Below are 57,671 nucleotides of genomic sequence, written 5' to 3' on the forward strand. Positions count from 1 at the left end.
CAGCAGGTTGAGCAGTTGGCGCTTGTACTCGTGGATACGCTTGACCTGCACATCGAACATCGCCGCCGGGTTGACCGCAATGCCCAGACGCTCGTGGATGATCTCCGCCAGTGCGCGCTTGCTGTGCAGCCGCTGCTCGGCGAAGGCCTTGCGGAAAGGTTGCTTCTCGGCAAAGGGCTCCAGCTCGACCAGGCGCTCCTCGGGTTTGTCGAGGATGTCCGGCCCCAGCGCCTCCACCAGCATCTCGGTCAGCTTGGGGTTGGCCTGGTACAGCCAGCGGCGGAAGGTAATGCCGTTGGTTTTGTTGTTGATGCGCTCCGGGTACAGCTTGTGCAGCTCGGAGAACACTGTGCTGCGCATCAGTTGGGTATGCAGGCCGGATACGCCATTGACGCTATGGGAGCCAAGAAACGCCAGGTTGCCCATGCGCACGCGGCGGCCGTTGTCCTCTTCGATCAGCGACACGGCACGCAGCACGTCAAAGTCGTGGATGCCTTTGGCACGCAACGAGTCGATATGCTGGGCGTTGATCAGGTAGATGATCTGCATGTGTCGCGGCAACATGCGCTCCATCAGACCTACAGGCCAGGTTTCCAAGGCCTCGGGCAACAGTGTGTGGTTGGTGTAGGAAAGGGTTTCGACGGTGACGTCCCACGCCGCTTCCCACGGAATGTCATGCAGGTCGACCAGTTGCCGCATCAACTCGGCCACGGCGATGGACGGGTGAGTGTCGTTGAGCTGAATCGCCGCGTGCTCGCCGAGGCTCAGCACCGAGCCGTGCATGTTCTTATGGCGGCGCAGCAAGTCTTGCAGCGAGGCCGAGACGAAGAAGTATTCCTGGCGCAGGCGCAGTTCCTGCCCCGCTTCGGTGCTGTCGGCCGGGTAAAGCACGCGGGAGATGCTTTCGGCGCGGGCCACTTCGGCCACGGCGCCCAAATGGTCACCCGCATTGAAGCGTTCCAGGTGCAGGTCTTCCACTGCCCGCGCACGCCACAGGCGCAGGGTATTGACGCTGGCACCACGCCAGCCGACCACTGGCGTGTCATAGGCAACCGCACGCACGGTTTCGTTCGGCGTCCATCGCTGGATCACTTTGCCGGAAGCATCCTCCAGTGTTTCAACGCTGCCACCAAAGCCAATCGGGTAAATCACTTCGGCTCGCTCGAACTCCCACGGATTGCCGAAATCCAGCCAGCGCTCGGTCTGTTCCTGTTGCCAGCCATCGACAATGGCCTGGCGAAACAAGCCGTGCTCGTAACGGATACCATAACCGTGGCCGGCAATACCCAAGGTTGACATGCTTTCCATGAAACACGCCGCCAGGCGGCCCAGGCCACCGTTGCCCAACGCCGCGTCGGGCTCCAGCAGGCGGATGCGCTCCAGGTCCACACCCAGCTCGGCCAGCGCTTCGCGGGCGATCTCCAGCACGCCGAGGTTGCTCAGGCTGTCGTAGAGCAAGCGACCGATGAGAAATTCCAGGGAAAGGTAATACACTCGCTTCTGGCCTTTGCGGTAGATGCGCCGGGTATGGTCCATCCAGTGGTCGACCATCTGGTCGCGAGCGGCCAGGGCGATGGCTTCGAACCAGTCATGGTCGAAGGCGTGATCCGGGTCCTTGCCCACCGCATAGGTGAGCTTGGTCAAGACGGCATCGCGGAATGCGGCTACCTCTGCTTCTCGTGCAAGCGGTTCCTGAGACATCGGTGTGACCTCGGGCGAGATTGAAGGAGTTGCTAGAGCCTAGTCGGTCTGACAGACGGCAGACGCGCTGGTTCGGCAGTTTTTTAGCTCATTCACCTTGGCGGGAATTTGATGCAGGGGTCGTGCCTGATCAGCCTTTGAGCTGAAACCCGCAAAATATTGTTCAAAAAACCACCAATCCCGGTATGATCGCGCGCCCGGACACAGCCCCACCTTTTGGAACCCTGATGAAGCCTCAACTGATCGCCGCCGCGGAACTCGACCGACTTGAATCGTGGCAGAAATATTCCGCGCATATGTGCGGTGGTTGCGTGTCCAGCTGCTGCACGCTGCCGGTCGAAGTGAAGATCAAGGACCTGATCCGCATTGGCATCGTCGATGAATTCGAGCGCGGTGACCCGCCGAAGAACATCGCCAAGCGGTTGCAGAAGGAAGGCATCGTCGAGCGGTTCAATTCCAAATCAGAAATTTTTACCCTGCAGCGCATGAGCAACAACGACTGCCTGTATCTGGATCGTAAGACGCGCTTCTGCACTATTTATGACAAGCGCCCGGATACTTGCCGCAACCACCCCAAGATCGGGCCGCGACCGGGGTATTGCGCGTACAAGCCGAAGGAAGTGGTGCGCGAGACCAAGTTCAAGACCCTCGACAAGTTCTGATCCAAACCTTGTAGGGCTCTTGAGGGCCTCATCGGGGGCAAGCCCCCTCCCACATTTTGATTTGTGAATACATTCAAGTGTGGGAGCTGGCTTGCCTGCGATGGGGCCAGCAGAGACAACATATAAATCGCAGGCACAAAAAAACGCCCCCGGCCTTTCGACCGGGGGCGTTTTTCATTCAGCCTGAGTTAACTCAGTTCTTGGCTTTCTTGGCAGCGCGGGTACGCTCGCCTTCGTCCAGGATCTTCTTACGCAGGCGGATCGACTTAGGCGTGACTTCGCACAGCTCGTCGTCCTGGATGAATTCCAGGGCCTGTTCCAGGGTGAAGCGAACAGGTGGAACCAGAGCGATGGTTTCGTCTTTGCCCGAAGCACGCATGTTGTCGAGCTTCTTGCCTTTGGTTGGGTTGACGCCCATGTCGTTGTCACGGCTGTTCAGACCAACGATCTGACCGTTGTAGATCTCTTGACCGTGTTCAACGAACAGCTTGCCACGCGCCTGGAGGGTTTCCAGGGAGTAGGTCAGTGCCTTGCCGGTTTCTACCGATACCAGAACACCGTTCTGACGGCCGGACATGTCGCCGGACTTCATGGTGTCGTAGCGATCGAAGATCGAGGTCAGGATGCCAGCACCGTTGGTCAGGGTCAGGAACTGGTTACGGAAACCGATCAGACCACGAGCAGGGATGTTGTATTCCAGACGCACACGGCCTTTGCCATCCGGCACCATGTTGGTCAGGTCGCCTTTACGCAGGCCCATCTCTTCCATCACCTTGCCCTGGGATTCTTCAGGGGTGTCGATGGTGACGTTTTCGAACGGTTCCTGCTTCACGCCGTCAACCTGACGGATGATCACTTCTGGACGACCAACGCCCATTTCGAAGCCTTCGCGACGCATGGTTTCGATCAGTACCGAGAGGTGCAGCTCACCACGGCCGGAAACCTTGAACTTGTCAGCCGAGTCGCCTTCTTCAACGCGCAGTGCAACGTTGTACAGCAGCTCTTTGTCCAGACGCTCCTTGATGTTACGGGAGGTCACGAACTTGCCTTCTTTACCGCAGAAAGGCGAGTCGTTTACCTGGAAGGTCATGGAAACGGTTGGCTCGTCAACGGTCAGAGGCTTCATCGCCTCGACGGTGTCCGGGTGGCACAGGGTGTCGGAGATGAACAGCGAGTCCATACCGCTGATGCACACGATGTCGCCAGCTGCCGCTTCTTCAACGTCGATGCGGTGCAGACCGTGGTGACCCATCAGCTTCAGGATACGACCGTTGCGCTTCTTGCCGTCGGCGCCGATAGCCACAACTGGAGTGTTCGGCTTGACGCGACCACGAGCGATACGGCCAACGCCGATAACACCCAGGAAGCTGTTGTAGTCCAGTGCGGAGATCTGCATCTGGAACGCGCCATCACGGTCAACAGCCGGGGCTGGTACGTTGTCGACGATCGACTGGTACAGCGGGGTCATGTCTTCAGCCATGTCGGTGTGGTCAAGACCAGCAATACCGTTCAGGGCCGAGGCGTAGACGACTTTGAAGTCCAGTTGTTCTTCGGTGGCACCCAGGTTGTCGAACAGGTCGAAGATCTGGTCCAGAACCCAGTCCGGACGCGCGCCTGGACGGTCAACCTTGTTGATGCACACGATCGGACGCAGGCCGGCTTCGAAAGCCTTCTTGGTCACGAAACGGGTTTGCGGCATAGGGCCGTCTTGAGCGTCAACCAGCAGCAGAACGGAGTCAACCATCGACATTACGCGCTCTACTTCGCCGCCGAAGTCGGCGTGGCCCGGGGTATCCACGATGTTGATGTGGTAGCCGTTCCAGTTGATGGCAGTGTTTTTTGCCAGGATGGTAATACCGCGCTCTTTTTCCTGGTCGTTGGAGTCCATCACGCGCTCGTCGTTGAGCTCGTTGCGCTCCAGGGTGCCGGATTGACGCAGGAGTTTGTCTACCAGGGTGGTTTTACCATGGTCAACGTGAGCAATGATGGCGATGTTACGTAGATTTTCGATCACTTGTGTATCTCGATCAGAGGATTCGGTGTGCTGACAGGTCGTGGCAGCGATTAACAGTAGAGTCAGGCCTTGCCGTTACAGCTTGACGGCAGAGTCGGGGGGCCGGTGACGCAGGCCACAGGCAAACAGCCCCGGGCTCTTAGCTCGGTCGATAAACGCGCACATTGGCATGCCCCTCACTGAGCAAATGGTGGGCATGCAGGCGACTCATCACGCCTTTGTCGCAATACAGCAGGTACTGACGGCTGTTATCCAGTTCCTTGAAACGCGCGTTCAGTGCGTAGAACGGCAGCGCTTGCACGTCGATGCCGGCGATTTCCAGCGGCTCATCTTCAGCGGCATCCGGGTGACGGATGTCGATGACGATCTGGCCGGCCAGGGCTTCGCTGACTTCTTCGATCTTCACATCCTGGCCCAATTCGTCGATTACGCGATCGATCGGGACCAGCTTGGCGTTCTCGAGCGCTCGCTCCAGAATCGCCATGTCGAATTCTTTCTCTTCATGCTCCACGCGGTGGCGCTTGGCGTGGGTCTTGGGGTTCACCGAAATGACCCCGCAGTACTCGGGCATGTGCTTGGCAAAGTCGGCAGTGCCGATTTCTTGCGCCAGGTCGATGATGTCCTGCTTGTGACTGGCGATCAGCGGGCGCAGCACCAGCTTCTCGGTCACGCAATCGATCAACGACAGGTTCGGCAGCGTCTGGCTCGACACCTGAGAGATCGCTTCACCGGTCACCAGCGCATCGATATGCAGGCGGTCGGCAATGCTCGACGCCGCGCGCAACATCATACGCTTCAATACTACGCCCATATGACCGTTATCGACTTTACCGAGAATTTCTCCCAGCACTTCCTCGAACGGTACGCTCACAAATAGCACGCGCTGGGAGCTGCCGTATTTCTTCCAGATAAAGTGCGCAACTTCCATCACGCCCAATTCGTGTGCACGCCCGCCCAGGTTAAAGAAGCAGAAGTGGCTCATCAGGCCGCGACGCATGATCTGGTAGGCCGCCACCGTGGAATCGAAACCACCGGACATGAGGACCAGGGTCTGTTCCAGGGCGCCCAGCGGGTAACCGCCGATGCTGTTGTGCTGGCTGTGGATCACAAACAACCGTTGGTCGCGAATTTCGATCCGGACTTCGATTTCCGGCGATTTCAGCGAAATTCCAGCAGCACCGCACTCGCGACGCAGCTTGCTGCCGACATATTTCTCGACGTCCATGGAGCTGAACGGATGTTTGCCGGCACGCTTGCAACGCACGGAAAAGATCTTGCCTTCAAGAGCGTTGCCGTAGTGCTGCTTGCACTTCTCGGTGATGTCGTCGAAGTCGCCCAGCGGGTACTCGTCCACCTGCAGGAAATGCGCGATGCCCGGCATGCAGCTCAGGCGCTCGGTCATGTCCTTCAGGGCTTTGGCGTCGGTGACACGTGTTTCCAGTTCGAGATTGTCCCACACGCCGTTCACCACCACAGCCGGGTCCAGGTCACGGAGCACGGCACGGATGTTCTTGGCCAATTGACGGATGAAACGCGTCCGTACCGGTCGGCTTTTAATGGTGATCTCGGGGAAGACTTTAACGATTAATTTCATGGAAACAGCGCGCGCCGGGCCTGCTGAAAAAGGGGGGCGCGGATTATAGCGGAAATCGCTCAAGGTTTAACCAGTTAATATGCATCGCGCTTGCAACGCACCAAAATGGGTCATTTATCCGAAATGACGCTACATTGCAGTGCGCTATTTATTCCGTTCCAGCGGATTGCACCGTTATAGGGGCCATTTTGAGGCAAAAAGGCCATGTTGGCGCACTGGCATGCAATTTGCTCTCTTGTGAGGCAGGTTGCCTTGGCGGAGTATCCGCGCCGGCATCACCCACATTCTAAGGGCTAACTCCACTACCCAGCCCGAAGCCACCCGGAGGACACCATGTCGAAGTCGGTTCAACTCATCAAAGATCATGACGTTAAATGGATTGATCTGCGCTTCACGGACACCAAAGGTACTCAGCACCACGTGACCATGCCGGCGCGTGATGCGCTGGATGATGCTTTCTTCGAAGAAGGCAAAATGTTCGACGGCTCCTCCATCGCCGGCTGGAAAGGCATCGAAGCCTCCGACATGATCCTGATGCCGGACGACAGCACTGCCGTTCTCGACCCGTTCACCGAAGACCCAACCCTGATCATCGTCTGCGACGTGATCGAGCCTTCGACCATGCAAGGCTACGACCGCGACCCACGTGCGATCGCCAAGCGTGCCGAGGAATACCTGAAGTCCACCGGTATCGGTGACACCGTATTCGTAGGCCCAGAGCCAGAATTCTTCATCTTTGATTCGGTCAAGTTCAAGTCCGACATCTCCGGCTCCATGTTCAAGATCTTCTCCGAACAAGGTTCGTGGATGTCCGACCAGGACGTGGAAGGCGGCAACAAAGGCCACCGTCCAGGTATCAAAGGCGGCTACTTCCCAGTTCCGCCGTTCGACCACGACCACGAAATCCGCACCTCCATGTGCAACGCCATGGAAGAAATGGGCCTGGTCATCGAAGTTCACCACCACGAAGTGGCAACTGCCGGCCAGAACGAAATCGGTGTGAAGTTCAACACCCTGGTAGCCAAGGCTGATGAAGTACAGACCCTGAAGTACTGCGTACACAACGTGGCGGATGCCTACGGCCGTACCGCTACCTTCATGCCTAAGCCGCTGTACGGCGACAACGGTTCGGGTATGCACGTTCACCTGTCCATCGCCAAAGAAGGCAAGAACACCTTCGCCGGCGAAGGTTATGCCGGCCTGTCCGACACTGCCCTGTACTTCATCGGCGGTATCATCAAGCACGGTAAGGCCCTGAACGGCTTCACCAACCCGTCGACCAACTCCTACAAGCGTCTGGTCCCAGGTTTCGAAGCGCCGGTAATGCTGGCCTACTCGGCTCGCAACCGTTCCGCATCGATCCGTATTCCTTACGTGTCCAGCCCACGCGCTCGTCGTATCGAAGCACGTTTCCCGGACCCGGCAGCCAACCCTTACCTGGCCTTCGCCGCACTGGTAATGGCTGGTCTGGACGGTATCCAGAACAAGATCCACCCTGGCGACGCCGCCGACAAGAACTTGTACGACCTGCCGCCTGAAGAGGCCAAAGAGATCCCACAAGTGTGCGGCAGCCTGAAAGAAGCCCTGGAAGAACTGGACAAGGGCCGTGCGTTCCTGACCAAAGGCGGCGTATTCAGCGACGACTTCATCGATGCCTACATCGAGCTGAAAAGCGAAGAAGAAATCAAAGTACGCACCTTCGTACACCCACTGGAATACGAGCTGTACTACAGCTGCTGATCCGGTAGCGCTGCTTAAAGTAGCGTGACGAAAAAGACCTCCTTCGGGAGGTCTTTTTTTGCCTGGGTTTTATTAAAAATGTAGGAAGGGGCTTGCTCCCGATGGCAGAGTGTCAGGCAGCACCTGTGCCAACAGACCCACCGCCATCGGGAGCAAGCCCCCTCCCACAAGGAGATCTGCGTTGAAACATAGACTTTTGTTCGCCCTGTTATTCGCCAGTGTCAGTGCAAGCGCCGCGCCACCCACGCTTGAGCCGCTGCTCAATAGCATCGCCGAACGTTTGGAGATCGCCGACCAGGTCGCCCTGAGCAAATGGGACAGCCACAAGCCGGTGGAAGACAAAAAGCGTGAACAAGAGGTGATCGCCAGTGTCGTCGCCCAGGCACCCACTTACAAACTGGACCCGGCCGCCGCCGAACAGTTTTTCTCCGCGCAGATCGAGGCAAACAAACTGGTGCAATACGCCCTGTTGTCCGACTGGCAATTCCAGGGCAAGGCGCCCGATAACCCGCGCCCGGACCTGGTGAAGCAAATCCGCCCGCAGTTGGACGAATTGCAAAAGCGCCTGCTGCAGCAATTGGCTGACTTCACCCCACAGCGCACCGACCCGCAGTGCCCACAGTGGCTGGCCACAGCCATACATGAACCGCTCAATGACTCCACCCGCCAACTCGCCATGATCCGCGCCACTGCCGAGTTGTGCAGCCACAAAGGCTGAGGCCTGCAAACCCAATCAAACAGGTGGGAGCTGGCCGCATCCTTCCAGACGATTCATCGTAAGTTCCTACTTCCTGAACAACCTTCACACAATCGCACTATATTGGTGCTATAGGCTGCACTCTCCCCATCTAACCAGCCCATTTTGGTTCGAATCTTCCCGAGCAAGCTGGCAGAACGCCACAGTTTCGCGCCTTAAACCCCTATTCCAAGGGTTTCGCGCTTCTTTTCGGAGCCTTGGTTTGGTTTTTGCATTTTCCTTGTATCAGCGCGAGCCTCAAGCCCGCGCCTTGCTCCAAAAGAGGTCCTGATGACCATCAGCGATGCACTGCACCGTTTGTTACTCGACAACCTGACCACCGCAACCATCCTGCTCAACGACGACCTGCGTCTTGAGTACATGAACCCGGCGGCGGAGATGCTCCTGGCCATCAGCGGCCAGCGTAGCCATGGGCAGTTCATCAGCGAATTGTTCACCGAGTCGGCCGAGGCCTTGAGCTCGTTGCGCCAGGCGGTGGAGCAGGCACACCCGTTCACCAAGCGCGAAGCGATGCTCACCGCCCTCACCGGCCAGACGTTGACGGTCGACTACGCCGTGACCCCGATCCTGAGCAACGGCGCCACCTTGCTGCTGCTGGAAGTACACCCCCGCGACCGCCTGCTGCGCATCACCAAGGAGGAAGCGCAGTTGTCCAAGCAAGAAACCAGCAAGATGCTGGTGCGCGGCCTGGCCCACGAGATCAAGAACCCGCTGGGCGGGATTCGCGGCGCGGCGCAACTGCTGGCCCGTGAGCTGCCGGACGAGAACCTCAAGGACTACACCAACGTCATCATCGAAGAAGCCGACCGCCTGCGTAACCTGGTGGATCGCATGCTCGGCTCCAACAAATTGCCGTCCTTGGCGATGACTAACGTGCACGAAGTGCTGGAGCGCGTCTGCCAGCTCGTGGAAGCCGAAAGCCAGGGCTGTATCACCCTGGTGCGCGACTACGACCCAAGCATCCCCGACGTGTTGATCGACCGCGAACAGATGATCCAGGCGGTGCTCAATATCGTGCGCAACGCCATGCAGGCCATCAGCAGCCAGAACGAGCTGCGCCTGGGCCGCATCAGCCTGCGCACCCGAGCCCTGCGTCAGTTCACCATCGGCCACGTGCGCCATCGCCTGGTGACCAAAGTCGAGATCATCGACAACGGCCCGGGCATTCCGGCGGAACTTCAGGAAACCATCTTCTTTCCCATGGTCAGCGGCCGCCCGGACGGTACCGGGTTGGGCTTGGCCATTACCCAGAACATCATCAGCCAGCACCAGGGTCTGATCGAATGTGAGAGCAATCCTGGCCACACCACCTTCTCGATCTTTCTGCCACTGGAACAAGGAGCCCCATCGACATGAGCCGTAGTGAAACTGTGTGGATCGTCGATGACGACCGTTCTATCCGCTGGGTCCTCGAGAAAGCCTTGCAACAGGAAGGCATGACCACCCAAAGCTTCGATAGCGCCGACGGCGTGATGAGCCGCCTCGCCCGCCAACAGCCAGACGTAATCATCTCCGACATCCGCATGCCTGGTGCCAGCGGCCTGGACTTGCTGGCGCGCATCCGAGAGCAGCACCCGCGCTTGCCGGTGATTATCATGACGGCACACTCCGACCTGGACAGCGCTGTCGCGTCCTACCAGGGCGGTGCCTTTGAATACCTGCCCAAGCCGTTCGACGTGGACGAAGCGGTGGCACTGGTCAAGCGCGCCAACCAGCACGCCCAGGAACAACAAAGCCAGGAAGCCCCACCGACCCTGACCCGCACCCCGGAAATCATCGGCGAAGCACCGGCGATGCAGGAAGTGTTTCGCGCCATCGGGCGTTTGAGCCATTCCAACATCACCGTGCTGATCAACGGCGAATCGGGCACCGGCAAAGAGTTGGTGGCTCACGCCCTGCACCGTCATAGTCCACGGGCAGCTTCGCCGTTCATCGCGCTGAACATGGCGGCGATTCCGAAGGACTTGATGGAGTCCGAGCTGTTCGGCCATGAGAAAGGTGCGTTTACCGGCGCGGCCAACCTGCGTCGCGGCCGCTTTGAACAAGCTGACGGCGGCACCCTGTTCCTCGACGAAATCGGCGACATGCCGGCCGATACTCAAACCCGCCTGCTGCGCGTACTGGCGGATGGTGAGTTCTATCGGGTGGGCGGTCACACACCCGTCAAGGTCGATGTGCGCATCATCGCGGCGACCCACCAGAACCTGGAAACCCTGGTACACGCGGGTAAATTCCGTGAAGACTTGTTCCACCGCCTGAACGTGATCCGCATCCACATCCCTCGTATGTCGGACCGCCGCGAAGACATCCCGACCCTCGCCCGCCACTTCCTCAGCCGCGCCGCCCAGGAGCTGGCGGTTGAACCGAAGCTGCTGAAAAGCGAGACCGAGGAATACCTGAAGAACCTGCCGTGGCCCGGCAACGTGCGTCAGCTGGAGAACACTTGCCGCTGGATCACCGTAATGGCGTCCGGGCGTGAAGTTCATATCAGCGACCTGCCGCCAGAGCTGTTGAGCCTGCCCCAGGATTCGGCACCCGTGACCAATTGGGAACAGGCACTGCGCCAGTGGGCCGACCAGGCTCTGGCGCGTGGCCAGTCGAACCTGCTGGACAGCGCCGTGCCGGCCTTCGAGCGGATCATGATCGAAACCGCTCTGAAACATACCGCCGGCCGCCGTCGCGACGCCGCCGTGTTGCTCGGCTGGGGCCGCAATACCTTGACGCGCAAGATCAAGGAATTGGGCATGAAGGTCGATGGTGGGGATGACGACGAGGGCGACGACGCCTGACTCTCAGATCCACTGAAGATCCAATGTGGGAGGGGGCTTGCCCCCGATGACGGTATATCAGCCAAAGATGTTGTGACTGACCTATTGCTATCGGGGGCAAGCCCCCTCCCACATTTGGATCTTCACAAGGTTCAAGACTGTGCACCGCTTCAATGCACCATGAACCGGCATCGGGCATGGATCCGACACCTGAAACCTATGCCTCACTGAAAAAATCTGAAAGCCAAAAATACCAAAGCCCCGTATTCCGGGGCTTTGCGCTTTCTGTAGAATTTTTTTGGCACAACTCGAGCACTCTGGCACGCGCCCTGCAATAACTCCTGTACTACCCAGTTTCGGGGACCTTGGTACAGGCAGGCCGAGAATCCCCTCTTTAACACCCGGGGTGCTTGATGCGGACAGCGTCGTGCCCCACACCCGTTTTGGGAGCCCTGGTACAGGCAGGCCGGGAACTCCCTCTTTTATTCCTCCCGGAGATGGATCTCCAACCGCCAGCGGCCATCGGCCTTCTCCCCTTTCCATTCCCCACGCAGCGGTCGAGCCGCCACCAGGTTCAGCAGCAAGCCACCGTCGGTCTTGCGCACGCGCCAGTTCACGTCCTTGTCATTGACCTTGAGTTGCCCGCCGGCGCCCTTGCCCTCGGCATCGAACAGCAACGCCACAGTGCCGTCGATATGCTCGCCGTGCAGCTTGGGTTCGCTGTTGAACCACACCACTACGCCATCTGCCTCTGTCTCCACTCGCTGCAGTTCGACGGGGTCAGGCGTGGTCAGGCGACCGATCATCAAGCCAATCATCAGGCCCACAATCGCCAAAGAGCCCATGACCCGTGGCAATAGCTTCGGCCTAGGGTCGTCTTCAGGGGTAGAATGCAGCGCATCTTTGCCTTCGGAGCCGTGCATGTTTCACGTCATCCTTTTTCAACCAGAAATTCCGCCGAATACCGGCAACGTTATCAGGCTGTGCGCCAACAGTGGCTGCCACCTGCATTTGATCGAGCCTCTGGGCTTCGACATGGACGATAAACGCCTGCGTCGCGCCGGGCTGGACTACCACGAGTACGCCACCCTCAAGCGTCACGCCGACTTGGCCAGTTGCCTGGAAAGCCTGGGCTACCCACGATTGTTCGCGTTCACCACCAAGGGCTCGCAACCGTTTCATGATGTCAGCTTTGCTGAAGGCGACGCCTTCCTGTTCGGCCCGGAGAGCCGGGGCCTGCCGGCCGATGTGCTTGACGCACTGCCCGACGGCCATCGCCTGCGTTTGCCGATGCGCGAGGGTTGCCGCAGCCTGAACCTGTCCAATACCGTGGCCGTCGCCGTCTACGAAGGCTGGCGCCAGCTCGGCTTTAAATAACACCGCAAAACAAATGTGGGAGAGGGCTTGTGTGGGAGCCGGGCTTGCCCGCGATGCAGACACCTCGGTTTATCAGAGATACCGAGGCGATGCTATCGCAGGCAAGCCAGCTCCCACACAAGCCCCCTCCCACATGGGGTCCTGCGTCGGGTTCGACTTATTGAACGGTCGACGAACCTTCCTGTTGCATGCGCTGCAGCTCTTGAGCGTACAGGGCATCGAAGTTCACTGGAGCCAGCATCAGCGCCGGGAACGAGCCACGGGTGACCAGGCTGTCCAGGGTCTCACGGGCATACGGGAACAGGATGTTCGGGCAGAAGGCGCCCAGGGTGTGGCTCATGGACGCTTCGTCCAGGCCCTGGATCAGGAAGATACCGGCCTGTTGCACTTCAGCGATGAAGGCCACTTCTTCGCCATTCTTGACGGTCACCGACAGGGTCAGCACCACTTCGTGGAAGTCGCCTTCCAGGGCTTTCTGACGGGTGTTCAGGTCCAGCGCAACACTTGGGGTCCATTCCTGACGGAAGATGGCCGGGCTTTTCGGCGCTTCGAACGACAGGTCACGCACGTAGATCCGCTGCAGCGAGAATTGTGGGCCTTGGGCTTCTGCTGCTTCGGTGTTCTGTTGGTCAGTCATCGCAGATCCTTCTTGATCTTGGGGTCTTTTAGGGTTTAGGAGTCAGACGAGCAGCAGCGCATCGAGTTTACCGGCGCGCTCCAGGGCGAACAGGTCATCGCAACCACCGATATGCTTGGCGCCGATCCAGATCTGCGGCACGGACGTGCGTCCCGCCTTCTGGGCCATTTCGGCGCGCACCTGGGGTTTGCCGTCGACCTTGATCTCTTCGAAGGCAACGCCCTTTTTCTCCAGCAAGGCCTTGGCCCGCATGCAGTAAGGGCACCAATCGCTGGAATACACGACAACCTGGCTCATATCACTTCACCAGCGGCAGGTTATCGGCCTTCCAGCTGCCGATACCACCGGACAGTTTGGCGGCGGTGAAACCAGCCTTGAGCATTTCGCGGGCGTGGGTGCCGGCGTGCTGGCCTTGGGCATCGACCAGGATGATGGTCTTGGCCTTGTATTTTTCCAGCTCGGCCAAGCGTGCGATCAGCTTGTCCTGTGGAATGTTCAGGGCGCCAACGATGTGGCCGCCGGCAAATTCCTTGGCCGGGCGAATATCCACGACAACGGCTTCATCCTTGTTGACCAGTGCGGTCAGCTCCGACGTGCTCAGGCTGCGGCCACCGCGGCTCATTTCATGAGCGATCAGCAGCGCCAGCAGGATGACGAAGGCACCCGCGAGCAGGTAGTGGGCAGTGGCAAATGCAATCAGGTGATCAACCATCAAGGAGGTTCCAGGGCGTTAAAATGGCGGTAAGTATACACAGCCGCCAGGGGGGGCCAACCCCCGTAAAGCGGTGACGTAGTGGGAACTTCGCTTTAAACTGCCACTCCCTTTTCAATTGTCTTCCTTTATTAGCGCCGCGAGAGGATCTATGACTACTACGCCTAAACCTTTGGTCCTGATAATTCTCGATGGCTTCGGACACAGTGAAAGCCACCACGACAACGCCGTGTACTCGGCGAACAAGCCTGTGCTCGACCGCCTGACCGCCACCGTGCCCAATGGCCTGATCTCCGGCTCCGGCATGGACGTGGGCCTGCCGGACGGCCAGATGGGCAACTCGGAAGTCGGTCACATGAACCTCGGCGCCGGACGAGTGGTATACCAAGACTTCACACGTGTGACCAAAGCGATCCGCGACGGCGAGTTCTTCGAGAACCCGACCATCTGCGCGGCGGTGGATAAAGCAGTGGCCGCCGGCAAGGCGGTGCACTTCATGGGCCTGCTGTCCGACGGTGGTGTCCACAGCCACCAGGATCACCTGGTCGCCATGGCCGAACTGGCCTTCAAGCGCGGCGCCGACAAGATCTACCTGCACGCCTTCCTCGACGGCCGCGATACGCCTCCGAAAAGTGCGCAGTCGTCCATCGAACTGCTGGACGCCACGTTCGCCGCCCTCGGCAAGGGCCGTATCGCCAGCCTGGTGGGTCGTTACTTCGCCATGGACCGCGACAATCGCTGGGACCGCGTATCCCAGGCCTACAACCTGATCGTCAACGGTCAGGCCGAATTCAACGCCGCCTCCGCTCAGGAAGGCTTGCAAGCTGCCTACGAGCGCGGCGAGAGCGATGAATTCGTCAAAGCCACCACCATCGGCGAGCCGGTGAAAGTGGAAGATGGCGACGCAGTCGTGTTCATGAACTTCCGTGCCGACCGCGCCCGCGAACTGAGCCACGTGTTCGTCGACGACGGCTTCAAGGACTTCGAGCGCTCGCGCCAGCCGAAAGTCGAGTTCGTGATGTTGACCCAATACGCCGCCAACATCCCGGCCCCGTCGGCATTTGCCCCAGGCAGCCTGGAAAATGTGCTGGGCGACTACCTGGCGAAAAACGGCAAGACCCAGTTGCGCATCGCCGAAACCGAGAAATACGCCCACGTGACCTTCTTCTTCTCCGGCGGTCGTGAAGAACCGTTCCCAGGTGAAGAGCGCATCCTGATCCCGTCGCCGAAAGTCGCCACCTACGACCTGCAGCCAGAAATGAGCGCGCCGGAAGTCACCGACAAGATCGTCGACGCCATCGACAACCAGCGTTACGACGTGATCGTGGTCAACTACGCCAACGGCGATATGGTCGGCCACAGCGGCAACCTGGAAGCGGCGATCAAGGCCGTGGAATGCCTGGATAAGTGTGTTGGCCGCATCGTCGACGCCCTGGAGAAAGTCGGCGGCGAAGCGCTGATCACCGCCGACCACGGCAACTGCGAGCAGATGTCCGACGAATCCACCGGCCAGGCCCATACCGCCCACACCACCGAGCCGGTGCCGTTCATCTATGTCGGCAAGCGCGACCTGAAAGTCCGTGAAGGCGGCGTACTGGCGGATGTGGCGCCGACCATGTTGAAGCTGATGGGTCTGGAGAAGCCAAAGGAGATGACCGGGACCTCAATCCTGGTTTGATTCTCAGCGTCACGGAGAAACCAATGTGGGAGGGGGCTTGCCCCCGATAGCGAAATGTCAGTCGACATCTATTTGACTGACCCACCGCCATCGGGGGCAAGCCCCCTCCCACATTGGATCTTCGGTGTTTGGTAGATGTCTTTTTGCCATACTGCCGCCACTCGGCACCTATCTTGCCTTCTAGCCCGAATTGGGCGTTTTTTTTGCCGCGCTTGGCGGGCATACTAGGCCGTCCTTTTCCCTGGTGTCGCCCGCCTCTATGCTTCGCGCCTTGATTCCCCTCGCTCTTGTCTGCCTGCTCCAACCGGCCTTTGCCGACGAGCGCGCACAAACCCAACAACAGTTGGACGCTACGCGTCAGGACATTACCGAGCTGAAAAAACTGCTCGGCAAGCTCCAGGAAGAAAAGTCCGGCGTGCAGAAAGACCTGCGCGGCACGGAAACCGAGATGGGCAAGCTGGAGAAGCAGGTCCAGGAGCTACAAAAAGAACTAAAGAAGAGCGAGTCGGAACTGGAGCGACTCGACGCTGAGAAAAAAAAACTCCAGAGCGCACGCGTTGAGCAACAGCGCCTGATCGCGATCCAGGCCCGCGCCGCCTACCAGAGCGGCCGCCAGGAATACCTCAAGCTGCTACTCAACCAGCAGAACCCTGAGAAGTTCGCGCGCACCCTCACCTATTACGACTACCTGAGCAAGGCACGCCTGGCGCAACTGAAGGGGTTTAACGAAACCCTGCGCCAATTGGCCAATGTGGAACAGGAAATCGCCGACCAGCAGTCACAGCTGCTCGACCAGAAAAGTGCCCTAGACACCCAGCGCGACCAACTGGACAAGGTCCGCAAGGAACGCCAACTGGCCCTGGCCAAGCTCAATAACGATGTCAAAGCCCGCGATGCCAAGCTCCAGGCCCGCGAGCAGGACCAGGCCGACCTGGCCAAAGTGCTCAAGACCATCGAAGAAACCCTGGCCCGCCAGGCACGCGAGGCTGAAGAAGCGCGGCAAAAAGCGCTGATCGCCCAGCAGGAAGCGGAAAAAAAGCGCAAGCGTGAGGCCGAGCTGGCCGCCACCACCGATGCACCAGCACCGCGTAAACCGGCGCATTCAGCCCCAGGCCCGCTGGTTTCAAGCGCCGGCGAGAACTTCGGTGGCCCTTTTGCGTCAGCCCGCGGCAAACTTCCATGGCCGGTTGATGGTCGACTGCTGGCACGCTTTGGGGAAACCCGCGGCGATGACACACGCGCCAAATGGGATGGCGTGATGATCAGCGCCTCTGCCGGCAGCCAGGTCCACGCCGTCCACGGTGGCCGTGTGGTGTTCGCCGATTGGCTGCGCGGTGCCGGTTTGTTGGTGATTCTTGACCACGGTAATGGCTATTTGAGCCTTTACGGCCACAATCAGACTTTACTCAAGTCGGCAGGTGATGTTGTAAAAGCCGGTGAATCCATCTCCACTGTCGGGAACAGTGGTGGCCAGGACACCCCGGCGCTGTACTTCGCTATTCGTCAGCAGGGTCGCCCGAGCGATCCTGCACAATGGTGCCGTTCCCAAGGATAGGGCCGCATCTACATTAGGAGTTCGTTCGACATGCTGCATTTGTCCCGCCTCACTTCGCTGGCCCTGACGATCGCCCTGGTGATCGGCGCGCCTCTGGCTTTTGCCGACCAGGCCGCTGCCGCTGCACCCGCCGCCACGACCGCGACCTCTGCCGCAACCACTAAGGCACCGTTGCCGCTGGACGAGCTGCGCACCTTTGCCGAGGTCATGGACCGGATCAAGGCAGCCTATGTCGAACCTGTAGACGACAAGACCCTGCTGGAAAATGCCATCAAAGGCATGCTCAGCAACCTCGACCCGCACTCCGCCTACCTCGGCCCGGAAGATTTCGCCGAGCTGCAGGAAAGCACCAGCGGTGAGTTCGGTGGCCTGGGCATCGAAGTGGGCTCCGAAGATGGCCAGATCAAAGTGGTCTCGCCGATCGACGACACCCCAGCGTCCAAGGCCGGTATCCAGGCTGGCGACCTGATCGTGAAGATCAACGGCCAGCCGACCCGTGGCCAGACCATGACCGAAGCCGTCGACAAGATGCGCGGCAAGCTCGGCCAGAAAATCACCCTGACCCTGGTGCGCGACGGCGGTGCTCCGTTTGACGTGACCCTGGCCCGCGCCACCATCACGGTCAAGAGCGTGAAGAGCCAACTGCTGGAGTCGGGCTACGGCTACATTCGTATCACCCAGTTCCAGGTCAAGACCGGCGACGAAGTGGCCAAGGCCCTGGCCAAGCTACGCAAAGACAACGGCAAGAAACTCAACGGCATTGTGCTCGACCTGCGCAACAACCCAGGCGGCGTGCTGCAGGCGGCGGTGGAAGTGGTCGACCACTTCATCACCAAGGGCCTGATCGTCTACACCAAAGGCCGTATCGCCAACTCCGAGTTGCGCTTCTCGGCCACCGGCCATGACCTGAGCGAAGGCGTGCCACTGGCGGTGTTGATCAACGGCGGCAGCGCCTCGGCGTCGGAAATCGTCGCCGGCGCCCTGCAGGACCAGAAGCGCGGCGTGCTGATGGGCACCACCAGTTTCGGTAAGGGTTCGGTGCAAACCGTGCTGCCACTGAACAACGAGCGTGCGCTGAAGATCACCACGGCGCTGTACTACACGCCTAATGGCCGCTCGATCCAGGCCCAAGGCATCGTGCCGGACATCGAAGTTCGCCGGGCCAAGATCACCAATGAGACCGACGGCGAGTTCTACAAGGAAGCCGACCTGCAGGGTCACCTGGGCAATGGCAACGGCGGCGCCGACCAGCCTACCGGCAGCAGCACGAAAGCCAAGCCGATGCCGCAGGATGATGACTACCAACTCGCCCAGGCGCTGAGCCTGCTCAAGGGCCTGAGCATCACCCGCAGCCGTTGATATGCGTCTTGCCCTGATCATCGCTGCGCTGTTCAGCCTGGCCGGAGTCGCCCACGCGGCCCCGGCCGGCGAGCCGCACAAAGCCTACCTGACTCTGATCATCGACGACCTCGGGCAAAACCTGCCCCGGGATCGTCGCGTGCTGGCCCTGCCCGGGCCGGTGACCACCGCGATCATGCCCGACACGCCCCACGCCGCCGAATTCGCCCGCGAAGCGCATAAGGCTGGCAAGATCGTGATCCTACACATGCCCATGGACCCGGCCACCGGTCCATTCGCCTGGCACCCCGAGTTACCCATCGAAGAGCTCGGCAAGCGCTTGGACGCCGCGTTCAAGGCCGTGCCCTACACCGCCGGCATCAATAACCACATGGGCAGCCGCATGACCGCCCAACCCGCCGCAATGGCGTGGTTGATGGCCGAATTGCAACGACGCAACAAATTCTTTGTCGACAGCCGTACGAGCGCACAAACCGTCGCTGCCGCCGAAGCGCAGAAGATCGGCCTGGCGCATGTCTCACGGGATGTGTTCCTCGATGACGAACGCACCGAGGCGGCGATTACCACGCAGTTGCAAACCGCGATCAAGCTGGCCCATAAACAAGGTTCGGTGGTGATGATCGGCCACCCTTACCCACAGACCCTGGCTGTGCTTGAGCGTGAGTTGCCCAGGCTTAAGGCCCAGGGCGTCGACTGGATTGATATCAAGTTGATGATCAGCGTGCGCGGCAACCAGGCCATGGCCGGGCATGGCAAGAACGGTCTGTACCGTTAAAGGTGGGAGCGAGCTTGCTCGCGAATACGGTGTATCAGTCGACATATTCGTTAACTGACACACCGTATTCGCGAGCAAGCCCGCTCCCACATTTTGACCGTGTTTATCCCGCGGATTGCCGTGCTGCAGTACACCCTGTGAGAGTTGCCAGCTACAGGTAACGTGCCATGATTTCGTCGATGGCCCCATCCTTGCGCAACTGGTCCAGCGCAGCCTGAAGCTTGGCGACCAGTTCATCCGGTACGTTCTTGTTCAACGCCAAATAGAGCTGAGCACTGTTGAAACGCAGCACGGTCTTGAGCCCGGTCACGCCGACCTGTCGCGCCAGATAACGCCCGGCAGGATCGCCGGTGGCCCAGAGGTCGATCTGGCCATTCATGAGCTTCTGCGCATTGTCCTGGTCGCGTAAAACCACCACCGGATTGAGGCCCTGCTTTTCAAGGCTCTCGGCAATGGCGTCACCCTTGTAGGCGCCAATCTTGTAACCGCGCGCGTGCTCCAGATCGTCGAGTTCGATCTTGCTGTCAGCCTTAGCCAGCATCACCCAATCATCCGGGCCAATGGGGCCGACCCATTTGAACAGGGCTTCACGGTCCGGCAGGCGTGCCATCACGAATACGCCATAACCAGGTTTCTCCAGGGCAAGCTTGTAGATTCGCTCCCAGGGGAAACGCAAGGTGAGGTTGTAGGAAATGCCAGCGCGCTTGAAGGTTTCGCGCACGATGTCCACGGCGATACCTTCGACGTTCTCGTCCTTGGCGAAGTTCTTGCCGTTTTTCGCCATGTTGTAGGGCGGGAAGTTTTCCGTCAGCAACACCAGGGAGGCGTCGGACGGCGCTTCGGCATTCGCCGAGCCGACCAGCAGTAGGGAAGAACTGGCGAAGGCGAGCAGCAGCAGCTGTTTGAACATGAAGGTTACCGGAATCCATGGCAAGCGCAGAGAGTGCCTCTGGCCTGCCATGGTGTCCAGCAGCGTTTAGCGAACGACGATACCGCGCGCCGCCATGTACGCCTTGGCCTCGGGAACGGTGTATTCGCCAAAATGGAAAATACTCGCCGCCAGCACCGCACTGGCGTGGCCTTCGAGCACGCCGTCGGCCAGGTGCTGCAGGTTGCCGACACCGCCGGAGGCGATGACCGGGATGCCCAGCGCATCGCTGATGGCACGGGTGACGCCCAGGTCGAAGCCGTTTTTCATGCCGTCCTGGTCCATGCTGGTCAGCAGGATTTCCCCGGCGCCCAGGCCTTCCATCTTCATCGCCCACTCCACCGCATCCAAGCCGGTCGGCTTGCGCCCGCCATGGGTGAAGATCTCCCAGCGCGGGGTTTCGCCCGGGCCGGAGACTTTCTTGGCATCGATGGCAACGACGATGCATTGCGAGCCGAAGTGCTGCGCAGCTTCGCCGACGAACTCCGGGTTGAACACGGCCGCGGTGTTGATCGAGACCTTGTCCGCGCCCGCATTGAGCAGGTTGCGGATGTCTTGCACGGTGCGCACGCCACCGCCCACGGTCAGCGGGATGAAGACCTGGCTGGCCATGCGCTCGACGGTATGCAGCGTGGTGTCGCGACCGTCGACGCTGGCGGTGATGTCGAGAAAGGTAATCTCGTCGGCACCTTGCTCATCGTAGCGACGGGCGATTTCCACCGGGTCGCCGGCGTCACGGATGTTCTCGAACTTGACGCCCTTGACCACGCGACCGTTGTCGACGTCCAGGCAAGGGATGATGCGTTTGGCCAGCGCCATGGTCAGTCCTCAGCCGTTGTAGGCATCGCAGTAAGCCTGGGCTTCGGCGACGTCCAGGGTACCTTCGTAGATCGCACGGCCGGTGATGGCGCCGATGATGCCGGGGGCCTTGGCGTCCAGCAGCGACTTGATGTCGCCCAGGTTGTGGATGCCGCCGGAGGCGATCACTGGGATTTTGGTCGCGGCGGCCAGCGCAGCGGTGAACGGAACGTTGCAGCCCTGCATCATGCCGTCTTTGGCGATGTCGGTATAAACGATGGCGGACACACCGTCGGCTTCGAACTGCTTGGCCAGGTCGATCACCTGCACGGTGCTGATCTCAGCCCAGCCGTCGGTGGCGACGAAACCGTCTTTAGCGTCCAGGCCAACGATAACCTTGCCAGGAAACGCGCGACAGGCTTCGGCGACGAACGCCGGGTCTTTCACAGCCTTGGTGCCGATGATCACGTAGCTCACGCCGGCCTTGACGTAGTGTTCGATGGTTTCCAGGGAACGGATACCGCCGCCGATCTGGATCGGCAGGTTCGGGTAACGCTTGGCAATCGCGGTAACCACTTCGCCATTGACTGGCTGGCCTTCGAAAGCACCGTTCAGGTCCACCAGATGCAGGCGACGGCAACCCCCTTCCACCCATTTGGCGGCCATGCTCACCGGGTCATCGGAGAACACAGTGGAGTCTTCCATGCGGCCTTGGCGCAGGCGTACGCAGGCACCGTCCTTGAGATCGATAGCGGGGATAATCAGCATCTGGCAAACCTTATTCGATATTCAGCAATGCTTGGGAAGTCAGGGCTTCTCAAGCGACCACAGGTCGCTTTCGATGCTTTCGAACCTTTCTTTAAGGAGCGTCTGCGCGTCGAAAACCGCCCGGTTGTAATAGTGCGGCGCTACTTCGGTGGTGAACAACTCAAGAATCTCGGCGACCTCGAACGAGCCCAGCTTGAGCTCGAAGCGATCTTCCATGAAGACCTTGATCTTGTGAGTGGCCTCACGCTCCTGCTCGGGCGTGAGGTTCAAGATCGGCGGCTTCGGTTTCTTGGCCATTTACCAGCGACCATCCCACGCGGCGAAGTTCTGCAGCAATTGCAGGCCATGGGTGTGGCTCTTCTCCGGGTGGAACTGCACGGCAAAGCGCGAGCCGTCGGCCAGCGCTGCGGCGAAGTCGACGCCGTAATGCCCGCCACCCACCACCTGGCGCGGGTTACCGGCGGCGATGTAGTAGCTGTGCACGAAATAGAAACGCGCCAGGTCTGGAATGTTGTGCCACAGCGGGTGATCCACCGTTTGACTGACTTCATTCCAGCCCATGTGCGGGACTTTCAGGTGGGCGCCGTCTTCGTGCAGGTCTTTGCCGAAGAACTTCACCTGGCCAGGAAACAGGCCGATGCAGTCGACGCCTTCATTCTCTTCACTGCGGTCGAGCAAGGCTTGCATGCCCACGCAGATGCCGAGGAACGGGCGGTCCTGGCTGACTTCGCGCACCAGGCTGTCGAAGCCCAGGCGACGGATCTCGGCCATGCAATCGCGGATCGCACCGACGCCAGGGAACACCACCCGGTCAGCTTCGCGAATCACGTTGGCATCGCTGGTGATCAGCACCTTGCCGGCACCTACGTGTTCGAGGGCCTTGGCCACCGAGTGCAGGTTACCCATGCCGTAATCGATAACCGCGACCGTCTGCATTACAAGACGCCCTTGGTCGAGGGCATTTGCCCGGCCATGCGGTCATCCAGCTCCACGGCCATGCGCAGCGCGCGGCCGAAAGCCTTGAACACGGTTTCGATCTGGTGGTGGGTGTTGGTGCCGCGCAGGTTGTCGATGTGCAGACTGACCAGTGCGTGGTTGACGAAGCCCTGGAAGAATTCCTGGAACAGGTCGACATCGAAGCCGCCCACGGTGGCGCGGGTGTAGGGCACGTGCATCTGCAGGCCTGGGCGGCCAGAGAAGTCGATGACCACGCGCGACAGCGCTTCGTCCAGCGGGACATAGGCGTGACCGTAGCGACGGATGCCTTTTTTGTCGCCGATGGCCTTGGCAAACGCCTGGCCGAGGGTGATACCGACATCCTCCACAGTGTGGTGGTCGTCGATATGCAGGTCGCCCTTGCTGACGATATCCAGGTCGATCAGCCCATGACGGGCGATCTGGTCCAGCATGTGCTCAAGAAAAGGTACACCGATATCAAATCGGGCCTTTCCGGTGCCATCCAGGTTGATCGAGGCTTTGATCTGGGTTTCCAGAGTGTCGCGCTCGACGGACGCCTTACGTTCGGCCATCACCAGCTCCGCAAAATCATTGGGCGAAAAAGGCAGCCATTATAGGGGCGCGGGCGCTAAACAGAAACATCGAAGGGGATAAGACTGACGAGTTGAAGAGAGGAATGTCGGGGATAGACATGTGCATACATGTGAGAACCAGCTTTTGTGGGAGCTGGCTTGCCTGCGATGCGGACACCCCGGTTTTTCAGTTTCTCCGAGGTGATCCCATCGCGGGCAAGCCCGGCTCCCACAGGAACCGTGCCCACAAAGGTTTGCGGTGTTAGTGGAACAGTACCGCCGTCTTCTGCAGGGTCACCCACACACCCCACGCCAACGGAATACCCACCACCAACCAGGCGGCGATGGCCAATGGCACGGTGCCGGAAGCCGCTTTCCACTCCAGGGAAGTGGTGGCGTCCGAGCCCTTGTCATGGCCCAGCGCCTGTTCGGCGGCCAGTTCGGCGTCGGTCATGAAGTACTTGTCGGCCACCGGGCGTACCAGCATGTTGCAGATGAAGCCCAGCACCAACAGGCCCGCAAGGATGTACAAGGTGATGTCGTAGGCCGCAGCACGCTCAACGCCGATGCTCAACTGATACTCACGCAGGTAGTTCACCAGTACCGGACCCAACACGCCCGCAGCTGCCCACGCGGTCAGCAGGCGACCGTGGATCGCACCGACCATCTGGGTGCCGAACAGGTCGGCCAGGTAGGCCGGAACCGTGGCAAAACCACCGCCGTACATCGACAGGATGATGCAGAACGCCGCCACGAATAGCGCCACGTTGCCCAGGTGCCCCAGGTTCGGGATCAGCGCGTACAGGGCAAAGCCCAGGGCGAAAAACACGAAGTAGGTGTTTTTACGGCCCAGGTAGTCGGAGAACGACGCCCAGAAGAACCGGCCACCAATGTTGAACAGGCTCAACAGACCGGTGAAGCCCGCGGCGATGGCCGCGATGGAGGCCAGTTGGCCCGCATCCAGTTGACCGAACGGCACGTCGACGCCCAGCAACTTGCCACCAAATACTTCCTGCAGCAGGGGCGAAGCCATGCCGAGGATGCCAATACCGGCGGACACGTTCAGGCACAGCACCAGCCATACCAAGCGGAATTGCGGAGTTTTCCAGGCCACGTTCACATGCACGTGACGGTGGGTGATCATCGCATTGCTGGCTTTTTTTGCCGGCGCGGTCCAGCCCTCAGGCTTCCAGCCGGTCGGCGGAACACGGTAGGACAAGGCGCCACCGATCATGAACACGAAGTAGATCGCAGCCATCACCAAGAAGCTTTGCCATACGCCCACGCTGGTCGGCGACGCGAAGTGGCCCATCAGCGCTGCGGCCAGGGGTGCACCCACCATCGCGCCACCGCCGAAGCCCATGATTGCCATTCCGGTCGCCATACCACGCTTGTCCGGGAACCACTTGATCAGGGTCGACACGGGCGAGATATAGCCCAGGCCCAGGCCGATACCGCCAATGACCCCGGAGCCGATCCACATCAGCCAGATCTGGTGGGTGTAGATACCCAACGCCGAGATCAACAGCCCGCCGCACCAGCACAACGCCGATACAACGCCCGCCTTGCGTGGCCCGGCATGTTCCAGCCAGCCGCCCCAGATCGCCGCCGAGCACCCCAGGAAGATGAAGAACAGGGTGTAGATCCAGCCCAGCATGGAGATGGGCCAGTCGCATTGGGACGAGAAGACTTGGGCGATAAAGCTCATGTCCGGCGCGCAGGCGACGGGTGCGGTGATGCCCAGCGCTTTGGACAGCGGCAACCAGAACACCGAAAAGCCGTAGGCCATGCCGATGCACAAGTGGATGGCCAGGGCGGCCGGTGGAACCAGCCAGCGGTTGAACCCGGGCTTGGCGATGATGCGCTCCTTGGACAGGAACGCAGGCTGTGCGGCAATACTACCGGCCGCAGTGCTAGTGCTCATTGGTGTTTCCCCCAGTTATTAGTATGTGTCCGCCAGACGCTCTCTCCCTCGACCTTGCACGCAAAGCGTTGGCCGTTGTTGTTGAGTAAAGCTCCGTTTAAACGCGACGCTATGTCGCAGACGACAGACGAACCCGCGCAGATTAGCACCTGCTGATGACAGAAAAACCAAACTGACATCACCTTTTTCGCGATAGCTGTATTGTTTGGCGCCAAAATCCCGTTTCTGGCTGGCTAGATACAATGTAACGATCCGTGAACTGACGGGAGGCTGCGGGCGTTATACTCTTCGGCTAAATTTTGAATTCGACATACAAGGACTCGCCCATGAAAGCGTTCGGCAAAATCCTGGGTCTGGTACTTCTCGGGCTGTTGCTGATCATTGTGGCCCTGGGCTTTGCCCTGACCCACCTCTTCGATCCCAACGACTACAAAGACGAGATTCGCCAGATAGCCCGCGACAAGGCCCACATCGAGCTGACGCTCAATGGCGACATCGGCTGGAGCCTGTTCCCCTGGCTGGGCCTGGAGCTGCACGAAGCCAGCGTCGCCACCCTGACCAATCCGACCAAGCCATTCGCCGACCTGCAGATGCTCGGCCTGTCAGTACGCGTATTGCCGCTGTTGCGCCGCGAAGTGCAGATGAGCGACGTGCGTGTCGAAGGCCTCAACCTGCGCCTGAACCGCGACAAGCAAGGTCACGGTGACTGGGAAGACATCGGCAAGAACGTGCCAGTGGCGGGTGCCGAGGCTCCCGCTCCCGCACCTGTGGAAAAGCCTGTCGAGCCAGAACCCGAGAAACCGTCAAAACCGATCCGCCTGGATATCGACAGCCTGACGATCAACAACGCCCGCGTCGAATACAACGACGAGCAGACCGGCAAGCAGTTCAGCGCCGAAAGCATCCAATTGAGCGCCGGCGCCGTACACGAAGGCGCCAGCATTCCGCTGAAACTCACCGCATTCCTGGGCACCAACCAACCCCTGATGCGCGTCAAGACCGAACTCAACGGCAACCTGCGCATCCAGAACGCCCTCAAGCGCTATCAGCTCGAAGACATGCGACTGAGCGGCGAAGCCACCGGCGAGCCATTGCAGGGCAAGACCGTGACCTACTCCACCCAGGGTCAAGTGCTAGTGGACCTTGCTGCCAATATCGCCGAGTGGACCAACCTGAAGTTGTCCGCCAACCAACTGCGAGCCTTGGGTGAACTGAAGGTCAACGACCTGAACAAAACTCCGCAGCTCAGCGGCGCCCTCTCCATCGCCCAGTTTGACCTGGCCAAGTTTCTAGAAAGCGTCGGTCACCCGTTGCCGGCCATGACCGAAGGCAGCCTGAGCAAGGTCGAGCTGGTCAGCCGCCTCAAAGGCACGCCTACCAGCGTGGCCCTGGAAGATCTGAACCTCAAGCTCGATGGCAGCACCTTCACCGGCCGCGTCGCCGTGGATGACTTCGCCAAACAATCCCTGCGCGTTCAGCTCAAGGGCGACACCTTCAACGCCGACAACTACCTGCCGGCCAAATCCGAGTCCGCCAAAGGTGTAGCCGCTGCCCGCCAGGCCGAAGTGCAGAACAGCGAAGCGGGCGCCATGGCGGCCGGCGGCAATACACCGCTGCCGGAAGCCCCAACCAAAGGTGCGTGGAGCACTGACAAGCTGCTGCCGCTGACCCGCCTGCGTACCCTTGACGTAGATGCCGACCTGGCCTTCGGCCAACTGACCCTGAGCAAGCTGCCGATCCAGAATGCTGCGCTCAAAGCGTCCGGCCTCGACGGTCAGCTCAAGCTCGACAGCCTGAGCGGCGGCCTCTACAACGGCACATTCCAGGCCAACGGCACACTCGATGTACGCCAGGACATCCCGGTCGTGGCGCTGCAAACCCACATCAAGCAAGTGCCGGTTGAACGCATCCTGCAGGCCCAGGGGCAAAACCCGCCGGTCAAAGGCCAGATCACACTCGACAGCAACTTGACAGGCCGCGGCAACAGCCAAAAGGCGCTGATCGACAGCCTCAACGGCACCGCCAGCTTCGTGATCAACAACGGCATGCTGCTCAACGCCAACCTTGAACAGCAACTGTGTACCGGCATCGCCCTGCTCAACCGCAAGACCTTGAGCAGCACACCACAAGGCAAGGACACGCCATTCCAGGAACTGCGCGGCAACCTGACCTTCCGTAATGGTGTGGCCAGCAACCCTGACCTGAAAGTGCGGATTCCAGGGCTGACCGTCAACGGTAACGGCGACGTCGACCTGCGCGTGCTGGGCATGGACTACCGTGTCGGCATCATCGTCGAAGGCGATAAGCGCGACGTGCCGGACCCGGCCTGCCAGGTCGGCGCCAATTTCCAGGGCATCGAAGTGCCGCTGCGCTGCCGTGGCCCGCTGGAGCTGGGCGCCAAGGCATGCCGGCTGGACAAGGATGGCTTGACCCAAGTAGCCCTCAAGGCAGCCGGCAACAAGCTCAGCGACAAGCTTGAAGAGAAGCTCGACAAGGTCAACCCGCAGTTGAAAGACGCCCTCAAAGGCCTGTTCAAGCGATGAAAAACGAGCAATTTTCAACGGCGGTGCTCGACTGGTACGACCGCCACGGTCGCCACGACCTGCCCTGGCAACAGGGCATCACGCCCTACCGGGTGTGGGTTTCGGAGATCATGCTGCAGCAGACCCAGGTCAGCACGGTGCTCAACTACTTCGACCGCTTCATGGCCTCGCTGCCAACGGTCGAAGCCCTGGCCGCCGCACCTGAAGACGAAGTACTGCACCTGTGGACGGGCCTGGGCTACTACACCCGCGCCCGCAACCTGCAGAAGACCGCCAAGATTGTCGTCGCCGAATACGCTGGCGAATTTCCCCGCGACGTCGAAAAACTCACTGAATTGCCCGGCATCGGCCTGTCAACTGCCGGCGCGATCGCCAGCCTGAGCATGGGCCTGCGCGCACCAATCCTCGACGGCAACGTCAAACGCGTGCTGGCGCGCTTTACCGCGCAAGAAGGCTACCCAGGCGAACCCAAGGTGGCCAAGCAGCTGTGGGCCACCGCAGAGCGCTTCACGCCCCATGACCGGGTCAACGCCTATACCCAGGCGATGATGGACATGGGCGCCACGCTCTGCACCCGCAGCAAACCCAGCTGCCTGCTGTGCCCGTTGGAAAAAGGCTGCGAGGCCCACATGCTCGGCCTGGAGACGCGTTACCCGATCCCCAAGCCGCGCAAGACCATCCCGCAGAAACGCACGCTGATGCCGCTGCTGGCCAACGCCGAAGGCGCGATTCTGCTTTACCGCCGCCCGTCCACGGGCCTGTGGGGCGGATTGTGGAGTTTGCCGGAGTTGGATGACCTGGAAGACCTGGACCACCTCGCCAACCAGCACGCGCTGGCTCTGGGCAAGCAACAGGAACTGCCGGGACTGGTCCACACCTTCAGCCACTTCCAACTGGCCATCGAACCCTGGCTGGTACAGGTCGAGGAAACCGCCCATCACGTGGCCGAGGCTGACTGGCTCTGGTATAACCTCGCCACCCCGCCGCGCCTGGGCCTTGCCGCTCCGGTAAAAAAGCTGCTGAAGCGCGCGGCCGATGTATTGAACGCAGGAGAGTCGTCATGACCCGCACCATCATGTGCCGCAAGTACAAAGAAGAACTACCGGGCCTGGAACGCCCTCCATACCCAGGCGCCAAGGGCCAGGACATTTTCGACCACGTTTCCGCCAAAGCCTGGGGCGACTGGCTGAAACACCAGACCCTGCTGATCAACGAAAAACGCCTGAACATGATGAACGCCGAAGATCGTAAATACCTGGCAGGCGAGATGGACAAGTTCTTTTCCGGCGAAGATTACGCCAAGGCCGACGGCTACGTGCCGCCTGCTCAATAATTGATCAAAAACCGGGGTCTGCACGTAAGCGACGGTAATAATTAAATATTTTTTGAAAACTTGCTTGACGACCCCCTGAAAAACCCGTTTAATGCGCCCCGTTGCCCAGATAGCTCAGTCGGTAGAGCAGGGGATTGAAAATCCCCGTGTCGGCGGTTCGATTCCGTCTCTGGGCACCAAAATACCGAGAAACCCCAAGGAACAATGCGTTCCTTGGGGTTTTTTATTGCCTGCGATTTAATGGCTGCCGGGCCATTTCCGCCCAAGGCACTTTGACTGGACAATTGAGCGTTATTTTTCGCGCTGCTCAATCGTTCTGCTTTTACCCGATTCTCCGTTGTAAGGTTTATTTCATGCCCCGGTACTTGTTCTGCACGCTGTTACTACTGACCGCATTGCTCAGTGGATGCGCCACGCAATTGGACGTAATGATCAACGCAACACCTGACCCCGATTATCACTTTGATCGGCAGGCAACGGTGCTGGTGACCTCCACCGGCGGCAACGATGAAAACGCCCTGAACTCCCGCTACTACTTGCGCGACATGGTCAACGCCCTGAAGGACCAAGGCTTCCGAGAAGTGTTCACCGACGCCACGCTGCCCAAGCAGCACGCACCGATCAAAATGACCGTCACCCTCGATATCGACAGCCGGCAGGTGACTTACCGCTATACCGCTACCGAGTATGGCCAGGTGCCGACCAGCACCTCCACCCAGTGCAAGAAGAGCAAGAAAAAAGACGACCAGCTGACCTGCACCAGTACGCCGAACACCACCTATGGCCCCGTGGGCACTTCGGAGCGAACCGGCTACACCACCCTCACCACCTTCACGGCCACCGCCCGCGACGAAGTGAGCAAACGTGCGGTGTACCTGCTCCGAGCCTCGTCCTATAACGAGGATTGCCAGGCTGCCAAGGTCGAAGCCTTTCTGGCGGAGCAGGGTTTGCAGAACCTGAATTTCCAGGACCGCGTACGACGCGACTACACCGTCACGATGCCTGAGGGTTATCGCTGCAAGTGAGGTGCAGCCCGGCAGGCCCTGTACGCAAGGGCCTCCTACCTCAGCAGAAACACCATCAGCGGATTATCGTTCAACCGCCCCTCAAAGCTCGGCGTCAGCATCTCTACCGGCGTGCCCTTCAACAGCGCAGTCTCCTTGCGCGACACAATCACCCAGGATGGCCGAGGCAGCCCACTCAGTTTCTCCAGCTCATTGCGCCCCACAAACAGCGGCTGCTCGTCATGATCCAGGTTCATCATGTAGCGCACCGCCCAAGTGTCCCGGGCCAGATTGACGAAGACCAAAGGCCCCGGTTGCGACTCACGCAGCGTCTCCACCTGGCTGACAAACTTCTGGGTATCGAATTGCAGATCCTTGGCCGGTTCGATCACCACCACCAGCAGCAGCCATTGCGCCGCCAGGGCGATCACACTGAGCCACACCAACCGAAGCGCCCTGCTCCAGGCGATCAACGCCGCCACTTGCAGAATGACCAGAACACCGATCAGCAGCGGCAACGAAACATCCGGCCAGTAACCATGCTTCTGCCACGTATACCGGCAGACAAAGAGCACAACCACCCCCAGAGCCGGTAGCGCCACGACAAGCCCTTCATAGCAGCGACGCACGCCTACGAGCCAACCTTGAGCCTGGAGCAGCCCATAGGCAGCGACAGCAGCGAACATCGGCACCATTGGCAAGATGTAGTAAGCGCGCTTGAAGTGCGGCACCGACAAGCCAAGCAAAATCATCAAGCCACAAGCGCCGAGGCGCACCAGCAGCTGCACGCCCTCATCAGTCCACCGCTCAGACCACCGATGACGCAGTGCAATCAAGGTCGCCAGCGCCAATGGCACCACGGGGAAATAGCGGTACAAACTCAGCTGGAAGTAGAAATAGAACGGCTCGCCCGACTCATCGAGACGACCACCCACCTGCATCTTGAACACTTCGTCGGCAAAGGCATCGCCACCACTGATCCGCGCAAGCTTCATCAGCACCCACCAGCAGGCCGCGAGCAGCACCAGCCCAACAACGCCGTGGATCAGCACCTGCTTGACCCGCTCTCCTGGCCGACCCAGCGCCCAATACACGCACACCACCCCACAGACCTCGATCAACCCCAGCGGTCCGCGAATCGCGAAACCCAGGACGAACAGAGGGAAAACCGCCAACTGCCGCACCCGCGAGCCGAGGCGCTCACCGCTGTGCAGCAGGTAGAAACTGCCCACACACAACAACGCGACCATCTGGTCGAGGCACACCGAGCGGGACTTTTCCAACAACTGAGTCGTGAGCAGTGTCAGCAGCACTGTGAGCAGTGCCCAGGGGCGGCTGGCAGGTACCAGCAAGCGATAGATCAGGGCGACCACACCGGCCGAGGCGAGGGCCGTAGGCAGCACATTCGCCAAGTGGTTCGGCGCACCAAACAGCCGGGCAAATACAAAGCTGAAGAACGTCGCGGTCCCCGGGTAATCCGCATACGGCTGACCGTAAGTGGTAGGAAATAAGCTCGCGCCATGGCGAAACATTTCCTGCATGAACAGTGCCCAACGCCCGTCAAAACCTTGGGGCTGCTGATCCCAGATACCCAAGGTGAACAGCAGCAAAGCGATCAGAAAAATGCCCAGGGACTCCAGGCGAAAACGACTGCGGTAATCCATCGATTGTCCTTTCAGGTAGGGTGCGCTGACTTATGGTGCCGCAGCCCGCCCTGAATGACGCCTGAACAAACCTGAACATTCACGCTTTAGCGATTGGCCGGCCACACCCACAGCGGCACCAGGCGAATGTAGATCAGCTCACCAACCAACTCGACCAGCGTCTGCAGAATGACTGCCGTGGCAGCAATGCTCCGCACGTCTTCAGGCAGGGCCAATGCCAAGGGCAGCACCACCAGCGAGTTGCGAGTGGATGCGCTGAAGGTCACCGCACGCGCCGTCACGGCGGGCAACGCGAACAACCTCGCAGCGAATACCCCCACCAACGGCGCCAGCAGCAAGAAGCCCAGGTAGACCGGAATCACCAGCCACAGCTGGCCGATATCGCGCACCACCGCCGTGATCTGTGAGCCAATCACTACAAACAGCACCAACGCCATCGCCGGCACCGGCAGCCAGGCCCAGGCACTGTTCCAAACACTGATAATGCTGGAGCGACGCGCCAGGGACGTGGTCAGCACCGCCAGAATCATCGGTGCCACAATCAACCACAGGAACGCCTCGATGAACGGCCCCACCGCCACCACCCCATCGGACTGCGCGCCCAACATGAACCCCAGGTACATCGGCAGCAGCGCCAGCTGCAGCAACAACAGCACCGGCGTCGCCGCCAGCATCAAACGCGAATCGCCCTTGCCGATGTGCGTGAACACCACGACATAGTCGATACACGGCGTGAGCAGCACCAACAACGCCCCTATCAACAACGCGGGACGCTCCACCAGGCCACGGGTCAGAACCCATACCAACATGGGCACCAGGACGAAATTGGCCAGCAGCAAGGCCGAAAGGAAGCGTTTGTTGCTCAAACCTTGGCGCAAGTCCAGAAACGGAATTTGCAGGAACATCGCGTACATCAACACGGCGATGGCGGGCGTGACCAGCATGCCGAGGCCTTGGGCCGCCAAGGGCGCGAGCAAGCCGAAGGAAGCAGCCAGGAGGACGGCGGCGAAGTAGACCGGGATCTGGTTGTGTTCGAGAGTGTCGCGGGTCATGGGCCGACTCTGGTCAATCAAAAGATCGCCAGCGTAAGCAGCCCACGCAATAACGTCGAGCATCCCGGCACTTTCTGCACGCATGGCAGGTTAAATTTGGTAATTTCGGCTTCTTATAAAAAGCGCGCGAGCCTCCAAGCCCACCCCACAAGCGCAAGGATTGAGCTGACCGATGAACCTGCCGACCCGACCTGCCCCAGAAGCGTTTCGACAACCTGCAGCCGACGGCTACGTTATCGGCGGCTTCACCTGGCGCCACGTTCGAACTGACCTCGCACGCCCGGTCGTGATCATCAACGCCGCCACCTCCGTGCGCTGCCGCCACTACTCACGCTTCGCCGACTACCTGTTTGCCAATGGCTTCGACGTCATCACCTATGACTATCGCGGCATCGGTGAGTCCAGGAACGGCTCGCTGCGTGGCTTCAAGGCTTCCTGGTCAGATTGGGGCGTGCTGGATTTCGAGGCGATGTTACAGCGGGCCCAGCAGGCATTTCCCGGGCAACCCATCGATGTGGTCGCCCACAGTTTTGGGGGGTGTGCAGCCGGGCTGGGCGCGTCAGGCGCGGTGATTCGGCGGATCGTTACGGTGGGCGCACAGTTCGCCTACTGGCGCGACTATCACACGAGCGAACGTTGGCGGATGTTTGCCAAATGGCATGTGGTAATGCCTTTGATGACCGCGCTGTGCGGTTACTTCCCGGGCAAGCGACTGGGCTGGTTGGAGGATACGCCAGCGGGCGTGGTGCGGGACTGGGCCACACCAACGCCGCAGTACGATAAACGCCCCAGCGGGCGCAGCCTGGGTGAATTGCCATTCAGTCGCGTGAAGGCCCAGGTGCTGGCCATCAGCATCACTGACGACCCGTTTGGCACCGTGGCGGCCATCGAGCGGCTACTGGGTTATTTCAGCAGCAGTGAACGCACTCATTTGCGTATCGCCCCCGAAGATATCGGCGAAAAAGACGTCGGGCATTTCGCGTTTTTTCGCAGCGAGTACCAGGACCGACTGTGGCCCATCGCACTGGCGTGGCTGCAACAGGGCGCACTGGCAGACGGCACGCCTGGGCACCGGGTGACGGAACGCACGTAGATTCCCTTGGGATTTCATCCAACCTGCGCTTCAATACCCACCCCAGATCCTGAACCAAGGACGCAAGCCCATGGCTTCGCCAAACAAACAGCAAAAACGTGCCCACCGGGCAAAGGCCAAGGCCAAGCAAAACCGCACCCAGCGTACCGTCGCGACCAAGCCGGACGCGTTCGCCGGCGATGACAGCCGCATCGACCTTGAATCGGTGGATCTGACCGAGCTGTTTGTAGAGATGCGCACAGCAGGTGAAACCAGCCAGCAGGCGTTATGCGCGGCATTCCTGGCGCACCCGTTGCTGGCACTGGTGCTGGAGCAGGAAGGCGAAGAGGAAGCGACTGACTTTATCCTGGCGGCACTGATCGAGTATCGCCAGTGGGCCACGGACAGCGATGACGAAGCGGCTGCGCTGGCGTGGATCGAATCGCCAGAGTTCCAGGCCGATTACGTGGCGGCCTCACAGGCGCTCACCACCCCCCCAGATTGATACAAAACCAAATGTGGGAGGGGGCTTGCCCCCGATTGCGGACAGTCAGTTGATACTTCTTTAACTGAACCACCGCCATCGGGGGCAAGCCCCCTCCCACTTTTTTGTCCGTGCTCTATCAGTTCAGTACCGCAGCACCCACTCTCTGAGCCTTACGACGGCTCGCCACAATCAACCCCGCAGCCACCACCAGCAAGCTCAAAGTGGGCCACGGACAGTGATGACGAATCGCCAGAGTTCCAGGCCTATCACGTGGCGGCCTCCCAAGCACTCGCCAGCTCCCCGGACTGATACAAAACCAAATGTGGGAGGGGGCTTGCCCCCGATTGCGGACAGTCAGTTGGTACTTCTTTAACTGAACCACCGCCATCGGGGCAAGCCCCCTCCCACTTTTTTGTCCGCGCGCTATCAGTTCAGTACCGCAGCCCCCACTCTCTGAGCCTTGCGACGGCTCGCCACAATCAACCCCGCAGCCACCACCAGCAAACTCAGGATCCCGGTCGCGATAATCTCGACCCGGTGCGCTTCCTGGAACAGCATGATGGTCAACGTACCGACGATGAACACCATCACCGCGTAGGTCAGGCCTGGGAACAACCACATCTTGAACACGATCTTCTCGCCCGCCGCCGTGCGTTTCTGGCGCATGCGCAGTTGCGATACCGCAATCACCAGGTACACCAGCAAGGCAATGGCGCCGGAGCTGGCTAGCAGGAATTCGAACACTGCGGCCGGAGCCACATAGTTGGCAAACACCGCCAGGAACGCCGCCCCCGTGGACAGCAGCACCGCCCAGTAAGGCGTGCCGCTTTTGTTGGTGCGCTTGGAGACGGCCGGGGCATCACCACGACGACCCAGGGAGAACAGCATGCGCGATGCGGTGTACAGCGCCGAGTTCAAGCAACTGGTCACGGCAACCAATACCACCAGGTCGACGATCAGCTTGGCATTCGGGATGCCCATGCGTTCCAGCACCGTCTGGTAGGAACCTACCGCCGCGAGCGTCGGATCGTTCCATGGCACCAGGGACACCACGATGAAGATCGACAACAGGTAGAACAAGCCAATCCGCCAGATCACTGAGTTGGTGGCCTTGGTGATTTGCTGGCCCGGGTTCTTCGATTCCGCCGCCGCGATGGTAACGATCTCGGTGCCCATGAACGAGAACATGGTAGTCAGGATCGCCGCCAATACCGCGCCCATGCCGTTGGGCATGAAGCCTTGGGTATCGAACAGGTGCGAAACGCCGCTGACCTGGCTGGTTGGCAGGAAACCGAAGATAGCGGCCAAACCAAGGATCACAAAGCCAACGATCGCCACCACTTTGATCAACGCGAACCAGAACTCGAACTCACCATAGTTCTTCACGCTGAACAGGTTGGTCGCCGTCAGCAGCAAGGTGATGACCAGGGTAAACACCCAGATCGCCACGTCGGGGAACCAGGCATGGAGGATGGTTGCAGCGGCGTTGGCTTCCAGCGGAATCACCAATACCCAGAACCACCAGTACAGCCAGCCGATGGTGAAACCGGCCCAATGGCCGATCGCACGGTCGGCGTAGGTGGAAAACGAACCAGTGTCCGGCGACGCAACCGCCATCTCGGCCAGCATCCGCATCACCAGCACTACCAGCGTACCGGCAGCCGCGTAGGCCAACAGAACGGCTGGCCCGGCGGCAGCAATCGCGTGGCCGGAGCCAACGAACAAACCAGCACCGATAACGCCGGCAATCGACAGCATGGTGACGTGACGCGGTTTGAGCCCCTGTTCGAGGTCATTGGAGCTTTGCGTACTACTCATTGACACACCTTTGCGAGGAATTGCGAAAACGGTCCGCCCGCCTGCAGTCTTTCTCGTGAAAAGAATCCAACGGGGCGTTCTTTATTTTTTACGCAAGATTTGCGCCAAAATATTACAGAGTCACGATTGACGTGGGCTGTAGGACGATTCAACAACCATCGCAAGTCATTGAGAACAATGGCATTCCGCTATAGCGTTACCGTGCGACCCACTTTCAGGGCCTGCGGACGCACCAAAAACACACACAAAAAGTGCGTGACGCCTCATAAAAGGGCTGATACGCACCGTTTGCCCGGTTAACCCTTCCAACACCCGGCCAAAGCTGGCACCATCGCGCCCTTTTTTACGCGAAGCCTGTGGATTTTCCGGGTTCAAACGTCTGTTAGGTTGTAGATGGCGCGACACGCTGCTGTGCCGATGCGACACCCTGCCGCAGACCACCCGTTAACCGTCCGCAGCGCTGTTGGCTGCCATCCGAACGCATGCTAGCTTGGCGCCTCGCCAGGAAGGCGGCCCAACAGCGAAGAACGCAACGAACACAATGAGGACCGCACATGGCCGAGGCCACGCCCGCGCTTGAAATCCGCAACTTGCATAAACGCTATGGTGAGCTGGAGGTACTCAAAGGTATCTCGCTGACCGCCCGCGACGGCGACGTGATCTCGATCCTGGGTTCTTCCGGTTCCGGCAAGTCCACCTTCTTGCGCTGCATCAACCTGCTGGAAAACCCCCATCAGGGCCAGATCCTGGTGGCCGGCGAAGAACTCAAGCTCAAGGCTGCGAAGAACGGTGAGTTGATGGCTGCCGATGGTAAGCAGATCAACCGCCTGCGCAGCGAAATCGGTTTTGTGTTTCAAAACTTTAACCTGTGGCCACACATGAGCATCCTCGACAACATCATCGAGGCGCCCCGCCGTGTGCTTGGCCAGAGCAAGGCCGAGGCCATCGAAGTGGCCGAGGCCCTGCTGGCCAAGGTCGGCATCGCCGACAAGCGCCACGCCTACCCTGCACAACTGTCCGGCGGCCAGCAACAACGGGCGGCCATTGCCCGCACCCTGGCGATGCAGCCCAAGGTCATCCTGTTCGACGAGCCAACCTCGGCCCTTGACCCGGAAATGGTTCAGGAAGTACTTAATGTGATCCGCGCGCTGGCCGAAGAAGGTCGCACCATGCTGCTGGTCACCCATGAAATGGGCTTCGCCCGTCAGGTGTCCAGCGAAGTGGTGTTCTTGCACCAGGGCCTGGTCGAAGAGCAAGGATCGCCACAGCAGGTGTTTGAAAACCCGCTTTCGGCGCGCTGCAAACAATTCATGTCCAGCAACCGCTAACGGAGCAACATGCATGCAGAACTATAAAAAATTCCTTCTGGCCGCGGCCGTCTCGATGGCGTTCAGCGCCACGGCCATGGCAGAAACCTTGAAGATGGGGATCGAAGCGGCCTACCCGCCCTTCAACAATAAAGACGCCAGCGGCAACGTCGTCGGCTTCGACAAAGACATCGGCGATGCCCTGTGCGCCAAGATGAAAGTCGAGAAGTGTGAAGTGTATGTGTCCGACTGGGACGGCATCATCCCGGCCCTGAATGCCAAGAAGTTCGACTTCCTGGTGTCCTCGCTGTCCATCACCGATGAACGCAAGCAGGCCGTCGACTTCACCGACCCGTACTACTCCAACAAGCTGCAATTCATCGCGCCCAAAGCCACTGCGGACTTCAAGACCGACGCCGCTTACCTGAAGGGCAAGACCATCGGCGCACAACGCGCAACGCTGGCCGGCACCTACCTGGAAGACAAGCTGCCGGACACCACCGCCAAGCTGTATGACACCCAGGAAAACGCCTACCTCGACCTGACGTCCGGCCGCCTCGATGGCATCCTCGCCGACAAATACGTGCAGTACGAGTGGCTCAAGAGCAAAGACGGTTCGGCCTACGAGTTCAAGGGCGAGCCTGTAGTAGAAAGCGACAAGATCGGTATCGCCGTACGCAAGGGCGACCCGCTGCGCGAACGCCTGAACAAAGCCCTGGCTGAGATCAAGGCAGACGGCACCTACAAGAAGATCAACGACAAGTACTTCCCGTTCAGCATCGAATGATCTGAACGATTTGCCCGGCGCGCCTATCTGGGCGCGTCGGCTTTTAGCAATGCCTGCTGCGATATGAAAACACCATGAATTTCGATCTCTACGGATTCGGCCCGGCGCTCGCCGCCGGCGCGCTGATGACCGTCAAACTGGCGCTCACGGCCCTGTGCCTGGGGCTGGTGCTCGGCTTGGCCGGCGCCCTGGCCAAGACGTCCCCGTACAAGCCGTTGCAATGGCTTGGCGGTGCATACTCGACCATTGTTCGCGGTATTCCCGAGCTGTTGTGGGTGCTGCTGATTTATTTCGGCACGGTCAACCTGATGCGTGCCCTGGGGGAGTTTTTTGGCAACCCCGACCTTTCCCTGAGTGCCTTTGCCGCCGGGGTCATCGCCCTGGGCCTGTGCTTTGGCGCCTATGCCACCGAAGTGTTCCGGGGCGCGATCCTCGCCATACCCAAGGGCCACCGCGAAGCCGGTGTGGCGCTGGGGCTGTCGAAGTTCAGGATTTTCACCCGCCTGATCATGCCGCAGATGTGGCGCATCGCCCTGCCGGGCCTGGGTAATCTGTTCATGATTCTGATGAAAGACACTGCGCTGGTGTCGGTGATCGGCCTGGAAGAAATCATGCGTCACGCACAGATCGGCGTGACCGTTACCAAGCAGCCGTTCACCTTCTTCATGGTGGCCGCCTTCATGTACCTGGGCCTCACGGTACTGGCCATGACCGGCATGCACTTCCTGGAAAAACGCGCCGCCCGCGGCTTTGCAAGGAGCACCCAATGAGCGGCGACTACAGCTGGCTGGCGCATTTTGACCTGGGCCTGAACTGGGCCGTGATCATCAAGTGGCTGCCGAAGTTGGCTCAGGGCGCGATCCTGACCCTGGAACTGGTGGCGATCGCCGTGATCGCTGGCTTGTTGCTGGCGATTCCACTCGGCATCGCCCGCTCCTCGCGCCGCTGGTACGTGAGCGCCCTGCCCTACGCCTACATTTTCTTCTTCCGCGGTACGCCGCTGCTGGTGCAGTTGTTTCTGGTCTACTACGGCCTGGCGCAGTTCGATACGGTGCGCGAGAGCTTCATGTGGCCGTACCTGCGCGATCCGTTCTGGTGTGCCACGGCGACGATGACTCTGCACACCGCCGCCTACATCGCCGAGATCCTGCGCGGCGCGATCCAGGCCATCCCGCCGGGTGAAATCGAAGCGGCACGAGCACTGGGCATGTCCAAGCCCAAGACGCTGTTCTATATCATCCTGCCCCGCGCCTCGCGCATCGGCCTGCCGGCGTACAGCAATGAAGTGATCCTGATGCTCAAGGCCAGCGCCCTGGCCAGCACGGTAACCCTGCTGGAACTGACGGGCATGGCGCGGACCATCATCGCCCGCACCTACCTGCCAGTGGAGATCTTCTTCGCCGCCGGGCTGTTCTACCTGTTGATGGCTTACATCCTGGTACGCGGCTTCAAGCTGCTGGAACGCTGGCTGCGCGTCGATGCCTGCCAGGGACGTTAAGGCACGCTTCGAGGCGCTGGATGCGTTTCTGATCGAGCACCAAGGGCTGTGGCGACCACGGCCCTTTACCCACCTGCAATTACCCTGGGAAAGCGAACATTCTGAGCTGGCCCAATGGCTTCGCCAACGCTCGTTGGCGGATGCCGAAGCCAATCACAACCAACCCCACGAGCTAACGGCACCCGCACCTTTTATGGCGTTGGCATTGCAGGCGAAGCGCCTCAGTGCTGTGGATAAGTTGCCGGCACAACCGCTTGAACCCGCCCGCCACCGCCTTAACGTCGACGTACCCGGTCGCAAATGGCAGCAGATCGAAGCCTTCGGAGCGACGCTAGCGTTTGCTGAACCTGCCACGCACTGGCTGGACTGGTGTGCCGGCAAAGGTCATCTCGGCCGCCGCCTGCTGCAACCTGGCCAGCAACTGACCTGCCTGGAATACGATCCGGCCCTGGTCGCCTCAGGCCAGGCGTTAAGCGAGCACCACGGCTTGCCTGTGACCCATCGCCTACAAGACGTGATGGCGGACATGACACTCAACCCCGAACACACCCCCGTCGCCCTGCATGCCTGCGGCGATCTGCATGTGCGCTTGTTGCAACTGGCCAGTGCAGCAGGTTGCAAACAACTGGCACTGGCGCCCTGCTGCTACAACCGTATCAGCGCCGATTGCTACCAACCGCTGTCCAACGTCGCTCGCGCTTCAGCCCTGCGGTTATCCATCGATGACCTGGGCCTGCCTCTGAGCGAAACCGTCACCGCCGGCAGCCGCGTGCGCCAGCAACGGGACATCTCCATGGCTCGGCGCCTGGGCTTCGATCAGTTGCAACGGCAATTGCGCGGCTGCGACGACTACTTACCCACACCGTCACTGCCCGTCAGTTGGCTGGGTAAACCGTTCGCTGACTACTGCCGGGAGCTGGCGAGTCTCAAAGGTTTATCCACAGGCGAACAGGATTGGGTAGCGCTGGAAGCCCATGGCTGGCGACGCCTGGCGCAGGTGCGAAACCTGGAGTTGGTGCGTGGTTTGTTTCGTCGCCCACTGGAAATGTGGCTGGTGCTGGACCGGGCACTTTATCTGACAGAACAGGGTTACAACGTTGAGGTAGGCAGCTTCTGTGAACCCACACTGACCCCACGCAACTTGATGGTGCTGGCTGAGCGCGATTAAGGGGCAAATTTTCCTACACACGCCCTGTGGATAACTCTGTTGATGAATTCTTTACAGAGGCTGTAGCTATCAGTACTACAGGCCAAAAGCACGACTGGTCATTTTTTGTTCACAAAATAAAGTGCACACAAAACAGGCAGTTGCAGCGTGTTGAGAACCGCTCCACAAAATGGCTGTTTCGTGACAGCCCCAACCAACCGATTGTGCATAAGCATCTGGCGTTAAGCGTATAAACCGCGCTTTAGGCGGTATTTTTCGGCGCCTTCAACACCCGGCATATCTCGTTGATATCGTCACTGGCCAAATGTTTGGCCACGTTGTCCAGCGGGTCGGCCGCAAACGCCAGCGCCTCGTTGATCGCCATGTCGCGATGAACCTCCAGCGGGGCTCTCCCGAGGCGCTGCTTGAAGGCATCGACCATATCCAGGCTGAAGGCATCGCTCTCATCCACTTGGTTGACCACCACATGCACAATAGGTGGGCGCTCACCTTCAAGATAGGGCGCCAGCAATGGGTCCAAGTGATCCAGGGTGGCGAGGCACGCAGCGTCGGGATGAACGACCAGCAGCACCACATCGGCCACGCTCAGGGCTTGATGGAAGTAAACATTATTACCGGCGGGTGTATCGATAATCAGCGTTTGCCGCTCGTTCAGGCCCAGGGACGAGAGACGCTGCGCCAACCAACCGGGTTCGTGCTTGAGCCAGCGTTCGAGGTTTTCCTGCTGCTGGATATCGATATCGCCAAAAGTAATAACCTGGCAACCGGCGAAGCCGACCTGCTGCAGGTCGCTCCATTGCCCGTGCTCCAGGCTGGTGCGACCAATACCGGGCAATGCCGAATTGACGCCGAAGTGATGGTGCAACGCATTTTGCGGGTCCAGGTCCAGTACCACCACTGACTCGCCATGGCGCTGTAAACCACTGCCCAAGGCTGTGGCCAGCGTGCTGCGGCCAACGCCACCATTGATGGACACCAGTGCCACGACTTTCGCCGGCACCGTTGCATTATCGACAGGTTGGGAATCGGCGGGCGCGCTTTCGTCGGCGGGCACACTGCCGAAAAAGTGCATCCGTGCATTAATGCCTTCGGCATCATGGCTGACGTCTTTGCCAAACAACGCCAGAAGTTCTTCGCTAAGGCTCATAGCCTTCTCCTCACGACGCAACTTAAAGACGTGAAGGTCGGCAAGCAGGCACTAGCCGCAGGTCTTTTTATAGGCGTCCCAGTTCACGCATTCTGTGACAGGTGCGGCAAAGTGTCATTATTTTGGTGTTTTTCCCGATCGCTTTTTAGACAAACGGCATTTGGTCAATTTAATGACCATACGACGACTTAATGCATTCGCCCCTTCAACGCGCGGCTTAAAGCGCGCACATCCCGACAACCAATGCTGTTGACCGCAGGGTCGAGCGGATCGCGACCATAAGCCCGCGCTTCACTGAACGTCGGGTCACGCTGCACCGTACCCAGCACAGCATCACCCAGGCGCAACTTGAACACTTCGGTCATGTCCTGGCTGAACGCGTGGGTGCTGTCCACTTGGTTGATCACGTAGAAACGCCGGGGTGGCGTTTCACTGGCGAGGTACGGCGCGAGCAACTCGTCCATCTTGGCCAAACGGCGAAACGACGCGGCATCCGGCTTGACCACTACCAGCACGGTATCGGCCACGGACAGCGCCTGGCTCAGGTACACCGTGTTACCCGCAGGCACGTCAATGATCACCGTGTCCTGACCATTCAAGCCAAGCTCGGCCAAACGCTTGCCGAGAAAATCGAGATCCTGCCCCAACCAACGACTCAGGCTTTGCCGCTGCACAAGGTCGGTCTCACCAAACGCAACCATACGACATCCTGCAAACCCTCGGCAGGGTAAAGCCTGCCAGGTTTGATTGAGCAGACTGGTCGAGCCCACGCCCGGCAAATCAAACCCTGGGCACAAGTGATGGCGCAGCGCGTTTTGCGGGTCCAGCTCCAACGCCAGCGCCGGGTGCCCCTGACGCTGCAGACCACTGGCCAACGCGGCGGCCAACGTGCTGCGCCCTACACCACCGGTAGCAGAAACCACGACCACAACCTTGGGCGCCAGTTGGTCCGAATACAACTCACCACGTGGGCCTTCTACCACCTCAGCCGGGCGCAGCAAGCCCGCAACACCTTGGTTCAACTGATCCAACAAACGTTGCAAAGATACCGGGGCCTTTCCGCGTACCACGCCCGGCTCAGTCAACCCACTGAAAGAGTGCGCACCCAGCGCAGTGCATAGTTTTGCAATGTGATCTGCACGCCCCACTGAGCGCCCCCTCCTGCTCGAACCGTTGAATGCTGGATAAGTAAGGCCCGCATTGTGTGATATCACACTGATGGTGTCAGTATTCGGGCGTTTCTATCGAAATGCTTTCGGATGAGCGGCAAGACGCCATTTTTGTGGCTGCCAGCTTGGTTGCCTTCACAGCCATCGCCCAGGCCGATGTAAGCCACAAACCGGACGCTACTGCGTGCTTTCCACCACCAAGCAAGCGTTGGAGCACATGAAATTTATGGGCACCAGTGGTAGCGGCCATTGAGCTGAGTTGACGACCGCAATGCTCCCTTCACAGCGATGAAAACGCGGCCTGAGCAAAAAAACTCCCACATCTGCAAAAATAGTCAGAATTCAGGGGTTTACAGATGCTTGCCAATCGCTATAATCGTCGCCCTAACACGCCGGTATAGCTCAGTTGGTAGAGCAACTGACTTGTAATCAGTAGGTCCCGGGTTCGACTCCTGGTGCCGGCACCACATTAGGCTCCATTGCATTCCACCGAATGCTCTGGAAGCCCCGAAAACCCGCCATTTGGCGGGTTTTTTCGTTCCAGAACCCTCTGTCGGGATCCAACAAAATCCCCCTTCCCCGAGGGTATGTTAGGGGTACTGCGATTTCCCGGTCAGGAGCGCGTACCCCTATGCCACGTCTAGCGACCCCCCTCAGCGACCTGCAATGCCGCACGGCCAAAACCCGCGAACGCGCCTACAAACTGTTCGACGGCGGCGGCATGTACCTTTTCGTCAAACCCAATGGCGTGAAGACCTGGCGCTTGAAGTACACCAAGCCCAGCGGCAAGGAAGGTACGCTCATCATCGGCAATTACCCCATCGTTACCCTTTCCGTCGCACGACGTAAGCGAGACGAAGCCAAGGCGTTGCTGCTCGACAACCTCGACCCAATGGAAGAAAAGAAGAAGGCCAAGATTGTAGCCCAGCGGGCGGCACTGCTTTTCGAAACCGTTGCTCTGGAGTGGCACGCCGACATGTCCCGTCGCTGGACCGAAGGACACGCAAAAACCGTGATGAGCCGACTGCGTACCCACGTCTTCCCGCTGATCGGCCAACGACCCATCGCTGAACTCGATACCCACGACCTGCTAGAGATTACCCAGCGCATCAAGGAACGCGGCACCATGGATGTGGCGTTGAGGGTACAGAATTACTTATCCACCATCATGCGCGGGGCCAAAAGGGCTCGGCAGATCACCATGAATCCTGCACTGGATCTGGCAGGCTCGCTTCACGCGCCGCGCACAATCCATCGCCCGGCCCTCTCTCTCAACCGCCTACCCGAACTGCTACACCGTATCGACAACTACAACGGCCGCGAGCTGACCCGCCTTGCCGTGCTGCTGACTCTGCATGTGTTCGTCCGTTCCAGCGAGTTGCGCTTCGCTCGATGGAGTGAGTTCGACTTCCAACGCGCCATGTGGGAAATCCCCGATACCCGAGCACCGATTGAAGGGGTACGCAACTCCACACGAGGGACCAAGATGAACGGCGACATTCAAATGGTTCCGCTATCGCCGCAGGTCATCGAAATACTGGAGCGCCTGCGCAGCCTGAGTCGCTTTTCAGAGTTGGTGCTACCGGGCGACCACAAGTACTGGAAGCCCATGTCCGAGAACACGGTGAACACCATGCTCCGCAACGTCGGCTATGACACCAGCAAGGACGTGTGCGGCCACGGCTTCAGGACCATGGCCTGTAGCGCCCTGCTTGAGTCCGGGTTATGGACCGACGCAGCCATCGAAAGACAAATGAGCCACAAGGAACGCAACCGTGTGCGCGCCGCGTATATCCACAAAGCTGAATTCCTCGAACAGCGCAGGCTGATCATGGCGTGGTGGAGCAACTACATTGACGCCAACCGCCATGGGCATGTGACGCCCCACGAATTCGCTCACCCGGTCGGCGACAACATTACCGCCCTACAAAATAGCCGTGGCGCATCCAAACGTGGGTAAGCCAATGAGATCACCGCAGTCCGCCCTTCCACGCGGGTCCATCCAAGCGGGGCTGCAAAGCCGCCCTGCTTGGATGGACCTCATTTAAAAAATCTAAAACCCATGCAAACTGTCTGTGGAAAACTACTGATTTCCACCGGTGGATAATTTCATCCACAGCCGCAGAATTCCCGAAAACTCGAGCCTTGACCCAAATTATCCACAGGCGTAGAAAAGATCGGGCAAGCGCTGTCGTTGACAGCAACCCAGGTAGCCAGAACCTTTAAGGCTACGCCACACCGTGGTGGTTCTCCCAAAGTGCGATTAGCGTCCGGTGGCTCGCACGGTCACTCACCGAGTGATGGATGCCTACTTCAGATCGTTGCCATTGCGGCAAATACATCCCCCTACCCAGCTGCCCTGCAGCAACCTTTCCGCTTGGCCATTTCACTGCGCCAACCTGCGCCCGTCTCTTTCTCCCGGAAAGAGACGGGCGCTCCTACCGCTGCTGCAGCCCATCTCGTACAAGGCTTTGCGGCATTCCTCCTTGTGACAATCGGCGTGACAAACACCGAAGTCACCAGCAACAGCGATGCAGATGATGGTGCCGCAGCCCAGGGAATGGACTGCTCCTGACTGACAGTCAGGCACGCCCCGGTCACCGCATCACTGCCTTCACCCAACTCAGGATCTCGCAGCGTTGGTTTCGTCAGCCAGTGCAGCCTCCACCCGCCCACTTCTTTGGAAGTGTTCAGGAGGCCAGATCATGAGATGCCCACGCTCTCGGTCATAAAGAGCCGTCAGTCCCACGTTAGTGGACAACCCTCACCGGTCGCAGGGGCCTTGATCCCTGATAACACTCAGCATTCTTGGCGGGATGACGTGGGGAAAGGCTTCAACGGTTTGGCTTCGAGAGGAGTTTGATCATGTTGGTAGGTAGACGAGATGGGCGCAATTTTGGCTATGGCCGGCAACTGAGCTACGCAGGACCACAGGCATTGAAAGATCTGTTTGGCGGTGGGCATTACGGCACCGTCAAGGCGCACAGTGATCGCTGGCAGGCGTTTGTGCACTGGTGTCGCTCGGAGGATGGGCCCGGGCTTAACGATGCGCGAAAAATTGACCGGCAGACCTTGCTGGGCTATGCCGGGCATCTGCGGCAGCAAGTCGAACAAGGCGCTATCGGCATCGCCACTGCGCAAAACCGATTGTCCAGCGTGAACCGAACCATGGCCGCGCTTCGCGGTGATCAGTCTGTGAAAGTGCCGAGCCCAAGCAAAGCGTTGGGAATGCAGCGCACCAGTGTTCGTTGCTCGGTTCCGCAAGGCCAAGACCGTGAACAGATTAAGCGGATCGTTGACGTACTTTGCGTACACAAGCAGCAACGCAGCGCTGCCATCGTCCAGTTGGCGCGCGTCACTGGCATGCGCTTGCGCGAGGCCATCTTGGCCGACCTACCGCGCCTTAACCGCGAGGGCAAAGAATACGGGAAGATCAACATCCAGGACGGCACCAAAGGCGGCCGCTCAGGTGCCTCGGCACCTCGCTGGATTACCATGGATGATCGTATTCGTGACGCTCTTAGGTTTGCCGAACAGTTCTCGCCAACCGGCAGCCGCAACCTGCTTGCACCAAACGAAAGCTACCTCGACTTCTTGGAGGGAGTCGTCCGTCCCGCACGGGACATCCTCCATACACACCGACTAAAAGGCTTCCATGAATTGCGGGCAGCCTATGCGTGCGAACGCTATCAGCAGATTACCCATCATCCTGCGCCGATCAACGGCGGCAGGTGCAACCGGATAGACCGACGGCTCGATCAAGAAGCCCAAAGGCAAGTTAGCTACGAGCTGGGGCACGGCCGTATCGACGTGGTCGCGGCGTACATCGGGGGACGACCATGAGCAAGCCATTCGATATGGAGTTGTTCCTGGCTGGTGTTTTGAAAGGGTCATATACCACGCGCCAACGCCATCTGCGTCAGGCGAAGGCGATCCAATCCGCAATTGCGGGGCGCTGGCGACGGGACAACCCTTGGGCTTGGCAGAGAAAACACCTTGATTGGTTTCTCAATCACCACCTGAACCTGCGTAGTGAGTCGACACGCTATTACTACTTGCTGACGGTGCAACTGCTCACTCATCGATTAGAAAAATCATGGGTGTTCAACCGTTAAGTGGGGGGGGAAAAACGGCCAAGCTCCGCCGGTCGGTCCAGGGGACTTTTAACCTGTCTCCGTCATTCAGCACTGAAATTGGCATAAGCCAGACCGTAGACGCGCCTAGGAAATCAGTGGTAATTCAGAGTAGCATGGCTCATGGCCAGCAAATCGCAGTCGCCTTAAGGATATAGGTGTATGACGACAAAGGGAATTTTGCCTAACTCATGTTGTAAAGCCGATCGTAGCTATCGTGCCCCTCTGTCTTCGAATCTAGAAAAAGCAAAAGTGCTGCCCGGAAAGCATTGCAGTCTAGAATGATGCCGAAGTTTTATTAATTTCAAAACATGGATTGGCTATGGAACTAAGTCCTAATAAGGTTTGGGAACGCAAGGAGTGGGAGGGCCATGTTAACGACCTTCTGCGGATCAAGCATGGACAAGAAAATTACGTCCCAATTCCTGACAGGCATAACGGTGACGCAGGTATTGAAGGGTATTCGTTCTGTGGAAATGCCTACCAATCCTTTTGCCCTGAGGAGCTATGTAGTACTGCAGAGCTGTATGAGAAGCAACGCGACAAGATGACGACTGATATTAATAAGTTCATCGAAAATAAAGACGGCAATCTCGCAAAATTCTTTAGTTCTACACTAATAAGGAGGTGGATTCTTGTAGTTCCCAACCTTAACTCTAAGTATTTGGTGGCGCATGCAGCCGTGAAAACTGTAGAGGTTGTAGAAGCAAAGCTACCTTATGTTGATAATTCTGACTTTCGAATTCTAGTATGGGACAGAGGAACTTTTAAACTCGAAGAATCCGAACTTTTAGAGCAGGGCGTGCGGGTTTTGAGGCTAGAAAGAAAAGCCATCACGGACATTGATATGTCTGAATTCCAAACAGACAAGTCAGAGTTTGTAAGGAATATCGATACCAAGCTTCTAAAGCTAAAAAAAGCTCCACAGGCTCATATTGAAAAAACGAGAGAAATCATGCTAAAACAAGCAATTCACTCTCAGAATATGCTGACAGACTTGAAGCAGGACTACCCTGAATATCACTCTCAAATTATGGGAGGAGTAATTGCTCGAGAAGAACAGTTGTATATTGAGTATTTCGAATCCGTACAAAAAAGTCCAGCGCAGCAAGTCGAGGTTTTGAAAGGGAACCTCGAGAAAAAGAGCAAACTGCATGAAGATAATTTGGAATGTATTGCAGCTGGTACGGTCGCGGATTGGATAATGCGATGCAATTTGGACTTCGAACAATGAACATATTAGATATTGTACCTAAGAAAGCGGTCTTTCGCCAAACAGGAACCCCTGTAGAGCCAGAGCTACGGCCTGTTTGGCGAATATCTTTGATTGCGTTAATTTTGTCATTGCTTAGTTCTGGGAACAAAGCCAATGCCAAAAAGATCCAAGTCTTATGCTCCTTGATTTCCTCCTCAGACAAAAGGCAACAATATTTTTCGCCCACTAAAGATTTACTTGATAACTTTAATGTGAGATTCGACCCGCTGGTGGATAGAGCTATCGACCTAGGGATAGGGGAAAAAGTTTTCGAACTGGACTCGTCTAAAAGCATTAAACTCACCAAGAAAGGGTTGGATTTTGCAAAAAAGATTGAATTCGATAAAGAAGTTTTTATTAACGAGAAAGGATTTATTCTGAAGTTCAAAAAGTCTTTTTTTACAGATGAAGTTATTGATCGTCTTATCGCGGGGGTGCGTTTGTGAGCAAGTTGAAGCTGAGAAGACTAAGGATAGTTTCGCAAACGAACGAAGGCCGATACGGTGTAGACATACCATTCTTTAAAGGGCTGAATATTATTCAGGCTGAAAATACTTTCGGCAAGTCAACGTGTATACAAAGTATTATTTATGCTTTGGGGCTGGAGGGGACTCTAGGGCCTTCTAGAAAGACTCCGTTAAAGTCTGCTTTAACGACCAGATTGAAAAAGGCAGATGGTAGCTATGCTTTAATTTCGGAAACAAAGATTTTCCTCGAAATTGAAAACTCGTCTGGCGCTGTGGTTACATTAGTTAGAAGTAGCATAGAAAGTAAAAACAGGTTAATTTCTGTTTATCAAGGTGCGCCCGGCGATGTTGAGAACCTTCCTAGTAGCGCTTTGACAGATTATTTTGTACGAGATCCTGGGGCGGCTGTGAGAGACAGAGGATTTCATCAGTTTCTAGAGAAATTCTTAGGGGTAGACGAACCGCAGGTAATTAAGTATGACGGTTCTTTTTCAAACTTATACCTTGAATCAATTTTCGCCGTAAACTATGTAGAGCAAACGCGCGGGTGGGGCGGAATTTTGAATGTGCTCCCGACTTATTTGCAGATTAAAGAACTTTCCAGCAAAATCATTGAGTACAACTTAGATCTTGATATTCAAGAGAATAGCAAGAAACGGCAACAGCTTTTGGTCAGGCAGTCCGATTTAGAGTCTGTTTGGACTGTTAATGTTGAAAGGCTCGTTTCGTTGGCGAAGCAAGTTCAAGCGTTTGTATCAGGTAATATTTCGGATGATATAAGTAAGCAGGCGGCAATAAACAGCGTGTCTGATATTTATTTTCTTGACACCGATTCCAAAGAGGTTAGCCTCGGTCAATATGTTGAAAATCTGAAAACGGATTTAGAAAAAATCAGGTCTGAGTCAAAAGCTATTGAAATTGATAGTCAAAAAATTCCTGGACTTGAGCTTGAGCTAACGTTGCTGACAGAAAAGCTTACTGCGGAGGAGGCTGCGTTTTCTATTCTTATCTCAGATCTGGATGTCAGCGATGAGTACATAAAATCTATTGATAAAAGAACTGCCTCTGTTAGAGAGAGTTTGCGTAAATATAACGATGTTAAAAAACTTCAAGATTATGGCTCAGAAGAGAAGTTTAATTTTTTAGAGGGTATTTGCCCAACATGCAATCAGCCGGTTGAAGACTCTTTGCTACCCCATATGCATAACCAATCTGCACTCGGGGTAGATGACAATATAAAGTACCTGGAAAAGCAAAAAATTGTTTTTGACTCGATGAAAGAAGGTGAGTCTAAAAAGCTGCTAACAAAAAAGTCACTAATTTCTCAGGCCCAGCATAAAATCAATGCAACTCGTGCGGAGATAAGATCTGTTAAAGAAAGTTTGACGGATGTCAAGGGGGCGCCTTCTCGTGTTCAGCTTAGAAAAGAGATTTTGCTAGAGGAAAGAATTTCTAGTGTAGAAAAGGCGGCAGCCTTGGAAACCGAGATCAAGCAGAAACTAGTTTCTGTAATGTTGGATTGGTCGACAATCACGGGAGCATTGAAAAAGCTACCTTGGGATGGGTTTAGTCGAAATGACAATATAAAGCTCAATGAGCTTCTTAATTTTTTCAAAGAAAATCTTAAAGATTTTGATTACAAAAGTACACCTATTGAAGATTTTGAAATATCTAAGCGTACGTACAAACCTGCTATCGATGAGGTGGATTTAGGTTCTGAGGCGTCCGCAAGCGATAATATTCGAGTTATATGGGCGTATATGTATACTTTGTTAGTTCTGGACTCTCGTTTGAATGGGTTATCAACAAATCACCTTGGGCTCTTGATGCTCGACGAACCACGCCAGCAAGAGACTAAAGAAGTTAATTTTAAGACTTTCATTGAAAAGGCGGCTCGAACATTTGAGTTGGATAAGCAGGTTATCATTGCGACGAGTGAAAAGTATGATGACCTGCTAAAGATGATTGATGGCTTAGAAGTTAATGTTGTTCGCTTTGAAAGCCCAGTAATATCTCGAATTGGTTTGTAATTATGACAGGCACCTGTAAAAAACAGACATCATGCTTGTGATGCACAAGCATGGTGCTACCCCTCCTCAGACAATGCGGCGGGGTTTACTTCCAATTCGGCAATACTGACTTGGGACATCAGCCGCTGCTTCCCGTTACTAGCGAAGACTACGTGACAGCACCTCCAACATCATATCGTAATCTTCCCTCCGTCTAACGATATGGAGTTTTTCTAACGCGGCTGGGTCGCACTTTAGTAGATTGCACTTACCTATTACATCGTCTGAAGCCAGCAAGAGGTTTGCGGAAATTTTGCTTTCCGAGTTTCTGATGTCTTGATCCGTAGGATAAGGCACTATAAGTGGCCGTCGATCCTTGATTGCTGCTCGGGATGCATGCAGGCTTCCGCCAACTAGGTCTGACTGGATCATCATTACGCCTTGGGAGAGTGCGGACTGAGTTTTATCCCGTATCACAAAATTCGTAGGTATTGGTTTAACATCAAACGCGAACTCTGACACTAACGCCCCACCACTGGATAGAATCGACGACGCTAAATCTTTATTTTGCGACGGTGAAACTGTGTGCAATCCATGGGCCATTACAGCGACTGTTTTTCCAAATGATTTTATCGCCTGCTTATGAGCAATACTATCGCAACCTAACGCCAGCCCACTGACAATCGCCCAGCCTTGCTGAACCATCCAGTGAGTCATGCGCTTTGTTATCTCCTCCCCATGAAGCGTAGGCTGCCTTGTACCTATTACAGCGACCGAAGGACTGTTTAAAAGCTCTACGTTCCCCTTGACATATAAAACCGCAACACGAACACCAGAAATCGCTAGCGCTCTAGGAAATTCAGAATCCAATAGGCTAATTATTTTAGTATCATTCTTGGAGGCCATATCTATTTGAAAGTCTGCATATCTACGAGCCTCATCAAACTGCTCGCTGGTCAACGATTTTTTACGCAGATCAGAGGCATACTCACAAAGCTCAACGAGCGTCTTCAATGGGTACGATGAAAGCGCCAGCACCTTTTCAATAGTGCTTGGGCCAACACCTTTCAATCCACTCAAGATCAAAGCATTGTAAGCGTCATCGCTCATCATTTTCAGTCCCTGGCCCCTGAAATTGTGTGTGCCAAGCTGATGCAAAAGACCTCTTCAGCGCCGTTCGCCCTGCTGTATTTGTCCATATAGTAGAGAGTGGCGCCAGTTGTTACCACATCATCAATCAGAAAAACCAATTTATTTTCAATCTCTGCATCGCCAGTAATCGACAGGCAATCACGTACATTTTCATATCTTTGAACCATGGTCAAATGCTCTCCATGATGCGACTTTGCCTCAGGAGAAAATTCAAACATATCATCAATTACCTCCACCGTACTGTTCGACAGCGGAGACTCCTCAAGTATGGATTCTATTTGCTCTAAAAAGTTCTCCATCCGCGGAGGCCGATTTTTCTTAGAGGGTGCCGTGGTGATTACTACTTTATATTTTTTAAACAGGCTCTTTATGCCTCCCTTCTCCCTATAAATTCTTATTTGCTCATTGACCGTATCACGAACACATTTAGCCCACTCAATGGGAAAATTATCAGTATTCTTAAATTTTACAATCTCATTGGTCAGCTCATGCCACTCCCGCCGAGGCTTTATAGACCTATGCTCTGTAAAAAGTCGACCCAACGAGATAACTTGAAGTGGCCGCTTTGTTTCTTCCACAGCACGTGGAGGAAAGTGACCCGCTCGGCAAACTCTTCCAAAGAACCCGTTATGCGCTTGAACTCCTTCGACCAAGCGCTCCAGAATAGGTAACTTTTGACCTATATCCAAAATCGCTTCAACCAGAGTCTTCTGTTTGACAACCGACGCATCAGGGATTCGCTTTCTCGCCTCATAATGCGGAGAAGCACCATGGAGCTCTGCTAACACTACCCGGACTCCTGCGTGGTAAGCTGCCTCCACGTCTCCGAGGTCATCGCCCACTATAACAATCGCTTCGCGATTCGTTACATCGCAAGCTTTCGCTGCCAAAATGATACCGTCAGGGGCTGGCTTGGTATTCTGAACATCCTCGAATGCAACGATTGATTCCCAGTCAACATCCGAATATACCTCACTCAATACTGTACAGGCGTAGCATCGAGGCGACTTGGTGAAAACCGCCAATTTCAAATTTGGAATAGCTTCTTTAAGTTCTTCAAAAAAATCTGAAGATAGTAGCCGCCTGTTTTTCTTGTTAATCTCAGCGATTAAGCGAGACTTATACTCCTGATCTTTATTTCCCAAATTGGAGGCACCGCGAAAACCCTCCAAGTCGTCAGTCAGTGCCAACGTGTTGTCCAGATCAAATATAACCAACTCAAACATCTCAAAATCCCTTTGTCGAGTCAAAGGGCAAGATTGATGGGCAAACGCCATTAATGTCAATATGACACTAGTCTTATTTCACGTACCTAACCGCTCAAGCCTCACTATGGATAACTTGTTAAGCTGGATGGTGTAGCGCTTGCTAAGAATGTCACGTCGTGAAGAAAGCTAAAAAAATCCTGATTCGATTCCACCAAAAGCCATAACCAGCTGATTTATTTATAGTTACTAGTTGGGGTACGCCAAATTTTCCACCGAACTCCAGACCCGCAGAAAACCTAGCCCCACTGACCGCTACCGTTCGTCTGGTGCCGCACCATATCTCAAAGCCCCGCACTGCGGGGCTTTGTAGTTCCTGGGATTTGGAAAACACAGCTGTAGCTCTCGCCATTAGGCCGGGAAAGCATCGCACCGATTAGCCAAAAACCCTGAACAGTGCATCCAGCCTCAACGCGCTTATCTTTCCCCGCCACCTCTCTAGACTGGGCCGTACCTTTCCCAGCCCAAGGAGCGTTGTCATGTCCAAACATTCAATCAACGGCAAGGTTGTTCTGATCGCCGGCGGTGTGAAGAATCTCGGCGGCTTGCTCGCTCGTGATCTCGCCCAGCATGGTGCCAAGGCGGTGGTGGTGCATTACAACAGCGCTTCCAGCCAGGGCGATGCCAACGCTACCGTGGCGGCTCTTGAGGCGTTGGGGGTCAAGGCGGTGGCGTTGCAGGCAGACCTGACCACTGCCGGTGCCGTGGAGAAGCTGTTCAGCGATGCGGTGGCCGCCGTCGGGCGCCCGGATATTGCGATCAACACCGTGGGCAAGGTGTTGAAAAAGCCTATGGCCGAGATCACCGAAGCTGAGTACGACGAGATGATGGCGGTTAACTCCAAAACCGCGTTTTTCTTTCTCAAGGAGGCCGGCAAGCACCTCAACGACAATGGCAAGATTTGCACTATCGTGACCTCACTGCTTGGCGCGTTCACGCCGTTCTATGCGGCGTATGCCGGCAGTAAAGCGCCGGTGGAGCAGTTCACCCGAGCGGCTGCTAAAGAACTTGGCGCGCGTGGTATTTCAGTGACGGCAGTGGGCCCTGGCCCGATGGATACGCCGTTTTTCTATCCGGCCGAAGGTCAGGATGCGGTGAACTATCATAAGACCGCCGCGGCTCTTTCGCCGTTTTCGCGCACGGGCCTGACTGATATCGAGGATGTGGTGCCGTTCATTCGCAACCTGGTGAGTGATGGCTGGTGGGTGACGGGCCAGACGATTTTGATCAACGGCGGTTACACCACCAAGTAGCGGGCGCAAAAACGATTGCAACCCCGTCATGTCGCGTTGACACTTTTCCCGACAAACCAGGCCATGGGGTTGCTATGAGCGCCGATAAGTCTGCACATCATCCGTTACTTCGCCAGCGTGATGGCCACCATGCGCGGGGCACGTTGACCAGCGTGGTGGTGTTGATCGTCAGTTTCGTGGAATGGCAGGTGATTCGCAGGTTTCGAGCGAAACAGGCTAACGCCGTTGTCGAGTACTGACCGCCCATGGACCGCATCGAGCAGTACCGCGTTTTCGTTCAGGTGGCTGAACTCGGCAGTTTCATCCAGGCCGCACGCCTGCTGAAACTGCCGCGTGCAACGGTATCGGCGGCCATTCAACAATTGGAAGCCAATGCCGGAACGCGTTTGTTGCACCGCACCACGCGCAAGGTGTCGTTGACCACCGACGGCAGCCAGTTGCTGCAGCGCGCGCGCCAGGTGTTGGTCGAGATCGATGAGATCGACCAACTGTTCCACACCCATCAAGAGCAGGTGATGGGCCGCCTGGAAGTCGATGTGCCCAGCCGTATCGCCCGACGCCTACTCATTCCCGCGCTGCCCGAATTCTTCCAGCGTTACCCGCGCCTGCGACTGGGCCTGGGCTCCACCGACCGGACGATAGACCTGGTGCAGGAGGGCGTCGATTGTGTGATTCGTTTCGGCACACCGCAGAGCAGCAGCCTAGTCGTGAAACCGTTGGGGCAGGTGTTGCTGATCAACTGCGCCAGCCCCGCCTACCTGGCCGAGTTTGGCGTGCCCACCGAGCTTGCCGAGTTGCAGGAGCGGCACGTATGCGTCGGCTATGCGGCGGGACCGGACGGGCAAGAGGCCCAGTGGGAATATTGTCTCGACGGTGTCCGGCAGTCGTTGCCAGTGCCCAGTCGCCTGGTGGTCAATAATGCGGAAAGCTATATCGCCGCGTGCTGCACAGGGTTCGGCTTGATTCAGGTGCCGTTGTTCGATGTGCAGCATTTACTCGATAGCGGCGAACTGGTGGAAGTGCTGGCAGCTTACCGGCCTCCGTCGATGACCGTGTCTGTGCTGTATCCGGATCGTCGCCAACGCTCTCGGCGCCTCGGTGCGTTTATCGAGTGGTTTGCCGACTTGATGGCGCCGTATCTGCAGAGTAGGTAACGCCGTTTCTGGGGTTTGAGAATGTAAACGCCCACAGATCGTTCAAACCTTTATGATCTGCTAGCCTGCGTTGAGCGATACAACGAGCCAAAGGAACCTGGCCGAGACGACCCCATGACGAACGCTGCACCTTCCATCAAACTCAGCACACTTCAACAAATTGCCCCCTACCTGAGCATGCGTGGGGTGTCGCCGTTGGAGTTTTTTCGGCGTTTTGGTATTTCTCCACACGTTTTTCAATACCCTGATGCCTGGGTGCCGCGGGCGGCATGCTTTCAGATAGCCAATGAAATGGCCGCTATCGCACAGGACCCATTCGCTGGCGCGTGTGTGGGGCAATTGATCGATGTGCGCTCACTGGGCGCCTGGGGCGAGTTGATTTTGGGTTCGACCAACCTCGCCCAGGCGTGTGCGGTGGCGTCGATCCATACGGAGTTACTGCACCAGGGCGGCGAAGTAACGATTGTCACTGAAGGGCGTACGACCAAGCTCATCCATCAGTTCACCGGCCCGCACGAGGCCGACCCCAAGCAAGTCGTGCTCGGCACACTGGCGCTGCTGAGGAAAGTGCCGCTGATGTCCGGCGAGCCAGGCGCCATCCGTATCCACCTGAAGAACCCGAGGGAGCGAGGCGACGAAGCGCTTGAAGAGTACTTGGGCCAGAACCTTGAGATGAACGCGCCCTACAACATGATCGAGTTCGACCGAGAGTTGCTTGAGACGCCCCTGCACTACCCCCGGGATGTCGCCTGGAAAACCACCCAAGCGTTGAAGTCGACCGTGGAAACAGCAGGCGTACTGGCCAAGCAGTTGTCGGATCAAGAGCACTCCAAACTCGCGACTATTTCAAAGAAGATCGGGCTGTCACCGCGCACCTTGCAGCGTCGCCTGGAACACTGCGGAATCGACTTCGACGCGCTACGTGACGAGACCCGTCGCAGCGAAGCGTTTCAGTTACTGGCGTGCGGTAAATACAGCGCGACCGAAATCGCTTACATGATCGGCTACAGCGATCCAGCGCACTTTACCCGCGCCTTCAAGCGCTGGACCGGTAGCCCACCCTCGCGCTACCGCGCCGTCTTGAAACAAGACAGCTAACCCCTCAACTCGGCCCTGATCACCCCTTGAGACCGCTTTAAGCGGCGGTCTTCGCGTGCACGCCCGCTTTGCTTTTGGCATCAGATGGCAAGTTTCCAAAAGGGGGTTCTTTTAAAGTCGTAAACGCAAATACCCACTTATAAGATCACGAGGTTTAAATGTTCCAGTCATCCAGGGCCTGCATTCTCGCGCTGACAGTGGCGATGGTTGGGAGTGTGAACGCCCAGTCGGCCGCCGATACGACCCTGCACGTGGGAGTCGATAACTTTGTCCGTGCGGAGTCCGATCTCTACATGGGAAAGATGGTGGAGAGTGGCAGCCTGGGGCGATTTGTTCATACCCGGGAACCGGTTCCCATCGACGCACAGACCGTAGTGCGGATGAATCGGGACACGCTGTACTCGTCAGCCGTATTCGACCTGGATGCGGGCCCCGTGACGGTCACGTTGCCTGAAGCCGGTAAGCGCTTCATGTCGATGCAAGTGGTCAATGAAGATCACTACGTACCTGCCGTTATCTACGCTGCCGGCCGTCACACACTGACGAAAGAGACCGTTGGT

The 57,671-nt window shown here is 57.7% G+C and carries 53 protein-coding genes and 2 tRNA genes (2 of these 55 running past the window's edge); 34 read left to right on the top strand and 21 right to left on the bottom strand.

Features of this window, described 5'->3' with window-relative positions; translation table 11 throughout:
• Window positions 1-1,701, bottom strand: partial view of a glycogen/starch/alpha-glucan phosphorylase gene (locus AC07V4_RS04425; protein ID WP_431751036.1) — the 5' portion only. Its footprint begins 750 nt before the window's first position; 1,701 of the gene's 2,451 nt are visible here — the first part of the coding sequence; the start codon lies at window positions 1,699-1,701; the stop codon falls past the left edge of the window.
• A gap of 227 nt (window positions 1,702-1,928) precedes the next feature.
• On the opposite strand from AC07V4_RS04425, the gene AC07V4_RS04430 reads away from it, so the two are divergent.
• Window positions 1,929-2,363, top strand: coding sequence for a YkgJ family cysteine cluster protein (locus tag AC07V4_RS04430; protein ID WP_492637625.1), 435 nt, complete (start codon window positions 1,929-1,931; stop codon window positions 2,361-2,363).
• A 193-nt stretch (window positions 2,364-2,556) separates the two neighbouring features.
• On the opposite strand, the gene typA is transcribed toward AC07V4_RS04430, so the two are convergent.
• On the bottom strand, window positions 2,557-4,377 hold the full coding sequence (gene typA / locus AC07V4_RS04435; protein ID WP_010213863.1) for a translational GTPase TypA: 1,821 nt from the start codon (window positions 4,375-4,377) through the stop codon (window positions 2,557-2,559).
• 139 nt (window positions 4,378-4,516) lie between these two features.
• Window positions 4,517-5,971 (bottom strand): tRNA uracil 4-sulfurtransferase ThiI, encoded by a 1,455-nt coding sequence (thiI, locus tag AC07V4_RS04440; protein WP_492637626.1) that lies wholly within the window; start codon window positions 5,969-5,971, stop codon window positions 4,517-4,519.
• A gap of 333 nt (window positions 5,972-6,304) precedes the next feature.
• On the opposite strand from thiI, the gene glnA reads away from it, so the two are divergent.
• The 4 genes from glnA to ntrC all read left to right on the top strand — a co-directional run bounded on the left by glnA (window position 6,305) and on the right by ntrC (window position 11,257).
• On the top strand, window positions 6,305-7,711 hold the full coding sequence (gene glnA, locus AC07V4_RS04445) for a glutamate--ammonia ligase (RefSeq protein ID WP_024072899.1): 1,407 nt from the start codon (window positions 6,305-6,307) through the stop codon (window positions 7,709-7,711).
• Between the two features lie 181 nt (window positions 7,712-7,892).
• A complete protein-coding gene (locus AC07V4_RS04450; RefSeq protein WP_492637627.1) occupies window positions 7,893-8,429 on the top strand; it encodes a chorismate mutase in 537 nt (178 codons plus the stop codon).
• Window positions 8,430-8,738: 309 nt separating this feature from the next.
• Complete coding sequence (gene glnL, locus AC07V4_RS04455; RefSeq protein ID WP_492637628.1) at window positions 8,739-9,824, top strand: nitrogen regulation protein NR(II); 1,086 nt, start codon at window positions 8,739-8,741, stop codon at window positions 9,822-9,824.
• Window positions 9,821-11,257 carry a nitrogen regulation protein NR(I) gene (ntrC, locus tag AC07V4_RS04460; RefSeq protein ID WP_105697707.1) on the top strand — a complete coding sequence of 479 codons (1,437 nt, stop codon included), beginning with the start codon at window positions 9,821-9,823 and terminating at the stop codon, window positions 11,255-11,257. Before glnL ends, ntrC begins: the two co-directional genes overlap by 4 nt.
• Window positions 11,258-11,718: 461 nt before the next feature.
• Here ntrC and AC07V4_RS04465 read toward each other — a convergent pair whose 3' ends face one another.
• Complete coding sequence (locus AC07V4_RS04465) at window positions 11,719-12,159, bottom strand: hypothetical protein (protein ID WP_492637629.1); 441 nt, start codon at window positions 12,157-12,159, stop codon at window positions 11,719-11,721.
• Between AC07V4_RS04465 and AC07V4_RS04470 the strand changes: the two genes are divergently transcribed.
• On the top strand, window positions 12,158-12,613 hold the full coding sequence (locus AC07V4_RS04470; protein ID WP_492637630.1) for a tRNA (cytidine(34)-2'-O)-methyltransferase: 456 nt from the start codon (window positions 12,158-12,160) through the stop codon (window positions 12,611-12,613). The two genes, AC07V4_RS04465 and AC07V4_RS04470, sit on opposite strands and share 2 nt — an antisense overlap.
• 157 nt (window positions 12,614-12,770) lie before the next feature.
• Here the strand turns inward: AC07V4_RS04470 and secB are convergent, their stop codons facing one another.
• The 3 genes from secB to AC07V4_RS04485 are packed head-to-tail and all read right to left on the bottom strand — an operon-like array spanning window position 12,771 to window position 13,962.
• Entirely contained in the window at window positions 12,771-13,250 is a 480-nt protein-coding gene (secB, locus tag AC07V4_RS04475; protein WP_012721755.1) for a protein-export chaperone SecB, read from the bottom strand.
• Window positions 13,251-13,292: 42 nt separating this feature from the next.
• Entirely contained in the window at window positions 13,293-13,547 is a 255-nt protein-coding gene (gene grxC, locus AC07V4_RS04480) for a glutaredoxin 3 (RefSeq protein WP_010213876.1), read from the bottom strand.
• 1 nt (window position 13,548) lies between these two features.
• Window positions 13,549-13,962, bottom strand: a complete 414-nt coding sequence (locus AC07V4_RS04485) for a rhodanese-like domain-containing protein (protein ID WP_458292906.1) — start codon at window positions 13,960-13,962, stop codon at window positions 13,549-13,551.
• A gap of 151 nt (window positions 13,963-14,113) precedes the next feature.
• Between AC07V4_RS04485 and gpmI the strand changes: the two genes are divergently transcribed.
• The 4 genes from gpmI (at window position 14,114) to AC07V4_RS04505 (ending at window position 19,329) form a co-directional block, all read left to right on the top strand.
• The gene (gene gpmI / locus AC07V4_RS04490; protein WP_492637631.1) at window positions 14,114-15,640 is read left to right on the top strand and encodes a 2,3-bisphosphoglycerate-independent phosphoglycerate mutase; all 1,527 of its coding nucleotides are present in this window, start codon (window positions 14,114-14,116) and stop codon (window positions 15,638-15,640) included.
• Between the two features lie 259 nt (window positions 15,641-15,899).
• On the top strand, window positions 15,900-17,195 hold the full coding sequence (locus AC07V4_RS04495) for a murein hydrolase activator EnvC family protein (RefSeq protein WP_431751962.1): 1,296 nt from the start codon (window positions 15,900-15,902) through the stop codon (window positions 17,193-17,195).
• 30 nt (window positions 17,196-17,225) lie between these two features.
• The gene (locus AC07V4_RS04500; protein WP_492637632.1) at window positions 17,226-18,554 is read left to right on the top strand and encodes a S41 family peptidase; all 1,329 of its coding nucleotides are present in this window, start codon (window positions 17,226-17,228) and stop codon (window positions 18,552-18,554) included.
• Window position 18,555: 1 nt separating this feature from the next.
• Window positions 18,556-19,329, top strand: coding sequence for a divergent polysaccharide deacetylase family protein (locus tag AC07V4_RS04505; protein WP_492637633.1), 774 nt, complete (start codon window positions 18,556-18,558; stop codon window positions 19,327-19,329).
• Between the two features lie 151 nt (window positions 19,330-19,480).
• Here the strand turns inward: AC07V4_RS04505 and AC07V4_RS04510 are convergent, their stop codons facing one another.
• From AC07V4_RS04510 to AC07V4_RS04540, 7 genes are all read right to left on the bottom strand, one after another.
• Window positions 19,481-20,239, bottom strand: a complete 759-nt coding sequence (locus AC07V4_RS04510) for a substrate-binding periplasmic protein (protein ID WP_492637634.1) — start codon at window positions 20,237-20,239, stop codon at window positions 19,481-19,483.
• A gap of 66 nt (window positions 20,240-20,305) precedes the next feature.
• The gene (gene hisF / locus AC07V4_RS04515; RefSeq protein ID WP_003187786.1) at window positions 20,306-21,076 is read right to left on the bottom strand and encodes an imidazole glycerol phosphate synthase subunit HisF; all 771 of its coding nucleotides are present in this window, start codon (window positions 21,074-21,076) and stop codon (window positions 20,306-20,308) included.
• 9 nt (window positions 21,077-21,085) lie between these two features.
• On the bottom strand, window positions 21,086-21,823 hold the full coding sequence (gene hisA, locus AC07V4_RS04520) for a 1-(5-phosphoribosyl)-5-[(5-phosphoribosylamino)methylideneamino]imidazole-4-carboxamide isomerase (protein ID WP_003187784.1): 738 nt from the start codon (window positions 21,821-21,823) through the stop codon (window positions 21,086-21,088).
• Window positions 21,824-21,862: 39 nt separating this feature from the next.
• On the bottom strand, window positions 21,863-22,120 hold the full coding sequence (locus AC07V4_RS04525) for a DUF2164 domain-containing protein (RefSeq protein WP_492637635.1): 258 nt from the start codon (window positions 22,118-22,120) through the stop codon (window positions 21,863-21,865).
• A complete protein-coding gene (hisH, locus tag AC07V4_RS04530) occupies window positions 22,121-22,759 on the bottom strand; it encodes an imidazole glycerol phosphate synthase subunit HisH (RefSeq protein ID WP_431750757.1) in 639 nt (212 codons plus the stop codon). It abuts the gene before it with no gap.
• Window positions 22,759-23,352, bottom strand: a complete 594-nt coding sequence (hisB, locus tag AC07V4_RS04535; RefSeq protein WP_003218037.1) for an imidazoleglycerol-phosphate dehydratase HisB — start codon at window positions 23,350-23,352, stop codon at window positions 22,759-22,761. The genes hisH and hisB overlap by 1 nt, the downstream gene beginning before the upstream one ends.
• Window positions 23,353-23,614: 262 nt before the next feature.
• Window positions 23,615-25,276 carry an OFA family MFS transporter gene (locus AC07V4_RS04540; RefSeq protein ID WP_492637636.1) on the bottom strand — a complete coding sequence of 554 codons (1,662 nt, stop codon included), beginning with the start codon at window positions 25,274-25,276 and terminating at the stop codon, window positions 23,615-23,617.
• A 326-nt stretch (window positions 25,277-25,602) separates the two neighbouring features.
• Between AC07V4_RS04540 and AC07V4_RS04545 the strand changes: the two genes are divergently transcribed.
• The 5 genes from AC07V4_RS04545 to AC07V4_RS04565 all read left to right on the top strand — a co-directional run bounded on the left by AC07V4_RS04545 (window position 25,603) and on the right by AC07V4_RS04565 (window position 30,177).
• On the top strand, window positions 25,603-27,819 hold the full coding sequence (locus tag AC07V4_RS04545; protein WP_492637637.1) for an AsmA family protein: 2,217 nt from the start codon (window positions 25,603-25,605) through the stop codon (window positions 27,817-27,819).
• The gene (gene mutY / locus AC07V4_RS04550) at window positions 27,816-28,883 is read left to right on the top strand and encodes an A/G-specific adenine glycosylase (protein ID WP_492637638.1); all 1,068 of its coding nucleotides are present in this window, start codon (window positions 27,816-27,818) and stop codon (window positions 28,881-28,883) included. Before AC07V4_RS04545 ends, mutY begins: the two co-directional genes overlap by 4 nt.
• Window positions 28,880-29,152 carry an oxidative damage protection protein gene (locus AC07V4_RS04555; protein ID WP_492637639.1) on the top strand — a complete coding sequence of 91 codons (273 nt, stop codon included), beginning with the start codon at window positions 28,880-28,882 and terminating at the stop codon, window positions 29,150-29,152. Before mutY ends, AC07V4_RS04555 begins: the two co-directional genes overlap by 4 nt.
• 103 nt (window positions 29,153-29,255) lie before the next feature.
• Window positions 29,256-29,331: transfer RNA gene (locus AC07V4_RS04560), tRNA-Phe, on the top strand.
• A 174-nt stretch (window positions 29,332-29,505) separates the two neighbouring features.
• Window positions 29,506-30,177: a hypothetical protein gene (locus AC07V4_RS04565; RefSeq protein WP_492637640.1), complete on the top strand. Its 672-nt coding sequence runs from the start codon at window positions 29,506-29,508 to the stop codon at window positions 30,175-30,177.
• 35 nt (window positions 30,178-30,212) lie between these two features.
• Here AC07V4_RS04565 and AC07V4_RS04570 read toward each other — a convergent pair whose 3' ends face one another.
• On the bottom strand, window positions 30,213-31,820 hold the full coding sequence (locus tag AC07V4_RS04570) for an ArnT family glycosyltransferase (protein ID WP_492637641.1): 1,608 nt from the start codon (window positions 31,818-31,820) through the stop codon (window positions 30,213-30,215).
• Window positions 31,821-31,906: 86 nt separating this feature from the next.
• Window positions 31,907-32,872 (bottom strand): arsenic resistance protein, encoded by a 966-nt coding sequence (locus tag AC07V4_RS04575; protein WP_492637642.1) that lies wholly within the window; start codon window positions 32,870-32,872, stop codon window positions 31,907-31,909.
• 172 nt (window positions 32,873-33,044) lie between these two features.
• Between AC07V4_RS04575 and AC07V4_RS04580 the strand changes: the two genes are divergently transcribed.
• Together AC07V4_RS04580 and AC07V4_RS04585 are read left to right on the top strand one after the other, a co-directional pair.
• The gene (locus AC07V4_RS04580; protein WP_492637643.1) at window positions 33,045-33,965 is read left to right on the top strand and encodes an alpha/beta hydrolase family protein; all 921 of its coding nucleotides are present in this window, start codon (window positions 33,045-33,047) and stop codon (window positions 33,963-33,965) included.
• Window positions 33,966-34,035: 70 nt separating this feature from the next.
• Window positions 34,036-34,449: a hypothetical protein gene (locus AC07V4_RS04585; protein ID WP_492637644.1), complete on the top strand. Its 414-nt coding sequence runs from the start codon at window positions 34,036-34,038 to the stop codon at window positions 34,447-34,449.
• Window positions 34,450-34,857: 408 nt separating this feature from the next.
• On the opposite strand, the gene gabP is transcribed toward AC07V4_RS04585, so the two are convergent.
• Complete coding sequence (gene gabP, locus AC07V4_RS04590) at window positions 34,858-36,249, bottom strand: GABA permease (protein ID WP_492637645.1); 1,392 nt, start codon at window positions 36,247-36,249, stop codon at window positions 34,858-34,860.
• 554 nt (window positions 36,250-36,803) lie between these two features.
• On the opposite strand from gabP, the gene AC07V4_RS04595 reads away from it, so the two are divergent.
• From AC07V4_RS04595 to AC07V4_RS04615, 5 genes are all read left to right on the top strand, one after another.
• Window positions 36,804-37,577: an ABC transporter ATP-binding protein gene (locus AC07V4_RS04595; RefSeq protein ID WP_010213906.1), complete on the top strand. Its 774-nt coding sequence runs from the start codon at window positions 36,804-36,806 to the stop codon at window positions 37,575-37,577.
• 13 nt (window positions 37,578-37,590) lie between these two features.
• Window positions 37,591-38,343: an ABC transporter substrate-binding protein gene (locus tag AC07V4_RS04600; RefSeq protein ID WP_492637646.1), complete on the top strand. Its 753-nt coding sequence runs from the start codon at window positions 37,591-37,593 to the stop codon at window positions 38,341-38,343.
• Window positions 38,344-38,417: 74 nt separating this feature from the next.
• Complete coding sequence (locus tag AC07V4_RS04605) at window positions 38,418-39,113, top strand: ABC transporter permease (protein ID WP_053253867.1); 696 nt, start codon at window positions 38,418-38,420, stop codon at window positions 39,111-39,113.
• Between the two features lie 38 nt (window positions 39,114-39,151).
• Window positions 39,152-39,841, top strand: a complete 690-nt coding sequence (locus AC07V4_RS04610; protein WP_431750690.1) for an ABC transporter permease — start codon at window positions 39,152-39,154, stop codon at window positions 39,839-39,841.
• Window positions 39,822-41,009 carry a methyltransferase gene (locus AC07V4_RS04615; protein WP_492637647.1) on the top strand — a complete coding sequence of 396 codons (1,188 nt, stop codon included), beginning with the start codon at window positions 39,822-39,824 and terminating at the stop codon, window positions 41,007-41,009. Before AC07V4_RS04610 ends, AC07V4_RS04615 begins: the two co-directional genes overlap by 20 nt.
• Window positions 41,010-41,250: 241 nt before the next feature.
• Here AC07V4_RS04615 and bcsQ (AC07V4_RS04620) read toward each other — a convergent pair whose 3' ends face one another.
• Window positions 41,251-42,156, bottom strand: a complete 906-nt coding sequence (gene bcsQ / locus AC07V4_RS04620) for a cellulose biosynthesis protein BcsQ (RefSeq protein WP_492637648.1) — start codon at window positions 42,154-42,156, stop codon at window positions 41,251-41,253.
• 188 nt (window positions 42,157-42,344) lie between these two features.
• Window positions 42,345-43,199, bottom strand: coding sequence for a cellulose biosynthesis protein BcsQ (gene bcsQ, locus AC07V4_RS04625; protein WP_492637649.1), 855 nt, complete (start codon window positions 43,197-43,199; stop codon window positions 42,345-42,347).
• 517 nt (window positions 43,200-43,716) lie between these two features.
• Between bcsQ (AC07V4_RS04625) and AC07V4_RS04630 the strand changes: the two genes are divergently transcribed.
• The 7 genes from AC07V4_RS04630 (at window position 43,717) to AC07V4_RS04660 (ending at window position 51,210) form a co-directional block, all read left to right on the top strand.
• Window positions 43,717-43,792 (top strand) — tRNA-Thr (locus AC07V4_RS04630).
• A gap of 164 nt (window positions 43,793-43,956) precedes the next feature.
• Window positions 43,957-45,285: a tyrosine-type recombinase/integrase gene (locus AC07V4_RS04635; protein WP_492637650.1), complete on the top strand. Its 1,329-nt coding sequence runs from the start codon at window positions 43,957-43,959 to the stop codon at window positions 45,283-45,285.
• Window positions 45,286-46,187: 902 nt separating this feature from the next.
• Window positions 46,188-47,168 (top strand): integrase domain-containing protein, encoded by a 981-nt coding sequence (locus tag AC07V4_RS04640; RefSeq protein WP_492637771.1) that lies wholly within the window; start codon window positions 46,188-46,190, stop codon window positions 47,166-47,168.
• Window positions 47,165-47,440, top strand: coding sequence for a hypothetical protein (locus AC07V4_RS04645; protein ID WP_213570201.1), 276 nt, complete (start codon window positions 47,165-47,167; stop codon window positions 47,438-47,440). The genes AC07V4_RS04640 and AC07V4_RS04645 overlap by 4 nt, the downstream gene beginning before the upstream one ends.
• A 340-nt stretch (window positions 47,441-47,780) precedes the next feature.
• Complete coding sequence (locus tag AC07V4_RS04650; protein WP_213570202.1) at window positions 47,781-48,692, top strand: hypothetical protein; 912 nt, start codon at window positions 47,781-47,783, stop codon at window positions 48,690-48,692.
• The gene (locus tag AC07V4_RS04655; RefSeq protein WP_213570203.1) at window positions 48,689-49,159 is read left to right on the top strand and encodes a hypothetical protein; all 471 of its coding nucleotides are present in this window, start codon (window positions 48,689-48,691) and stop codon (window positions 49,157-49,159) included. Before AC07V4_RS04650 ends, AC07V4_RS04655 begins: the two co-directional genes overlap by 4 nt.
• Window positions 49,156-51,210 carry a hypothetical protein gene (locus AC07V4_RS04660; RefSeq protein WP_213570204.1) on the top strand — a complete coding sequence of 685 codons (2,055 nt, stop codon included), beginning with the start codon at window positions 49,156-49,158 and terminating at the stop codon, window positions 51,208-51,210. Before AC07V4_RS04655 ends, AC07V4_RS04660 begins: the two co-directional genes overlap by 4 nt.
• 138 nt (window positions 51,211-51,348) lie before the next feature.
• Here the strand turns inward: AC07V4_RS04660 and AC07V4_RS04665 are convergent, their stop codons facing one another.
• Both AC07V4_RS04665 and AC07V4_RS04670 read right to left on the bottom strand, forming a co-directional pair.
• A complete protein-coding gene (locus AC07V4_RS04665; protein ID WP_213570205.1) occupies window positions 51,349-52,299 on the bottom strand; it encodes a DNA-processing protein DprA in 951 nt (316 codons plus the stop codon).
• 5 nt (window positions 52,300-52,304) lie between these two features.
• A complete protein-coding gene (locus AC07V4_RS04670) occupies window positions 52,305-53,567 on the bottom strand; it encodes an HAD hydrolase-like protein (protein WP_492637651.1) in 1,263 nt (420 codons plus the stop codon).
• A 518-nt stretch (window positions 53,568-54,085) separates the two neighbouring features.
• Here AC07V4_RS04670 and AC07V4_RS04675 point away from each other — a divergent pair.
• The 5 genes from AC07V4_RS04675 to AC07V4_RS04695 form a co-directional block, all read left to right on the top strand.
• Window positions 54,086-54,859, top strand: a complete 774-nt coding sequence (locus tag AC07V4_RS04675; RefSeq protein ID WP_492637652.1) for an SDR family oxidoreductase — start codon at window positions 54,086-54,088, stop codon at window positions 54,857-54,859.
• 74 nt (window positions 54,860-54,933) lie between these two features.
• Window positions 54,934-55,098 (top strand): hypothetical protein, encoded by a 165-nt coding sequence (locus tag AC07V4_RS04680; protein WP_492637653.1) that lies wholly within the window; start codon window positions 54,934-54,936, stop codon window positions 55,096-55,098.
• A gap of 6 nt (window positions 55,099-55,104) precedes the next feature.
• Window positions 55,105-56,013, top strand: a complete 909-nt coding sequence (locus AC07V4_RS04685; RefSeq protein ID WP_492637654.1) for a LysR family transcriptional regulator — start codon at window positions 55,105-55,107, stop codon at window positions 56,011-56,013.
• Between the two features lie 114 nt (window positions 56,014-56,127).
• Complete coding sequence (locus AC07V4_RS04690; protein ID WP_492637655.1) at window positions 56,128-57,111, top strand: AraC family transcriptional regulator; 984 nt, start codon at window positions 56,128-56,130, stop codon at window positions 57,109-57,111.
• Window positions 57,112-57,269: 158 nt separating this feature from the next.
• Window positions 57,270-57,671: the 5' portion of a DUF1254 domain-containing protein gene (locus AC07V4_RS04695; protein WP_492637656.1), read on the top strand. Its footprint extends 633 nt past the window's final position; the window shows 402 of its 1,035 coding nt (coding positions 1-402); it begins with the start codon at window positions 57,270-57,272; its stop codon lies beyond the right edge, outside the window.

The sequence above is a fragment of the Pseudomonas sp. GW821-FHT03A09 genome (assembly GCF_059421065.1).

Bases quoted from the DNA above. Each gene is read 5' to 3' on its own strand.
- AC07V4_RS04650 (WP_213570202.1), top strand. From the start codon at position 47,781: ATGGAACTAAGTCCTAATAAGGTTTGGGAACGCAAGGAGTGGGAGGGC.
- AC07V4_RS04430 (WP_492637625.1), top strand. From the start codon at position 1,929: ATGAAGCCTCAACTGATCGCCGCCGCGGAACTCGACCGACTTGAATCG.
- AC07V4_RS04580 (WP_492637643.1), top strand. From the start codon at position 33,045: ATGAACCTGCCGACCCGACCTGCCCCAGAAGCGTTTCGACAACCTGCA.
- hisH (WP_431750757.1), bottom strand. From the start codon at position 22,759: ATGCAGACGGTCGCGGTTATCGATTACGGCATGGGTAACCTGCACTCG.
- secB (WP_012721755.1), bottom strand. From the start codon at position 13,250: ATGACTGACCAACAGAACACCGAAGCAGCAGAAGCCCAAGGCCCACAA.
- AC07V4_RS04680 (WP_492637653.1), top strand. From the start codon at position 54,934: ATGAGCGCCGATAAGTCTGCACATCATCCGTTACTTCGCCAGCGTGAT.
- AC07V4_RS04510 (WP_492637634.1), bottom strand. From the start codon at position 20,239: ATGTTCAAACAGCTGCTGCTGCTCGCCTTCGCCAGTTCTTCCCTACTG.
- AC07V4_RS04670 (WP_492637651.1), bottom strand. From the start codon at position 53,567: ATGTTTGAGTTGGTTATATTTGATCTGGACAACACGTTGGCACTGACT.
- AC07V4_RS04485 (WP_458292906.1), bottom strand. From the start codon at position 13,962: ATGGTTGATCACCTGATTGCATTTGCCACTGCCCACTACCTGCTCGCG.
- AC07V4_RS04600 (WP_492637646.1), top strand. From the start codon at position 37,591: ATGCAGAACTATAAAAAATTCCTTCTGGCCGCGGCCGTCTCGATGGCG.
- AC07V4_RS04685 (WP_492637654.1), top strand. From the start codon at position 55,105: ATGGACCGCATCGAGCAGTACCGCGTTTTCGTTCAGGTGGCTGAACTC.
- ntrC (WP_105697707.1), top strand. From the start codon at position 9,821: ATGAGCCGTAGTGAAACTGTGTGGATCGTCGATGACGACCGTTCTATC.
- AC07V4_RS04570 (WP_492637641.1), bottom strand. From the start codon at position 31,820: ATGGATTACCGCAGTCGTTTTCGCCTGGAGTCCCTGGGCATTTTTCTG.
- AC07V4_RS04605 (WP_053253867.1), top strand. From the start codon at position 38,418: ATGAATTTCGATCTCTACGGATTCGGCCCGGCGCTCGCCGCCGGCGCG.
- AC07V4_RS04500 (WP_492637632.1), top strand. From the start codon at position 17,226: ATGCTGCATTTGTCCCGCCTCACTTCGCTGGCCCTGACGATCGCCCTG.
- hisF (WP_003187786.1), bottom strand. From the start codon at position 21,076: ATGGCGCTGGCCAAACGCATCATCCCTTGCCTGGACGTCGACAACGGT.
- AC07V4_RS04465 (WP_492637629.1), bottom strand. From the start codon at position 12,159: ATGCACGGCTCCGAAGGCAAAGATGCGCTGCATTCTACCCCTGAAGAC.
- AC07V4_RS04595 (WP_010213906.1), top strand. From the start codon at position 36,804: ATGGCCGAGGCCACGCCCGCGCTTGAAATCCGCAACTTGCATAAACGC.
- AC07V4_RS04575 (WP_492637642.1), bottom strand. From the start codon at position 32,872: ATGACCCGCGACACTCTCGAACACAACCAGATCCCGGTCTACTTCGCC.
- AC07V4_RS04505 (WP_492637633.1), top strand. From the start codon at position 18,556: ATGCGTCTTGCCCTGATCATCGCTGCGCTGTTCAGCCTGGCCGGAGTC.
- AC07V4_RS04615 (WP_492637647.1), top strand. From the start codon at position 39,822: ATGCCTGCCAGGGACGTTAAGGCACGCTTCGAGGCGCTGGATGCGTTT.
- AC07V4_RS04645 (WP_213570201.1), top strand. From the start codon at position 47,165: ATGAGCAAGCCATTCGATATGGAGTTGTTCCTGGCTGGTGTTTTGAAA.
- AC07V4_RS04545 (WP_492637637.1), top strand. From the start codon at position 25,603: ATGAAAGCGTTCGGCAAAATCCTGGGTCTGGTACTTCTCGGGCTGTTG.
- AC07V4_RS04525 (WP_492637635.1), bottom strand. From the start codon at position 22,120: ATGGCCAAGAAACCGAAGCCGCCGATCTTGAACCTCACGCCCGAGCAG.
- AC07V4_RS04675 (WP_492637652.1), top strand. From the start codon at position 54,086: ATGTCCAAACATTCAATCAACGGCAAGGTTGTTCTGATCGCCGGCGGT.
- AC07V4_RS04690 (WP_492637655.1), top strand. From the start codon at position 56,128: ATGACGAACGCTGCACCTTCCATCAAACTCAGCACACTTCAACAAATT.
- mutY (WP_492637638.1), top strand. From the start codon at position 27,816: ATGAAAAACGAGCAATTTTCAACGGCGGTGCTCGACTGGTACGACCGC.
- AC07V4_RS04565 (WP_492637640.1), top strand. From the start codon at position 29,506: ATGCCCCGGTACTTGTTCTGCACGCTGTTACTACTGACCGCATTGCTC.
- gpmI (WP_492637631.1), top strand. From the start codon at position 14,114: ATGACTACTACGCCTAAACCTTTGGTCCTGATAATTCTCGATGGCTTC.
- AC07V4_RS04540 (WP_492637636.1), bottom strand. From the start codon at position 25,276: ATGAGCACTAGCACTGCGGCCGGTAGTATTGCCGCACAGCCTGCGTTC.
- AC07V4_RS04555 (WP_492637639.1), top strand. From the start codon at position 28,880: ATGACCCGCACCATCATGTGCCGCAAGTACAAAGAAGAACTACCGGGC.
- grxC (WP_010213876.1), bottom strand. From the start codon at position 13,547: ATGAGCCAGGTTGTCGTGTATTCCAGCGATTGGTGCCCTTACTGCATG.
- AC07V4_RS04495 (WP_431751962.1), top strand. From the start codon at position 15,900: ATGCTTCGCGCCTTGATTCCCCTCGCTCTTGTCTGCCTGCTCCAACCG.
- AC07V4_RS04585 (WP_492637644.1), top strand. From the start codon at position 34,036: ATGGCTTCGCCAAACAAACAGCAAAAACGTGCCCACCGGGCAAAGGCC.
- hisB (WP_003218037.1), bottom strand. From the start codon at position 23,352: ATGGCCGAACGTAAGGCGTCCGTCGAGCGCGACACTCTGGAAACCCAG.
- AC07V4_RS04665 (WP_213570205.1), bottom strand. From the start codon at position 52,299: ATGAGCGATGACGCTTACAATGCTTTGATCTTGAGTGGATTGAAAGGT.
- hisA (WP_003187784.1), bottom strand. From the start codon at position 21,823: ATGCTGATTATCCCCGCTATCGATCTCAAGGACGGTGCCTGCGTACGC.
- bcsQ (WP_492637648.1), bottom strand. From the start codon at position 42,156: ATGAGCCTTAGCGAAGAACTTCTGGCGTTGTTTGGCAAAGACGTCAGC.
- glnA (WP_024072899.1), top strand. From the start codon at position 6,305: ATGTCGAAGTCGGTTCAACTCATCAAAGATCATGACGTTAAATGGATT.
- AC07V4_RS04470 (WP_492637630.1), top strand. From the start codon at position 12,158: ATGTTTCACGTCATCCTTTTTCAACCAGAAATTCCGCCGAATACCGGC.
- AC07V4_RS04655 (WP_213570203.1), top strand. From the start codon at position 48,689: ATGAACATATTAGATATTGTACCTAAGAAAGCGGTCTTTCGCCAAACA.
- gabP (WP_492637645.1), bottom strand. From the start codon at position 36,249: ATGAGTAGTACGCAAAGCTCCAATGACCTCGAACAGGGGCTCAAACCG.
- AC07V4_RS04635 (WP_492637650.1), top strand. From the start codon at position 43,957: ATGCCACGTCTAGCGACCCCCCTCAGCGACCTGCAATGCCGCACGGCC.
- thiI (WP_492637626.1), bottom strand. From the start codon at position 5,971: ATGAAATTAATCGTTAAAGTCTTCCCCGAGATCACCATTAAAAGCCGA.
- glnL (WP_492637628.1), top strand. From the start codon at position 8,739: ATGACCATCAGCGATGCACTGCACCGTTTGTTACTCGACAACCTGACC.